This window comes from Paraburkholderia sp. BGA-UO-ETr-F12 (genome assembly GCF_059567945.1).
This window is the reverse complement of the sequence record NZ_JCAQOZ010000058.1, coordinates 57,672-115,342: the sequence shown is the minus strand read 5'-3', so window position 1 is coordinate 115,342 and position 57,671 is coordinate 57,672. Positions and strand designations below refer to the sequence as shown.

General features: G+C 63.6%; 39 protein-coding genes (2 of these 39 cut by a window edge). 11 read left to right on the top strand and 28 right to left on the bottom strand.

Features of this window, described 5'->3' with window-relative positions:
• From AC57B6_RS28405 to AC57B6_RS28380, 6 genes are all read left to right on the top strand, one after another.
• Window positions 1-636, top strand: the 3' portion of a protein-coding gene (locus AC57B6_RS28405) for an IclR family transcriptional regulator domain-containing protein (protein WP_491563836.1). 252 nt of this gene lie to the left of the window's left edge; 636 of the gene's 888 nt are visible here — the last part of the coding sequence; its start codon lies off the left edge, out of view; it ends in the stop codon at window positions 634-636.
• 104 nt (window positions 637-740) lie between these two features.
• Window positions 741-1,202 (top strand): RidA family protein, encoded by a 462-nt coding sequence (locus tag AC57B6_RS28400; RefSeq protein WP_028200405.1) that lies wholly within the window; start codon window positions 741-743, stop codon window positions 1,200-1,202.
• A gap of 137 nt (window positions 1,203-1,339) precedes the next feature.
• Window positions 1,340-1,666, top strand: a complete 327-nt coding sequence (locus tag AC57B6_RS28395; protein ID WP_046568397.1) for a hypothetical protein — start codon at window positions 1,340-1,342, stop codon at window positions 1,664-1,666.
• Window positions 1,667-1,747: 81 nt separating this feature from the next.
• Entirely contained in the window at window positions 1,748-3,859 is a 2,112-nt protein-coding gene (locus AC57B6_RS28390) for a phosphocholine-specific phospholipase C (protein WP_252888233.1), read from the top strand.
• Between the two features lie 351 nt (window positions 3,860-4,210).
• A complete protein-coding gene (locus AC57B6_RS28385; protein WP_496422563.1) occupies window positions 4,211-6,010 on the top strand; it encodes a methyl-accepting chemotaxis protein in 1,800 nt (599 codons plus the stop codon).
• Window positions 6,011-6,031: 21 nt separating this feature from the next.
• Window positions 6,032-7,612, top strand: coding sequence for a methyl-accepting chemotaxis protein (locus AC57B6_RS28380; protein WP_496422562.1), 1,581 nt, complete (start codon window positions 6,032-6,034; stop codon window positions 7,610-7,612).
• On the opposite strand, the gene AC57B6_RS28375 is transcribed toward AC57B6_RS28380, so the two are convergent.
• The 4 genes from AC57B6_RS28375 to AC57B6_RS28360 form a co-directional block, all read right to left on the bottom strand.
• Window positions 7,609-7,989: a DUF5594 family protein gene (locus AC57B6_RS28375; protein ID WP_028200410.1), complete on the bottom strand. Its 381-nt coding sequence runs from the start codon at window positions 7,987-7,989 to the stop codon at window positions 7,609-7,611. The genes AC57B6_RS28380 and AC57B6_RS28375 overlap by 4 nt on opposite strands.
• A 497-nt stretch (window positions 7,990-8,486) precedes the next feature.
• Window positions 8,487-8,774, bottom strand: coding sequence for a hypothetical protein (locus tag AC57B6_RS28370; protein ID WP_221306501.1), 288 nt, complete (start codon window positions 8,772-8,774; stop codon window positions 8,487-8,489).
• A 97-nt stretch (window positions 8,775-8,871) separates the two neighbouring features.
• Window positions 8,872-9,060 carry a hypothetical protein gene (locus tag AC57B6_RS28365; protein WP_144194230.1) on the bottom strand — a complete coding sequence of 63 codons (189 nt, stop codon included), beginning with the start codon at window positions 9,058-9,060 and terminating at the stop codon, window positions 8,872-8,874.
• A 115-nt stretch (window positions 9,061-9,175) separates the two neighbouring features.
• Window positions 9,176-10,084 carry a LysR family transcriptional regulator gene (locus AC57B6_RS28360; RefSeq protein ID WP_028200231.1) on the bottom strand — a complete coding sequence of 303 codons (909 nt, stop codon included), beginning with the start codon at window positions 10,082-10,084 and terminating at the stop codon, window positions 9,176-9,178.
• A gap of 166 nt (window positions 10,085-10,250) precedes the next feature.
• Between AC57B6_RS28360 and AC57B6_RS28355 the strand changes: the two genes are divergently transcribed.
• From AC57B6_RS28355 to AC57B6_RS28335, 5 genes are all read left to right on the top strand, one after another.
• Window positions 10,251-12,371, top strand: a complete 2,121-nt coding sequence (locus AC57B6_RS28355; protein WP_496422561.1) for a 3-hydroxyacyl-CoA dehydrogenase NAD-binding domain-containing protein — start codon at window positions 10,251-10,253, stop codon at window positions 12,369-12,371.
• 97 nt (window positions 12,372-12,468) lie between these two features.
• On the top strand, window positions 12,469-13,677 hold the full coding sequence (locus AC57B6_RS28350) for an acyl-CoA dehydrogenase family protein (protein ID WP_496422560.1): 1,209 nt from the start codon (window positions 12,469-12,471) through the stop codon (window positions 13,675-13,677).
• A 12-nt stretch (window positions 13,678-13,689) separates the two neighbouring features.
• Window positions 13,690-14,820 carry an acyl-CoA dehydrogenase family protein gene (locus AC57B6_RS28345; RefSeq protein ID WP_216749511.1) on the top strand — a complete coding sequence of 377 codons (1,131 nt, stop codon included), beginning with the start codon at window positions 13,690-13,692 and terminating at the stop codon, window positions 14,818-14,820.
• 153 nt (window positions 14,821-14,973) lie between these two features.
• Window positions 14,974-16,554 carry an aspartate:alanine exchanger family transporter gene (locus tag AC57B6_RS28340; RefSeq protein ID WP_496422559.1) on the top strand — a complete coding sequence of 527 codons (1,581 nt, stop codon included), beginning with the start codon at window positions 14,974-14,976 and terminating at the stop codon, window positions 16,552-16,554.
• A gap of 464 nt (window positions 16,555-17,018) precedes the next feature.
• On the top strand, window positions 17,019-17,870 hold the full coding sequence (locus AC57B6_RS28335; protein WP_281663353.1) for a PP2C family protein-serine/threonine phosphatase: 852 nt from the start codon (window positions 17,019-17,021) through the stop codon (window positions 17,868-17,870).
• A gap of 100 nt (window positions 17,871-17,970) precedes the next feature.
• Here the strand turns inward: AC57B6_RS28335 and tagF are convergent, their stop codons facing one another.
• From tagF to AC57B6_RS28215, 24 genes are all read right to left on the bottom strand, one after another.
• Complete coding sequence (gene tagF / locus AC57B6_RS28330; protein ID WP_144194237.1) at window positions 17,971-18,687, bottom strand: type VI secretion system-associated protein TagF; 717 nt, start codon at window positions 18,685-18,687, stop codon at window positions 17,971-17,973.
• Complete coding sequence (gene tssM, locus AC57B6_RS28325) at window positions 18,684-22,256, bottom strand: type VI secretion system membrane subunit TssM (protein WP_496422558.1); 3,573 nt, start codon at window positions 22,254-22,256, stop codon at window positions 18,684-18,686. Before tssM ends, tagF begins: the two co-directional genes overlap by 4 nt.
• A 52-nt stretch (window positions 22,257-22,308) precedes the next feature.
• Window positions 22,309-23,652 carry a DotU family type VI secretion system protein gene (locus AC57B6_RS28320; protein ID WP_178369475.1) on the bottom strand — a complete coding sequence of 448 codons (1,344 nt, stop codon included), beginning with the start codon at window positions 23,650-23,652 and terminating at the stop codon, window positions 22,309-22,311.
• A 6-nt stretch (window positions 23,653-23,658) separates the two neighbouring features.
• A complete protein-coding gene (gene tssK / locus AC57B6_RS28315) occupies window positions 23,659-24,993 on the bottom strand; it encodes a type VI secretion system baseplate subunit TssK (RefSeq protein WP_496422557.1) in 1,335 nt (444 codons plus the stop codon).
• A 108-nt stretch (window positions 24,994-25,101) separates the two neighbouring features.
• Window positions 25,102-25,749, bottom strand: a complete 648-nt coding sequence (gene tssJ, locus AC57B6_RS28310) for a type VI secretion system lipoprotein TssJ (RefSeq protein WP_178369474.1) — start codon at window positions 25,747-25,749, stop codon at window positions 25,102-25,104.
• Window positions 25,746-27,386 (bottom strand): type VI secretion system-associated FHA domain protein TagH, encoded by a 1,641-nt coding sequence (gene tagH / locus AC57B6_RS28305; protein ID WP_252888242.1) that lies wholly within the window; start codon window positions 27,384-27,386, stop codon window positions 25,746-25,748. Before tagH ends, tssJ begins: the two co-directional genes overlap by 4 nt.
• A gap of 6 nt (window positions 27,387-27,392) precedes the next feature.
• Entirely contained in the window at window positions 27,393-29,372 is a 1,980-nt protein-coding gene (locus tag AC57B6_RS28300) for a type VI secretion system Vgr family protein (protein WP_046568348.1), read from the bottom strand.
• Between the two features lie 34 nt (window positions 29,373-29,406).
• Entirely contained in the window at window positions 29,407-29,796 is a 390-nt protein-coding gene (locus AC57B6_RS28295; protein ID WP_028200220.1) for a DUF4280 domain-containing protein, read from the bottom strand.
• A gap of 14 nt (window positions 29,797-29,810) precedes the next feature.
• Window positions 29,811-32,483 carry a type VI secretion system ATPase TssH gene (gene tssH, locus AC57B6_RS28290; protein WP_028200219.1) on the bottom strand — a complete coding sequence of 891 codons (2,673 nt, stop codon included), beginning with the start codon at window positions 32,481-32,483 and terminating at the stop codon, window positions 29,811-29,813.
• Between the two features lie 73 nt (window positions 32,484-32,556).
• Window positions 32,557-33,564 carry a type VI secretion system baseplate subunit TssG gene (tssG, locus tag AC57B6_RS28285; RefSeq protein ID WP_496422556.1) on the bottom strand — a complete coding sequence of 336 codons (1,008 nt, stop codon included), beginning with the start codon at window positions 33,562-33,564 and terminating at the stop codon, window positions 32,557-32,559.
• Window positions 33,549-35,438 carry a type VI secretion system baseplate subunit TssF gene (tssF, locus tag AC57B6_RS28280; protein ID WP_028200217.1) on the bottom strand — a complete coding sequence of 630 codons (1,890 nt, stop codon included), beginning with the start codon at window positions 35,436-35,438 and terminating at the stop codon, window positions 33,549-33,551. Before tssF ends, tssG begins: the two co-directional genes overlap by 16 nt.
• Entirely contained in the window at window positions 35,438-35,947 is a 510-nt protein-coding gene (tssE, locus tag AC57B6_RS28275) for a type VI secretion system baseplate subunit TssE (RefSeq protein ID WP_030101581.1), read from the bottom strand. The genes tssF and tssE overlap by 1 nt, the downstream gene beginning before the upstream one ends.
• A gap of 7 nt (window positions 35,948-35,954) precedes the next feature.
• Window positions 35,955-36,764 (bottom strand): type VI secretion system accessory protein TagJ, encoded by an 810-nt coding sequence (locus AC57B6_RS28270; RefSeq protein ID WP_474632197.1) that lies wholly within the window; start codon window positions 36,762-36,764, stop codon window positions 35,955-35,957.
• A gap of 85 nt (window positions 36,765-36,849) precedes the next feature.
• Window positions 36,850-37,335: an Hcp family type VI secretion system effector gene (locus AC57B6_RS28265; protein WP_030101579.1), complete on the bottom strand. Its 486-nt coding sequence runs from the start codon at window positions 37,333-37,335 to the stop codon at window positions 36,850-36,852.
• Between the two features lie 66 nt (window positions 37,336-37,401).
• On the bottom strand, window positions 37,402-38,892 hold the full coding sequence (gene tssC, locus AC57B6_RS28260; RefSeq protein ID WP_028200213.1) for a type VI secretion system contractile sheath large subunit: 1,491 nt from the start codon (window positions 38,890-38,892) through the stop codon (window positions 37,402-37,404).
• A 27-nt stretch (window positions 38,893-38,919) separates the two neighbouring features.
• The gene (gene tssB, locus AC57B6_RS28255) at window positions 38,920-39,423 is read right to left on the bottom strand and encodes a type VI secretion system contractile sheath small subunit (protein ID WP_200898847.1); all 504 of its coding nucleotides are present in this window, start codon (window positions 39,421-39,423) and stop codon (window positions 38,920-38,922) included.
• A 30-nt stretch (window positions 39,424-39,453) separates the two neighbouring features.
• Entirely contained in the window at window positions 39,454-40,509 is a 1,056-nt protein-coding gene (tssA, locus tag AC57B6_RS28250) for a type VI secretion system protein TssA (RefSeq protein ID WP_496422555.1), read from the bottom strand.
• Between the two features lie 234 nt (window positions 40,510-40,743).
• The gene (locus tag AC57B6_RS28245) at window positions 40,744-41,241 is read right to left on the bottom strand and encodes a hypothetical protein (protein ID WP_106351546.1); all 498 of its coding nucleotides are present in this window, start codon (window positions 41,239-41,241) and stop codon (window positions 40,744-40,746) included.
• A 208-nt stretch (window positions 41,242-41,449) separates the two neighbouring features.
• Window positions 41,450-43,615 (bottom strand): protein kinase domain-containing protein, encoded by a 2,166-nt coding sequence (locus tag AC57B6_RS28240; RefSeq protein ID WP_496422554.1) that lies wholly within the window; start codon window positions 43,613-43,615, stop codon window positions 41,450-41,452.
• Between the two features lie 12 nt (window positions 43,616-43,627).
• Window positions 43,628-44,086 (bottom strand): SEL1-like repeat protein, encoded by a 459-nt coding sequence (locus AC57B6_RS28235; protein ID WP_028200209.1) that lies wholly within the window; start codon window positions 44,084-44,086, stop codon window positions 43,628-43,630.
• A gap of 89 nt (window positions 44,087-44,175) precedes the next feature.
• On the bottom strand, window positions 44,176-52,035 hold the full coding sequence (locus AC57B6_RS28230) for an autotransporter-associated beta strand repeat-containing protein (protein ID WP_496422553.1): 7,860 nt from the start codon (window positions 52,033-52,035) through the stop codon (window positions 44,176-44,178).
• Between the two features lie 34 nt (window positions 52,036-52,069).
• Window positions 52,070-53,698: a ShlB/FhaC/HecB family hemolysin secretion/activation protein gene (locus tag AC57B6_RS28225; RefSeq protein ID WP_496422552.1), complete on the bottom strand. Its 1,629-nt coding sequence runs from the start codon at window positions 53,696-53,698 to the stop codon at window positions 52,070-52,072.
• A gap of 360 nt (window positions 53,699-54,058) precedes the next feature.
• Entirely contained in the window at window positions 54,059-56,554 is a 2,496-nt protein-coding gene (locus AC57B6_RS28220) for an ATP-binding protein (RefSeq protein ID WP_496422551.1), read from the bottom strand.
• A gap of 413 nt (window positions 56,555-56,967) precedes the next feature.
• Window positions 56,968-57,671 carry the 3' portion of a helix-turn-helix transcriptional regulator gene (locus AC57B6_RS28215; RefSeq protein ID WP_030101570.1) on the bottom strand. Its footprint extends 325 nt past the window's final position, so 704 of the gene's 1,029 nt are visible here — the last part of the coding sequence; its start codon lies off the right edge, out of view; the stop codon is at window positions 56,968-56,970.

The following is a 57,671-nucleotide window of genomic DNA, read 5'->3' as shown; positions in this document are numbered from 1 at the left end:
CTGGTCGAGAAGAACCTGTTGGCCCGGCGCATGGACGGCACGATCTGGCTCGGCTCGCGTCTGTATGGTTATGGTTTGACGTACGCGAGTTCGCTCGACTACCTTGCGGTCGCGCACGAAGAAATGCAGCGGCTCTCGGCGGAAGTCGAAGAGACCGTGCAGGTGTGCGGACTCGAAGACGGCATGATGGTCGTGCAGCAAATGGCCGAAGGCCCCGGGCATTTCCGCGTGACTTCGCGAGTAGGCAGCCGCGTGCCGCTCAACTGGACCGCATCCGGCCGTTTGCTGGTCGGGCATCTGCCGGATGCCGAACGGGTCGCCTTCTTCGCACAGCACGCGCAAAGCTCGCCGACCGGCCGCGCGGAAACCCGGCCGCAAGTGCTCGCGCAGATTGCGCGCGAAGCGTTGGAGGCACGCCTGTCGATTCAGATCGGCGAATCGGATGCGTCCGTGGCATGTCTCGCGGCGCCCGTGCTCGACAACACAGGCGCGTGCGTCTTCACGATTTCCATCGTAATGCCCGAGGCTAAAGCCGCGCTCGGCACCGAGCGCTTCGCGCAAGCCGTGCAGGCCGTGGCCGCTCGCATCGAGGCGCGCCTCGGCTGGCGGCATCGCGATCAGGAACCGGCAGCGTAATGTATCCGTAAGACCCTGACGTACGCAACGCACAACGCGTGAAAGCCCGCCGCGGCGCGCAATGCTAACTCCTTAACAGACCGCTCACCATCACCTCCCCATCGATGAACTGCTACGACCGGCTGCACACGCGCGGCCTCAAGCTCCCGCAAGTGCCGACGCCGATCGGCAATTTCACGCACTGCACACGCGAGGGGAATCTGCTGTTTCTGTCCGGCCAGGGCCCGCTCGACGAAACCGGCTCACTGATGACCGGCAAGGTCGGCACGACCGTCAGCGCGGACGAAGCGTACCGCCACGCGCAAATGGTCGGCCTGAATCTGCTCGCCGTGCTCCATAACGAACTGGGCGACCTGCGGCGTGTGAAGCGCGTGGTCAAGCTGCTGGGCATGGTCAACGCCGCGCCCGATTTCACCGAACATCCGCGCGTAATCAACGGCTGCTCGGATCTGTTCGTCGATGTATTCGGCGATGCCGGCCGGCATTCGCGCTCGGCGGTCGGGGTCGGCTCGCTGCCCGGCAATATCACGGTCGAGATCGAGGCGATTGTCGCAATTCAGGATTGACGGCCGCCCAACTCTCAACAAATACCCAAATTTCCACATCTTCACAAAAGTTACACAGGTCAGCGACTATGCTTGCGCATCGCTGACCTGGGCACGTGGATGCCCCGGTGCATACTCCCCGTGCCGGAGACATTGCCATGTCTATTGTGTCGAAGCCCTCCTTTGCCTTCTGTCGCAAACGTTTGGCAGGCGCACTGGCCGCCGTGTCGTGCTGCATGTTGCTCGGCGCCTGCGGCAACGACGACGACAAAACCGCGGACACCCAATCGGTTAGCTCTACCGATAGTTCCACCGGAGACAGCAACAGCGCCGCGGTGCTGTCGGCAAATCCTTCCTCCGTCGCACCCGAGAGTACCGCAGTAACGATTCAAACCCCTGCACTACCTGCATCAAGCGCCGACCCGGCATTGTCCGCCGCCGCGTCGACGCCGCTCGTCACACCTGTCATTCACACCGTAGATTGAGTCTCGCGCGCCACGCTTCGCGCGGGCGAAGCTCGCGTGTTGCGTGCATCGTTCCTTCACCGAAGATCGAAAGCCAAAACCATGACCTCAAAAAATCGCCGTGATTTTCTGCGCTCCGCCGCGCACGCCGCCGGTTCTGCCACCGCGCTGAGCATGCTGCCGCTGGGCATTCGCAACGCCCTTGCGATTCCCGCCAACAACAAAACCGGCAGCATCCGCGACGTCGAGCATATAGTCGTGCTGATGCAGGAAAACCGCTCGTTCGACCACTACTTCGGCACGCTCAAGGGCGTACGCGGTTTCGGCGACACGCGCGCGATCAACCTGCCCAACGGCAAGCCGGTGTGGTATCAGCCGCTCGCCGCGGACCTCGGCTATGTGTTGCCGTTCCGCCCCACCGCGCCGAACCTTGGACTGCAATTCCTGCAAGACCTCGCACACGACTGGACCAGCACGCACGCCGCATGGAACGGCGGGCGCTACGATCAATGGGTGCCCTCCAAGGGCACCACGACGATGGCCTACCTCACGCGCGACGACATTCCGTTTCACTACCAGCTCGCCGACGCCTTCACGATCTGCGACGCGTACCACTGCTCGCTGATGGGCCCAACCGATCCGAACCGCTACTACATGTGGAGCGGCTGGGTCGGCAACGACGGCAGCGGCGGCGGCCCGGTGATCGACAATGCCGAGGCCGGCTACGGCTGGTCCACCTATCCGGAAGTGCTGCAGAACGCCGGCATCACGTGGAAGATCTACCAGGACATTGGGACGGGACTCAACGCAAACGGCTCATGGGGCTGGACTCAAAACCCGTACATCGGCAACTACGGCGACAACTCGCTGCTCTACTTCAATCAGTACCGCGACGCGCAGCCGGGCAACCCTTTGTACGACAACGCCCGCACGGGCACGAATGCAGCCAATGGCGACGGCTACTTCGACATTCTCAAGCGCGATGTGCAGAACAACGCCCTGCCGCAAGTCTCGTGGATTGTCGCGCCGGAAGCGTATTCCGAGCACCCGAACTGGCCGTCGAACTACGGTGCGTGGTATATCGATCAGGTCTTGCAGATTCTCACGTCGAATCCCGAGGTGTGGAGCAAGACGGTGCTGCTGATCAACTACGACGAGAACGACGGCTTCTTCGATCACATGGCGCCGCCGTTCGCGCCGGCATCGAGCGCAAATGGCTTGTCGACCGTCGACACCAGCAATGAGAATTATGCGGGCAGCGGCAACACGCCTGCCGGCCCGTACGGGCTCGGGCCGCGCGTACCGATGCTGGTGGTCTCGCCGTGGTCGAAAGGCGGCTACGTATGCTCTGAATTGTTCGATCACACCTCGGTGATCCGCTTTATCGAAAAACGCTTCGGCCAGCACCACAATCTCGGTGAATCGAACATCACGCCGTGGCGCCGCGCGGTGTGCGGCGACCTGATGTCGGCGTTCAACTTCAGCACCCCGAACGACGCATTCCCGACGCTGCCGAGCACGAGCGGTTATGTACCGCCCGATAAGAACCGGCATCCGGACTACGTGCCGTTGCCGCCGCTCGTGCAGGCCGTACCGAAGCAGGAACCAGGCGTGCGCCCGGCTCGCGCGCTGCCGTACGAGCTGTTCGTGCGTGTGCATGGTGAAGGTGCGGCGAACCAGTTGACGATGCGCTTCGTCAACTCGGGCCGCGCGGGCGCCGTGTTTCTCGTCTATGCCGCGAATGGTCTCGCCGCGCCGCTTACGTACACCGTCGAAGCGGGCAAGCGGCTGCAGGATCACTTGCCGTTGAATGCCGACGGCACTTACGACTATACGGTCTACGGTCCGAACGGTTTTCTGCGCCGCTTCGCGGGCAAGCCGGTTGCGAGAAGCTGGTGGAACGGTTCCGATATCGCGCGGCCAGAAGTGGCTGAAGGCTACGACGTGGCGAACGGCAACCTGCAATTGCGGCTGGAGAATGTGGGCAGCGCGCGCTGCCAGTTCACCATCGTCAACGCCTATGACGTCGGCAACGTGGTCAAGCATTCTGTACGCGGCGGCGATACCGAACAGCTATACCTCGATCTGCGCAACGCCTACGGCTGGTACGACCTGACGATCACTGTCGATACCGACCCGTCGTTCACGCGGCGCTTCGCCGGACACGTGGAAACCGGCCGAAGCAGCATGAGCGATCCGGCGCTGGGGAGCTAGGGTTCAACTCAGCTTCAATTTTCAATTCAGCCTGTGAACGAAGCGGCCGCTGCGATAAAAAGCAGCGGCCGTTTTTTTAGTCTTCGCACCATCACACATACCTCGATATCTTCAGACGAATATAACGCCTCCAGACCGTCACCGGGCGTGGTGTTTCGGTAACCGTTGAAAACCGCCACTGGCGCGAAAAAATGTGTAGCATCGCGGCGCGCCGCCACACGCGGCATTACCGGCGGCCGTCATCAATCGAAAGTTTTGCCCGCTCAAGTCCCCGCTGCCCAGGCCGTATACAGCATCTGAGGCCCCCGCCTCACCGACTACGGCTCACTGCTTACTCCGAAAACTCCCGACATGTTCTCCTCCATTCGCGCGCGCATCGTCGCCCTGTGCGTCGCCATCGTTGTGGTCGCGCTCGCAGCCAACACCGTTCTCAACTATGTCGTCGCCAACTCGTATAACGCCGAGGCAATCGAAAGCAGTTTGAATGCTGTCGAAAGCGGACATGCAGACGGTATCGAAGACTGGATCGCCTCGAATAGCCAGATGATCAACTCGTTGCAGGACGCCGTGCTGCAACCCGATCCGTCCGCCGCGTTAAAGCAGATCGCCGCCGCCGGCAAGTTCTCCAATGTGTACGTCGGCTATGCGGACAAGACCGCGAAGTTCTCCGATCCGACCGGCATTCCGCCCGACTACGATCCGACCGGCCGTCCCTGGTACAAGCAGGCTGCCGCAGCGGGCAAACCGGTGGTGACGCTGCCATACGTCGACGTGGGCACGGGCAAGCTGGTGGTCGCGTTCGCTGCGCCCGTGGTGCGCGACGGCGTGGTGAAGGGCGTGGTGTCCGGTGACGTCGCGATGGACAGCGTGATTGCCAACGTCAAGGCGATTCATCCGACACCCGCGAGCTTCGGCATGTTGATCGACACGAGCGGCCATATCGTTGCGCACCCGGACGCGAAGCTGACCCTGAAGCCGGTCACGGACCTGGCGCCCGCACTCACAGGGGACAAACTAGGCGCACTCTTCAGCGCCGAACACCCTGTCGAAGTCGACGTGAGCGGCAGCACGAAGCTGCTGCGCGCTCAGGCCATTCCCGGCACCGACTGGTACGCGGTCGTCGCACTCGACAAAGCGGAGGCGACCGCGGGCATGCGATCGCTGTTGACGGCTTCGGTTATCGCGCTGATCGTGATTGCGGTCATTGCCGCCGCGATCGTGGCCGCGGTCACCGCCGTGTCGTTCCAGCGGCTCTCGAAAGTACGCGATGCAATGGACGCAATCGGCTCGGGCGAAGGCGATCTGACTCAACGTCTGCCCGCCACCGGCAATGACGAAGTCACGCAGATCGCGCGCGCGTTCAATACCTTCATCGACAAACTCAGCCACGTGATGCGCCAGATTCGCGATGCCAGCGAATCGGTGCGCGTGGCCGCAAATGAAATCGCCGCGGGCAATGTGGACCTGTCGGGCCGCACCGAATCCGCTGCGGCCAGCCTGCAGCAGACCGCTGCGTCGATGGAAGAAATCACCTCGACGGTCACGCAATCGGCGAGCGCCGCGAAGCAGGCCGACGACACCGCCGTGTGCGCGTCGCAGGTCGCTTCGCGCGGAGGCGTAGTGATCTCCGACGTGATTACGACGATGGGCGAGATCGAACAGGCGTCGGTGAAAATCTCCGACATCATCGGCGTCATCGACGGTATCGCGTTCCAGACCAACATCCTCGCGTTAAACGCGGCGGTCGAAGCGGCGCGCGCCGGCGAACAGGGCCGCGGTTTCGCGGTGGTGGCCGGCGAGGTGCGCAGCCTCGCGCAACGCAGCGCGCAGGCCGCCAAGGAAATCAAGGCGCTGATCGAATCGACGGTGGCAAGCGTGAGTTCCGGTTCAGGCCAGGTCCGTCAGGCCGGCGCGACGATGACGGAGATCGTCAGCAACGTGGCCAACGTGACGACCATCATTTCCGAAATCACCCAGGCAGCCAACGAACAGACGCGCGGCATTCAGGAAGTCAATCGCGCGGTCAGCCAGCTCGACGAAATGGTTCAGCAGAATGCCGCCCTGGTCGAGGAATCGACAGCGGCCGCCACCGCGTTGCAAAGCCAGGCCGTGAGTCTTGCCGGCGCCGTCGCGCAATTCAAGCTGGACTAAGGTCTATCCAAGGAAATCGCAGTGACGTTCTATAGAAATCTGAAAATCGCCGTCAAGTTGGCGCTGCTGGGCGCGGTGCTGCTCATGGCAACGACGGTGGTGGGTCTGGAAGGCTGGCACGCGTTGACGAATACGCACGCGCTGCAAATTCAGTCCGCGCAAACGCTCAGCCAGTATGCACAAGCCGCCGATACCGCACGCGTCGCGCAGGTCGAATTCAAGAAGCAGGTGCAGGAATGGAAGGACCTGTTGCTGCGCGGCGCTGATCCGGCCGCGTTCGCCCGTTACCGAGACGCCTTCAGCAAGGAAAGCAGCACGACACACGCCGCTTTGCTTCGATTGAAGGATCAGCTAGGTGCGTTGGGTGCCAACGCCGATGGTGTCAACAAGGCGCTCGCCACCCACGCCGCGCTGCAGGACAGCTATCTCGACGCGCTCAAGCGCTATGACTCGGCCGATCCGAATACGGCACACGTGGTCGACGGTCTCGTCAAAGGCATCGACCGCGCGCCGACCGCCGCTATCGACGACATCGTCGCCTCGGTGATGCAGCAGGCGCAAGACTCCAACGTGCGCACGAACGAAGCCGCGGAACGCGCGTATACGCTCGCCTGCGTGCTGCTTCTGTCGGTCGTGACCGGCTCGCTCGGGGTGGGCACGTTCGCGATCTGGTTCCTGAGCCGCAGCATCACGCTGCCGGTCAGACAGGCGGTGGGGGTCGCGCAAGCGGTCGCCGCAGGCGATCTGCGCGCCGATGTTGTCGTGGTGAGCCGCGACGAAACCGGCCAGTTGCTGGTCGCGCTCAACGAAATGAATCAGCGCTTGCGGCACATCGTCAGCGAGATTCGCGAAGGCGCGCACACGATTTCGTCGGCGACGCAGGAGATTGCCGCGGGCAACCTCGATCTGTCGGCGCGTACTGAACAACAGGCCGCATCGCTCGAAGAAACCGCCGCGTCGATGCAGCATTTCACCGACTCGGTTCAGCGCAACGCCAGCAACGCGCGCGAGGCCACTACCCTTGCGCAAACCGCGGCGCAAGCGGCACGCGACGGCGGCGCCGTGATGACCGACGCGGTGCGCACCATGAGCCAGATCGACGCGGCATCGAAGCGTATCGTCGACATCATCGCGGTGGTCGAGGCGATTGCCGCGCAGACCAATATTCTGGCGCTCAACGCAGCCGTTGAAGCGGCGCGTGCCGGCACTCAAGGGCGCGGCTTCGCAGTGGTCGCAAGCGAAGTGCGCAGTCTCGCCCAACGCTCGGCCGATGCCGCGCGCGAAATCAAGGCGCTGATTCGCGAGTCGGTTGCCACCATCGACGCCGGCACGCAGTTGATCAACCACGCAAGCAATACGATGGACGGCGTGGTGCAAAGCGCGGGCAGCGTGACACGCATCGTCGAGGCGATCGCGACAGCCAGCGTCGATCAGGCTGCGGGCATTGCGGAAGTGAACGATGCGGTCACGCAAATGGATCAGGTGACGCAGAGCAACGCGGCGTTGGTCGAGCAGGCGGCCGCGGCTGCCGATGCGGTGCAGAGCAAGGCATCGGGTCTGGTGCAAAGCGTGAGTTTCTTCCGGATCGGCGCGGCCTCTTAAGAGCCGAAATCGAGCCCGCCGATCAGTATGGTCGGCTCGCCCTGGGTGTGCGACGGAAAATCCAGTTCGCGCACGTGGCGCCACGCTTCTAGCTTACGTGGCAGCGCAGCCAGGTAGCCGGCGAAGCGTGCCGGGCCTTCCGGCCCCATCAGCCGTTCGATCTCGTCGCTATCCCATGTCAGGAACAGGTTGAGCGGATGCGGGTAGTGACCGAGGCCTTCGAGCGGCGCTGCGTGAATCCGTACGCTTGTGGGGTGGCCGTGGCCGCCGTAAGGCAGGACTTCGGTGTGCACGGTGGTGGCGAAACAGGCAGCGATTGCCTCGGCAATGCGAGGGGCGAACTGCTCGTCGAAACGGGCGGCACTCTCGGGGCGCATCTATGTCTCCGGCGTTCTGTGTGGTGTTCGGAGCATCGTAGCATGGGGGTGGGGTGGGGCCGCTGGGTGCAGGTTTGCACGGTGATTACGTCGGGATAGGCTGGTGGGGGTTTTGGCCTTTCCTTGCTTTGGTGGTGGTCTATTAGTGTTGCCCCTGTGCGGGGCGGCACCTACTTTTCTTTGCCTGCCGCAAAGAAAAGTAGGCAAAAGAAAGCGGCTTTACACCGCTAGCTCATAAGCGGGTCCCCCGCACAGCCGCGGTAGTGGTGCATCTGGAATCCGTGCCCTCGCGCACTCCGCGCCGTTGACAAAGGACTCATCAGCTCCCACTCCGCACTGCGTGCGTCGCGGACGGGTCTGCCTGGGAAACCTGGGGAGCGGTTGCGCTACCGTTTCCTGGTGTGCCTCACCGATCGAGTTGTCGTGTGTTGCGTCGCGCTCGAATATCGTCGTCGTTTCTACTCGCGCTATTCGATCACGTCCGTGAAATATCCTCGTCAGGAACGTAGTACGCCTTTCAGGCGGCCCAGTTCCGCGGGTCGGGTGTATGAGCGGTACAGTTCGCCAACCGTGCCGAATGCCAGGGCCGGTTTGAGCGTGGCGCCAGGGAGCGCGTCTGTAATCCAGTCAAATGCATTCATTTCACGCTGGGCAGCATGAACCGCTGCAGTCAGCACCGTCAAGGCTCGCTCGGCGGAGTGGCCGCCGAGGTCAAGGAAGCAACTCTCAAATGGATGCTTCGTGGCAGGTTCGACGACATGTAACACCGATTTTCGAGCGTCCAAATCAATCTCCTACGCGGATTGCAACTCCTGTATATCAACCGAATGTGACAATGCATCGTTCTCATTCAGTAAAAAATTTGACTCGGGATTGCCGTACTCACCCCGCGCGTTTGTTGCGTTGACCACGATTTGCGCGCCAGCGAATCAGCACGCCAACCAGCGCGGCGAAAACCGCCGTGCCCGCATAGCCCGCGAGACGGATGGCGTCCTCGCCCGGCAAACGCGAGGCCAGCACCGCCACAATGGCGATTGCAAGCATCGCGAAACATGCGACCCACCATTTCATCTGCGTCTCCCCCGAGGTTCGTGTGCCGCCACCTGCACGGCTATCGCGCCGTTTTGCCAAGCATACCGTGAGCCGCGCAGCGGTGTAACCAGGAAGAAAATCGCTCCGCTCCGGTTCAGCCGGCGCCGCCTCTCCCACTGCCGTGCGCCTGCTCCAGAATGAACTCGATAAAACTCGCCGCCGCCCGCGTGTGATGACGATTCGGCATATAGAGCATGTACATGTGCGTACCGAAGATGCTCAACCGCCATTCATCCAGCGCCGTCACCACAGCGCCGCGACGCAGGTCGTCCTGCACCACGTAGTCCGGCACCAGTCCGACACCCAGGCCCGCCAGCACCGCCTGACGCAAGAACAGAAAGTTTTCCGAAATAATCGCCGGTTCGAGCAGCACTTCATGGCGCTCTTCACGCAGATACGCGGCCACCCGCAACTGCCTGCCAACCACCGCCGACGTAATCACCGGCGCCGTGCGCAAATCGTCAAGCCGCACCGGCATGCCACGGCTTCCGGCAAAATCCGGCGAAGCACACGCAACGTAGCGCACCGGCCCCATGTCGCGCGCGACGAGATTCTGCGGCGGCTCGGACATCACCCGAACCGCAATGTCGACCTCGTCGCGCATCAGATCCTCAACGCGATTCTCAAACATCACGTCGAGCACGATGCCGGGATAGAGACGCTTGAACGCGATCAGCCAATCCGACATCACCAGTTGCCCATAGCCGCTCGGCACACTCAATCGCACCCGCCCCTGCAAGCTCTGCCCGAGCGTGGTGACCGACTCGCGCGCAGCCAGCAGCGCGTTCTGAATCGTGCGGCCATGCTCGTACAACTGCAGGCCGATTTCAGTCGCCTCGACCCGGCGTGTAGTGCGCCTCACCAGTTGCAGGCCGATCGAGCGCTCCAACTGGTTCAGGTGGTAACTCACGTTCGCCCGGCTCATTTTCAGCCGACGGGCAGCTTCGCTCAGGTTGCCCGCATCGAGAATATCGACGAGCAGGGTCAGCGAATTGACGTCCATGATGCTGCCTTTGTCAAAGTAATTTTGACAGTCTGTCAACGGTATATGTAATTGTCAATAAACCTTGACCAACCGAGAATCGCAGAATTCGCCAGACCCGGTATGCCCCGATCTGGCTCGATTTGATTCGATTTGATTCGCCAGCAAACAGTCAGGAGACGACACGATGACCCCCACCCCTTCCGCCGACGTTGTCACGCGCGAACTGCGCGGCAAAGTCCTGCTGGTCACCGTCGACCACGCGCCGGTCAACGCGTTGTCCGCCGACGTGCGGCGCGGCCTGCTCGCCGCCATCGAAGCCGCGGAGACCGACAAGGCCGTCGAGGCGGTGCTGATCGTCGGCGCCGGGCGCAATTTCATCGCGGGTGCGGATATTCGCGAGTTCGGCAAGCCGCCGGTGCCGCCTTCGCTGCCGGACGTGTGCAATCGCATCGAAGCGTGTGCGAAGCCGGTGGTGGCCGCGATCCATGGCGCCGCGCTCGGTGGCGGGCTGGAAGTGGCCCTAGCGGCACACTACCGGCTTGCCGTGGATGGCGCGAAGCTCGGCTTGCCCGAGGTGCAGCTCGGCCTGCTGCCGGGTGCAGGCGGCACTCAGCGCACGCCGCGCCTGATCGGCGCGCCAGCCGCCCTTGACCTGATCCTGAGCGGCCGCCATGCCGGCGCGAAGGAAGCGCTCACGCTCGGCCTCATCGACCGGCTCGGCAGCAGCGACGACATCCTCGCAGAAGGCCTCGCCTATGTGCACGAACTACTGGCCGCTCACGCGCCGGTGCGCCGCACGCGCGACGCCGCCGCACTAAGCGACCGCGCCGCGAGCCTCGCCGCCATCGCCGCGGCGCGCGCGGAAACGGCGAAGAAATCGCGTGGGCTGTTCTCTCCGCTCAAGATCGTCGATGCCGTGCAAGCCGCTGTCGAACAACCATTCGAAGACGGCCTGCGGCTCGAGCGCAAGCTGTTCCTGGAATGCCTCGATAGCCCGCAGCGGGCCGGCCTGATTCACGCGTTCTTTGCCGAACGCGAGGTGCTCAAGGCGCCGGAAACACGCGACGCCAAACCACGGGCACTGAACCGGATCGGCGTAGTGGGCGGCGGCACCATGGGCGCGGGCATCGCCGTCGCCGTGCTCGATGCGGGCCTGCCCGTAACGATGATCGAACGCGACGACGCGTCGCTAGCACGCGGCCGCGCGCACATCGAAAAGGTCTACGACGGCCTGATCGCCAAAGGCCGCATGACTGCCGAAAAGAAAGCGGACGTAATGACGCGCTGGCAGGGCAGCACCTCGTACGACGCACTCGCCGACGCCGATCTGGTGATCGAAGCCGTATTCGAGGATCTGTCGGTGAAACAAGCGGTATTCGCGGAACTCGACCGTGTCTGCAAGGCCGGCGCGGTGCTCGCCACCAACACGTCGTATCTCGACATCGACGCGATTGCGGCCAGCATTTCGCGCCCCGCGGACGTGATCGGCCTGCACTTCTTCTCGCCCGCCAACATCATGAAGCTGCTGGAAGTGGTCGTGCCCAAGCAGGTCAGCGCAGACGTGGTGGCCACGGCGTTCGAACTCGCGAAGAAGCTGCGCAAGACACCGGTGCGGGCCGGCGTATGCGACGGCTTTATCGGCAATCGCGTGCTGGCGGTGTACCGCAGCGCGGCGGACGCGATGATGGAAGACGGCGCGTCGCCCTATCAGATCGATGCGGCCGTGCGCGCGTTCGGCTTCCCGATGGGCCCGTTCCAGGTCGTCGACCTGGCGGGCGGCGACATTGGCTGGGCCACGCGCAAACGGCGCGCCGCCACCCGCAACCCCGACGCACGCTACGTGCAGATCGCCGACCGTCTGTGCGAACGCGGCTGGTTCGGCCAGAAGACCGGCCGCGGTTTCTATCTGTACCCCGAAGGTTCACGCACCGGCACGCCCGACCCCGAGGTCGAAGCCATCATCGACGCCGAGCGTGAGCGCGCCGGTGTCACGCCGCGCACGTTCACCGACGAAGAAATCATCCGCCGTTACATGGCCGCCATGATCAACGAAGGGGCAAATGTCGTGCACGAAGGCATCGCGCTGCGCCCGCTCGACGTCGACGTGACCTTCCTGTATGGCTACGGTTTTCCGCGCTATCGCGGCGGCCCGATGAAATACGCCGATACGGTGGGCCTCGCCACCGTTCTCGCGGACATTCGCGAGTTCGCGAAAGAAGACCCGCTGTTCTGGCGCGCATCGCCGTTGCTGGTCGACCTGGTCGAACGCGGCGCCGATTTCGCGAGCCTCAACCTGACAGCTTGAGAGCGCCCGCCATCTGGCGCATGCTGACCGGCGATGGCCTGAGCCTCACCGGTCAACCGGCCCACGGGCCCGGTCAACATCAAGGAAAGAAACCATCATGGATCTGAACTTCACGCCTGAAGAAGAGGCGTTTCGCGCCGAAGTACAGCGCTTCTTGCGCGACAAGCTCCCGCAACGCCTCGCCGACAAAGTACACGGCGGCCGCCGCCTCACACGCGACGACATGGCCGAATGGCACGCGATTCTCCACGCGCAAGGCTGGCTCGCCAATCATTGGCCGAAAGAGTACGGCGGCCCGGGCTGGAACGCCGTGCAGAAATTTATCTTTGAGAACGAATGCGCGTTGGCGGGTGCGCCGCGTGTCGTGCCGTTCGGCGTCAACATGCTCGGCCCGGTATTGATCAAGTACGGCAACGAGGCGCAAAAACGGCACTGGTTGCCCCGCATTCTCGATGGCTCCGACTGGTGGTGCCAAGGCTACTCGGAACCGGGCGCGGGCTCGGACCTCGCCTCGGTCAAGACCACCGCGCTACGCGGCAGCGACGCGCAAGGCGAGCACTATATCGTCAACGGCCAGAAAACGTGGACCACGCTCGGCCACTACGCGAACATGATCTTCTGCCTCGTGCGCAGCGCGACCGACGTGCGCAAGCAGGAAGGCATCAGCTTCCTGCTGATCGATATGAATACGCCGGGTGTCGAAGTGCGCCCGATCATCACGCTCGACGGCGAGCACGAAGTCAACGAGGTGTTTTTCACGGACGTCCGCGTGCCCGTCGAGAACCTCGTGGGCGAAGAAAACAAGGGCTGGACCTACGCCAAATATCTGCTCACGTACGAGCGGACCAATATCGCGGGCGTCGGCTTCTCGGTGGCCGCCTTCAACCGGTTGCGCAAGATCGCCGCGAAACAGCGGCGCAACGGCAGGCCGCTCGCGGATGATCCGGCGTTTGCCGCCCGCATGGCACGCGTCGAGATCGATCTGGAAAACATGAAGACCACCAACCTGCGTGTGATCGCAGCAGTAGCCGGCGGCGGCGTACCGGGCGCCGAAAGTTCGATGCTGAAGATTCGCGGCACCGAGATCCGCCAGGAAATCTCTTCGCTGACGCGTCGCGCGATGGGACCGTATGCTCAGCCGTTTGTCGAGGAAGCCTTGTACGACGGCTTCGAAGGCACGCCGGTCGGCCCCGACGAAGCCGCGAGCGCTGCGTCGCTTTACTTCAATAACCGCAAGCTGTCGATCTTCGGCGGTTCCAACGAAATCCAGAAGAACATCATTTCCAAAATGATCCTGGGACTGTAAGGGGCAAACGCCATGAATTTTCAGCATACCGAAGACCGCCGCATGCTGGCGGATACGCTCAACCGCTTCATCACGGAGCAATACGGTTTCGAAACACGCGACCGGATTGCACGCTCGCCCGAAGGCTTTAGCGCAGACCTATGGAATCGTTTTGCGGAACTCGGCATTGTCGGCGCGTTGTTCGATGAAGCGGATGGCGGTTTTGGCGGCGGCGGCTTCGATATCGCGGTCGTATTCGAGTGTCTGGGTCGCGGACTCGTGGTCGAGCCGTTTCTCGATACCTTGATCGTCGGCCAGGCAATCGCGCGTGCCGGCAGTGACACACAAAAAGCCACGCTCGGCGATCTGATCGACGGCTCCCGCATCGTGGCGCTTGCGCACGGCGAGCCGGACGGCCACTACGAACTCTCACGCATAACGACACGTGCGGCACGCAACGGGAACCAGTGGAAGCTTAACGGCGCGAAAGCGGTGGTCCAGCAAGGCGAGAACGCTGCCCTCTTTCTCGTCACGGCACGCACTACTGGCGCCGAGGACGAAGAAGCCGGCATCACCCTCTTTCTCGTCCCGCGCGACGCGGCGGGTGTCAGCTTGCGCGGCTACCGCAAGATCGACGGCGGCCGTGCCGCCGAGCTCACGTTCGACAATGTCACGCTGAGTGACGACGCCATGCTCGGTATGACGGGTGAAGGTTTTGCGACGCTCGAATACGCGATCAGTTGCGGCGTGCTTGCCTTGTGCTCTGAAGCGGTGGGCGCGATGGATGTCGCAAAAGATTACACGCTCGAGTATCTGCGCACACGCAAGCAGTTCGGCGTGCCGATCGGCAGCTTCCAGGCCTTGCAGCATCGGATGGCCGATCTGCTGCTCGAGATCGAACAGGCACGCTCGGCGGTGATCAACGCCGCGGCAGCGCTCGAGTCTGAACGCACGGTGCGGGAACGCGCCATGTCAGCGGCAAAGTACAGCATTGGCAGGATTGGCGCGTTGGTCGCCGAGGAGTGTATTCAACTGCATGGCGGTATCGGCATGACATGGGAGTTGCCGCTCGCTCACTATGCAAAACGCCTCGTGATGATCGACCATCAACTGGGCGATGAAGATCACCATCTCGAACGGTATATCGCACTCGGCAAAGGTTGAGGGCCGGTTTCAAACACAAAGAAAAAAACCGCAATCTGTTAGATACTGGCGAACATCCCGCCCGCGAGGGCGGCTCTCTGACTCATTCAGCATAAGCAGCGCAGTCGCAGGAAACCGGCAGAACCCGACGTCTCACCCCCTATCGGAGGCAACGTGGATTTCCTGAAGACGCTTCTCGAGCAGCAGCCCTTAATGACGTTGTTCCTTACCATCGCGGTAGGTTATTTCGTCGGCGAAATCAATATCAAAGGGTTTTCACTTGGCGTCGGCGCCGTGTTGTTCGTCGCACTCGCCGCCGGCTGGTTTGCGCCGAAGTCAGCGCCCGCGCCCATGATCGGCACGCTCGGCCTGTCGCTCTTCCTCTACACGGTCGGCGTGCAATACGGCAAACAGTTTTTTCTCGGACTGACCAGCGCAGCCGGCCGGCGTGCGAACATTCTCGCGTTGATCGGCGTGCTATGCGCGGGGGCAGCGAGCTTCGCGATTCAGAGAATCATGCACCTGAATCCGGGCTATGCACTCGGTCTCTTCTCCGGTTCGGGCACCAGCACGGCTGCGTTGCAGGCGGCCATTGCAAGCCTCGGCACCGAAGACGCAGCAGTCGGCTATTCGGTATCCTACCCATTTGGCGTCGCCGGTCCGATCCTGTTGCTCTATCTGGCATTCGCGATCCTCGCGCCGAAGATCAGAACGGCCTCCAGCACCGGCCTTGAAATCCTCGAAATCGCGCTGCGCAATCCTGTTTTCAGCGGCAAGACGCTCGGCGAGACGGTTGCCGCCCTACCCGCCAACGTACAGATCGTCGCGGTACGCAGCGCGCATCACAACGCGCCGGCCACGCCTGAACTCGTGCTGACCGAGAACGACGTCGTGCTCGCCGTCAGTCCGGAAAAAGATGCACTGGCCGAAGCTCGCAAGCGGCTTGGCGAAGCAGCCCCTGGACGGGTTCTGCGAGACCGTGGCGACCTCGACTATCTGCGCGTGTTCGCGTCGCGGGCGAATGTAGTGGGCCGCACACTCGGCGAACTGAAGATGCCCGACGGTTCGATCGTCGCGCATGTGCGGCGCGGCGACGCGGATGTCATGCCGAACCCCGATCTCATCCTCGAATACGGCGATCGTGTTGGCTTGTTGACACAGCGCGCGGCGTTTCCGGCATTGCGAACCTTCTTTGGCGATTCGATCAAGGGCACCGCCGAGTTCAGCTACATTTCGGTCGGTCTGGGGATGGCGCTGGGTTTTCTGGTCGGTGCGATCCAGATTCCGCTGCCGGGTCTGGGCAAGCTAGCGGTCGGTTTGTGCGGCGTGTTGATCGTGGCGCTCGTGTTAGGCAAACTGCGCCGAACCGGCAGCGTCAACTGGACGATGCCGCTGCCCGCGAACCTTGTGCTGCGCAACCTCGGGCTGACGATTTTTCTTGCGCAGGTCGGCATGGCATCGGGGCCGAAGTTCGCCGCAACTGTCTCGCAGACCGGCTTGCTGATGCTTGCGCTTGGTGCAATCGTGCTGCTCGCGCTGGCCGTGCCGGTTCTGATCCTCGGCCTCCTGGTGTACCGGCTGCCCTATGACGAAGTGGCGGGTATCGTCGCCGGCGCCTGTGGCAATCCGGCGATCCTTGCGTTCGCCAATAAGCTAACGGCCACCGACAAGCCGGACATCGGCTACGCGATGATCTTTCCGGCTATGACGATCGTGAAGATACTGTTTGTGGATGTTGCGGCGAGGTTGTGGTGAGAGGCTACGTTCATTGAGCGCGGCGTCTCAACCTGCAGGGAGGGTCGCCAGTTGCGCTCCAATCAGATTCGCGAGTTCAACGAGCCTCGCATTCGGACGAAAACGCTTCAGATACGCTAGTTTGTCAGTCGCCATTACTTACTCAGATCGTTTTCACTGATCGCCGACCTTGCCGCGCTTGTCGATGCTCAGCCTCGTTTCCGTTTCAACGGTGTCGAGCAGCGCGTCGACACCCCTCCACAACTCGCGTGATCGTCGTGGCGATACGCAACGAGTCAGGCTACGTCGCTGCCGTTTCCCTTACGTTCCCCTAAACGGTTCAGCGGCGGCCCTTTCCCCATCCAGCCATTTGCGCTCGTCCGCACAGTATCTTTAATCGTTGACGTCGATAGGTCTTTATGGATAATGGCTTGAAACAAGATGCTTTCGCTCCTTTCGGCCTGCGTTGACTCGACACGACTCACTTGAAACCCACCTCGCCCAATCAGACTTACCGGCTCGCTACGGGTTACGCATTCGGCCTATCCGATATCGGACTCGTGCGCCGCAACAACGAAGACAATTTCCTGGTTGACGACGCACTCGGTCTTGCCATCGTGTGCGACGGCATGGGCGGTCACGATGCCGGCGAGGTTGCGAGCACCGAGGCGCTGGCGCTGTTCCATCAGTTCATCGCAGAGGTCGATCCGCACGCGTTCCATCATGATCCGCGCGACGATCCTGATGCAACCTTGCCCGGCCGGTATTCGGCACAATCAGACGGTACCGCGCCGCAGGGCACGCATCCGGCTATTACTGTCGCAACGCGGGCAGTCGAACACGTCAACGATCAGCTCTACGCGATGAATCGCAGCGACATGCGCCCCGATGGCCGCGGCATGGGCACCACCATGACCGGTATCTGGCGCCAGCCTCAATCGGCGACCATGGTGGTGTTCCATGTCGGCGACAGCCGGCTCTATCGCTGGCGCGATAGCCGGATGCTGCAGATCACGAGCGACCAGACGCTCTATCAAAAGGCACTCGACGCCGGCATCACCGTCAATCTGCCCGGGCGTAACGAGTTGCTGCAAGCTATCGGTCCGTCGCCCATGGTCGAGCCTGAGGTGCACCGGCTCACGCCAAGGCCGGGCGATCTTTATCTGCTGTGCTCGGATGGTCTGCATGGCATGCTGAACGACCAGCAGATTGTCGACGTGTTGCGCAACGCCACGCCCGACACGCTGGCAACGTGCAGCCACCAGCTTGTCGAACTCGCCAAACAGCACGGCGGTAAGGACAACATCACGGTAGTGCTGGTCTGGTTCGACGCGTAGCGTCGGGACCACTCATTCCGCGCATTAACAGTCCCTGATCTGCATGGGAGCATGGGAAAGCGGACCATCCCTTCCCGTGCTGCTCACAAAACAGCCTGTTTCAACGCGCGGTGCCTCGGCATAAGATCGTCCAGCCCGAGGCTTCCCACCCGGCCCCCACCAGTGCACTGAACCGCCGCCCGGCAGGCAAGCCCTCGCATGCAAGCAGCACGGTTTCACCTGCCGTGCCGCCTTCGCTCCACCAGAAGCTGCACCCGGCCGCGCAGGTCACCACCAGATCGTTCATCAGCGTGTGCACGCCGTCGGCAAGTTCAGCGCCCGAGCACGAAGCCAGTGGGAGACACAACGCAGCCAGTTCGCCACGCACCGCACGCACGCCGGGCGCGGCCAGTTGCATGAGCGCCGCATCGAATGCATCGATCTGGAAGCGCTCGTCGAGCGTAGACCGTGCGAGCACGTCCAGGCGGCCGTACCACTCGCCACTCGCGCCAAGCCATTCGACGGGATCAATAGCCGCGTCGCAGCCCGCCACGATAGTCAGCGGAAAATAGCGCCCCACCCGATCGATGCCAGGCATCATCACGCCCGCCCAGGTTCGCTCTCCACACACGCCGCGTCCAAGCACAAAGCGCCACACCGGGCTCGTCAGATACGCGCCGAGCCAGTCGGCACCCAACTGCTGCCGGCTCGCGTGCAGCCCGCGCTGCAGCCAGTCGTCCCAGGGATCGAGAAAGGACGCGGGCAGGCGTCGCGACAGAAAATCCCCATGCGTAATGGCCTTGCCGAAAAACCCCGGTGTATCGAATCCCTCGCTCATAGCTTCGCCGGGCAGGTGAATTTGTTGAGCGCGTCGAGATTGAACGGATTCACCACACTGCTCGCGCGCAGCTCCAGCGCGACCTTGCGGCCGTCGAGGTCCAGTGTGAGGTTGTAGCGGTCGCGCTGCGCGGTCGGCTCCAGCACACCCTTGTCGATCATCCTGAACCATGCCCACGGGCCATCAGTAGAGTAACCGCTGCTGCCGCCCGCCCCTGGCGGCGCATAGTCGACCCGCACCGAACTCGACACCTTTCCGTTAGGCCACTGAAACGCGGTGGAACGCGTGGGACCATGTCCATACGTGAGCGTCTGCCCATCGATGTCGAGCGTGAATTGCGTCACGGCAGCATCCATCGTGACGGGCTTCAGCTCGAAGCGGGCCGAGGCCATCTTGCCGCCACCGGAAAAGAACGCATCGCGAATCTGCGCGGCGCGCTGGAACTGCGTGAGCACATCCTCGGGAATACCAAGCGACACATTGCCGAAAGGCCGCCAACTCCAGCGCGTCTTCGACATATCGACGTAGGGCATCAGGTTATGCTGGAAGAAATCGTCGATCAGACCGCCTGGCGCAAACACGCGGCCGAAGTCGTCCTGCGTCACCGCGTTGCTGGCGCTACGGACGAGCGGGTAGCGGCCGTCGATCGCCTGGTGGCAGAACGACGCGACGTTCGCCACCCACAGTGAACTCAGCCGCCCACGCTCGCTGCCGAGCGTCAGCGACGATCCCGCGTCCGCCACCCCCGCGAGCATGGCAGCAAGGGGCGCCGGCTTGCCTTCGGCGCCCTGCTTCAGCTTCATCAACGCATCCGAGGCCGGTGCGGGCGAGCCTTGGCGCTTCGCGGTATTGGCTGCATCGAGATAGACGAATACTTCGTTAAGCGACGCAAGTTGCGAATCGAGCGGCGAAGCGCCGCCCGCGCCGGTCGACGCGAGTTGATGCAGCGAATCGAAATGCAGATCCACGGGATTTTGCAACGTTGCCGCCGGCGCGGGCGCCGCATCGTCGGACGAGGCAAGCGCGTTCTCCAGCTTCTTCTTGACGCTGTCGAGCTTGCCTTTGGCGGTATCGATCAAGGTGGTCTGCTTGACGTCGCCGAGCGTGGTTTCCTTCGCCGCCACGCTCAGGAATTTCTTCAGCGGCGAGGTAGGCTGCGCGAGTACGTTCACCACGCGCGCGGCCTGGTCGAGATCGTGAAACGGCACGATGCCGACATCGGACAGAAACGCGTCCCAACGCCTGATGTAGTCGTCATAGTAAAGCTCGAGCACCTGCGCGTTCAGTTGCTCGACCGCCGCCGGGTCGGTGACTGCCTCGTCCTTGCCCAATATCCAGTTGTCCTTGACGACGTCGGCCACCGCCAGATCGCGGCGTGCAAGAAATTGCCGGTAGCCGTCGCGGGTAAAGAGGCCCGGCACGCCGCGTGTCATCGGCTCGCCGCTCTTGCGTACGAACACGATTGCCGCGTCGCGTCTGGCCGCGCTGGCCAGCGAAACCTCCGGCGAACTGGTGTGTTGCAGATTGCGCAGCAGCGACGCGTAGACCCGCTGTTGCAGCGGAATCCTGGCAAGCGCCTGGCGGGTCGAAGCGACCAGGTCGGCGTCGAGCGTGACCGGCCCGTCGTCCTGCAGATGGTCGAGCAGCGCCGTCATATGCGCCGACAGATCCTTGCGCTGGTCATCGGTAACATGCCCGGCGAGGTTGCGGTCCCAATCGTAATCCGCCCATGCACCCACCGATTCGGCATCGAAATGATTCGGGTCGCCCAGCATCAGATAGACCCGCAGCGTCTCGTACAGATACTGCGGGTTGTTCGCTTCGCCGCGCCGCAACTGTTCTTTCAGGCGGCCGACCACTCGCGGCAGCAGGGTCTGACGTAACAGACGCTGATACAGAGTCTGCGCGGCGGAGCCGAGTTTGTCGCCCTGATACAGACCGAGCGTCATCAGAAACGGCGCACCGCCGTTGCGATCCGCGTAGCCGCCGGGAATGTCACGCGCGGCGTCGAGCAGCGGCAACACGCTCAGCACGCCCGCATTCGGCACCAGATTGCGCGCCTGCGCATCGATCGCATCGACCTGTGACGCGACCTCGCGAACGTAGCTCCGGTTGCGCACGTAACTGGTCACGAGCCCCGCGCTCATCAGTACGATCAGCACGGCAGCCAGCACCCAGGCGCCGCGTTGCAGCCACGCACGGCGGCGCTCGACACGCAGGTCGGCACCGGCCAAACCCGATTCCTGGAACAGCACGTCGCGCAGAAGCCGCGTAATGAAATAGCTGCGGCCGCTCGCCGTATTCGCCACCAGCACCTGGCGATCGATGCCGAAGCTCGCCGCCAGCGCGCCCATCACGCGGTCGATCGGGCTGCCTTCCTGGGTGCCGCTGGTGAAATACACGCCGCGCAGCAGCGCGTTTTCCTCATAACGGCTCGACTGGAACACGTCGCCGAGAAAACTGCCCAGCAGGTCGCGCAACGACGTAAGCTGCTGCGGAAAACCATAAATCAACGCGCGCCGCCGGACATCCCGCTCCTGTTGCAAGCGCTCGAGGACGCGCGCCTGGAGGCGCGCTTCCAATGCGTCGAACTCAGCCGGGAACGTTGCCAGCAACTGGTCGATGTTCGCCGCGTCCGCCACCGGAAATGTCATGCCCCAGACACTTGCACGCTCCTCGCGCCCGAGGTCGTCGAAGAACTCCACAAAGCCCGCCATCAGATCGCACTTCGTGACCAGCACGTAGATCGGAAAGCGGATGCCGAGCCGTTCATGCAGTTCCTTGATTCGTTCGCGGATTGCCTGCGCCTGCGTCTTGCGATCGGCTTCGGATTGCCGCAACAGATCCGCGACCGAAACCGCGACGATCACGCCGTTGATCGGCCGGCGCCGCCGGTATTTCTTCAGCAGTTGCAGGAAGCCGGTCCATGCCGCCTTGTCGGCTTCGGAATCGCTGTCCTGGGTCGTGTAGCGGCCGGCCGTGTCGAGCAGCACCGCCTCGTCGGTGAACCACCAGTCGCAGTTGCGCGTACCGCCAATGCCGCGAATCGCTTCCTTGCCGAGCTTGTCGGCGAGCGGAAATTTCAGGCCCGAGTGGACCAGCGCAGTGGTCTTGCCCGCCCCCGGCGCACCGACGAACATGTACCACGGTGTCTGATACAGATACTGCCCGCCAAAGCGGCGGCCGCCGCGCGCCTGACGCAGAATTGCCAGCGCTTCCTGGAAGCGCTGGTTGAGCGCCGACACTTCGGCGGCCGAGCGCGTGTCACTGGCAGACGGCGCGGGCGATGCCGACGCCAAGGCCGGATCGGCGGCGGCAGGTTGCGCCGCCACGCTCTGCATCAGCTTCAGACTGGCGATCCGTCCAATCAGCCATTTACCGACAAAGAAGCCGGCCCACAGCACAAAGATAATCGCGATCAGCGTGATACGGCTCGACACCGATTCCAGCGGCGCGTTGCCGTTGAACGCGATCAACGGCCCGTCGAACCAGACGATCAACGCAAGCGCGAGCGCGCCGAACAACGCCAGCACCCAGGCGCGGGTCAGCCAGCTAAAGAGACGTTTCATGACAGATGACCTGGCAAAAGACAAAACGGAAACACAGTGGTAACCGCGGCGATCACGGCGTACCCGACGTAAAGACGGTCACATCCACGCGCCGGTTGCGCGCACGGTTCGCGGCGCTGTCATTGGGCACCAGCGGCTCGGTGTCGCCACGCCCCTCGGCGGCGAAACGCTCGGGCATGCCGGTGCGCGCGGCCAGCACCTGCCTGACCGCTTCGGCCCGGGCTTGCGACAAATGCCAGTTCGACGGGAAGCGCGCCGACACGATGCGCTGGTCATCCGTATGCCCCGCCACCACGACGCGGCCCGGCACAGTTTTCAGCGCGTCGCCGATACGATCGAGCAGCGGATAGAAGCTGCGTGACACATCCGCGCTGCCGGAGCCAAACATGCCGTCGCCATGCAGCGTGACCGTCGACTTGCCGGGCGTCTCCACGACGCTGACCAGTCCCTGGCTGATCTCAGGCGCGAGAAACGCAGCGAGGCGCGGCTTCACAGGTTCGAGCGCGACCGCGGCCTTAGGCGCGGCGGCAGGCGCGGCTACCGCCGTCTTCACGCCGTGCAATGCGGCGAATACCGGATCGGACGCGCGGTTCAAGCTGATCGAGAACGCCAGTTGCAGCGCCATCAGGATCAAGCCGGTAAGCGCGGCGAGCACCCACATCGGCAGCATCCGCATCAGCGGATTGCGCTTGTCCACGACACCTTGCCAATGCGGCGACAGATCGCGTTCGAGCGGACCGCGCCGCTCGCGGATCATCGCCAGCAGCCGCTCGCGCAACACGTCGAGTTGTGCGCGGCCGCCTTCGATCAGGCGGTAGCGCCCTTCCATGCCGAGCGCGAGACACACGTACATCAGTTCGAGTACCTCGAGGTTGGCGCGCGGGTCCTGCGCGAGCCGTTGCAGGATCATGAAAAATTTCTCGCCGCCCGACGCCTCGTTGTGGAACAGGATCAGCAGGCTGCGCCCCGACCAGGCCCCACCCCCGCCCCACGGCGTGCTCGACACGGTTTCGTCGAGAAAGGTGCACAACGCGTAGCGCGCCGCCGACAATGTTTCGACACTGAGGTTCGCCGCACGGGCTTCGCTCTCGAACTGGCGCACGCCGTCGACGAGACGGCGGCGCAGATCTTCGAGATCGGAATGGGTCGACATGTGGCGCAGCGGCACGATCAGATCGAGCAGCGGATTAGCCGCGCGCAACAGCGGGTTGAGTCCGCTCGTCGGGATCGGGCCGGACGTAGGCGTGTCAGCCGGTCTGGATGCCGCCATGGGTGACTGGGTTGGCGGCGGGGACGCCGGCACGCCGCCTGACGCGCCGGGCGTTGCGCCCTTGCCTCCCGGACGCGGCACCAGGAAGGTCGCGTCCTGATCCGCAGCGAAGTCGTCTCGACTCATGATCGGCTATCTCCTGATGGCCCAGAACGTCAGTTGCAGCCCCGGAAACTCGCCCGCCACATGCATTGCGAAACCGGCCGAGGTGGGCAACAGCTTCCACAGTTCGTTGCTGCGGTCGAGTTCGAAGTACGTGAAGCCGGCGTGGAACGGCAACTGCCGTGGCGCGACCGGCAGCGCGCGCAAGGCGATGCCGGGAAGCTGCAAATTGACGAGGTCGCGGATCTTTTCTACCGGCCCGATCTTGACCTGTTGCGCGAAGCTGTTGCGCACGGTTTCGGCCGGCATCTGCGCGTTGACCGCGAGCACGAACATCGCCGACTTGTAGAGTTCGATGTCGGGCACCACCGCGACATGCACGCCGAACTTGCGGGCGTCGAGCGGAATCGGCACGACGGCGGAATCCATCACCATGCTCAAGGACTGCCGCAGATCGGCAATCACCGGCATGAAGGTTTCGGCGAGGCGGTCATGGCGGTACACCGGGTATTGCGCGGTGCGCTTGTTTGCCTGCGAGAAGGTGGCCAACTCGCCGGCCAGCGCCACCGCAACACGGAACAGTTCTTCCGGGTGCAAGCCAGTCATGGTCGCCAGATGAGCGATCAGCGGCTCGGCACGATTGACGAGTTGCAGCAGCAGAAAGTCCTGAATCTCGGCGGCGCCGCCTGTGCCCGGCGCGCTCAGGCGGCTCGCGAGCGCCTCGCCGCGCTGGCGCAACAGTCCGGTGAATTCGTCGGCGAATGCGGCGAGTCGTGGCGCCACCCGGAAGTCGAGACACGGCGGCGCATAGTCGGAATCGAGCACGACGCGGTTGTCCGCGCGCCGTTCGATCACACGCGCGACGCCCAGGCATGCATGCGCATTCACCACTTCGGATTCGAACGCGAGTCTCAGGCGCAGCTTGCCGATCTGCAGCAGCGCCGCGCCGGTGCCGTCCGAGTTGCTGTCGTTCACTTCGTATTCAAGCGTGCCGTAGCGCGCGAAACTATCGGTGGACGGCGCGGCTGTGGCCTCCGGAATGCCGGGCCGGCGCACCGGCAGCGCGAGCACGACGAGCGCGTTGCGTGCGTCATCGGGAATGTCGATGCCCGGCGGCGGGGCATCGTCGGCTGAGAGCGCGAACGGCGTGCCGTCCGGCAGCACGCCCGCGCATTCGAGAATCGCCAGCTTGCCGAGCGCGAGTTGCGCGTCGTCGAGCCTGAGCGCGGTGAAGCCCCAGCCATACGGCCGCAGGCCGGCCGCTCGCGATTCGACCAATGCGTGCAGGTAACGGTCGTGTTGCTGGAGATGCTGCGGCTGCAGAAACATCCCCTCGGACCAGATGACTTTGTTGTTCCAGGACATCGCGTGTGCTAACTCCGGTGATGCTTCGATTCATCAATTCGTCTGCCTGGCTGACGCGTTCGGGACTGTCATTACCCGCCTGCCGACAGCCGATGTGCGCTGTTCACTCTACGAATGGGGCGCGCCGCCTTGACTTGCCGCTACCGCAGGCGCTGCCCCTGGCGCGATCGCAACGCCCAGTGCCTCGAGCCGGACCTCGACTCGTTTCACCTCGGCCGGCCATACGTCGATCACCGCCCGCCAGCTCGCCGAGTCAACGTCGCGATACGCGGCCAGCACGGCGACCTGGCGAAGCTCCTTCGCGCGCTCCAGCACCGCCGTGCGGCTCGTGCCGGGTTCGATCAGAAGGTCCTCGCGCGCCAGCAGATCGGCGCCGAGCAACGCACTGTCGTGATCGAACAGCGCAAAGAAATCGGCATTGGCGAACTTGCTCGCCGACTTCAACTGGTAAAGCCGCACGGCAAGCGGTGAGGGCCGGCCGGTGATGTCCGGATTCAGTTCGACGCTGGCCTTCAGCGTGACGTCGATAAGCTGCGGTTGCGGCGTAGCCGGGACCGGTGGAGGCGGCGGAGGTTTGGCTTTGCCGATCAAAGGCAGTTTGTCCATCATCCCGCAGCCGGCCAGCAGCGAGCCAGCCGCGCCGAGAACCAGCAGGCGGCGCATATGACCGGCGGCCCGTGGCCGCGCAGCGGGTACGCTCTCGCACGGTATCGCCAGCGAGCGGTGGCACAGATCCAGCGGAGAACGAGTTTTCATTTCGAGCGGATGCGTCCGATCTGGTCTTCATAAGCGCTTGCGAAACGTTCGCCGAACAGGCGCTGGAAGTCGTCGTCGGCCTCGCGCACCATCTCGTCGTACATTTCGACCTGGCGGTCCCACATGCGCGCCTTGCGGTTGCCGCCGAGCATCTTGTCCATCACGCTCGGCGCCGAGATACGCTTCTCGATCGCCGCCGGATCGAAACGCTTGAGCACGTCGAGCAGCGCCGCGCGCATGCCGGCCACCATCGCGAGTTCGTGCGCCTTGATGTCGTCGAACGAGGCCCAGATTGCCTTGAGCGGCGGCAGGTAGCCCACCCCACGGCCCGATAGCATCTGCATCAGCGCGCTATCCACATCCGGGAAAAATTTCAGCGGATTGTTGTCGCGCACGCCGATCACCGTCATGTCGATGCGAATTTCCTTCTTGGTCAACGCACGCGCCATCAGCACGTCGATGGTGCCGCCCAGCGATTCGCGCAGCATCTGGCCGACCAGTTCAGCGAGGTCCACCGCGCTGCGCGAGCCGAGCGGCAGATCGGGCACGCCGAGACCCTTGAGGAGCGCTTGCAGGATGGCGTCCTGGCTCGGCGGGGACGCGGGGGCAGGAACAGCAGCTGCCGCGGTAGTGCGGATTGGCGGGGTCGGCTGGGCTGCGTGCGCAAACCCGGGCGGCTGAGACGGCACTTCTGCGAGCCGCGCATCGGGCATCGGCCCGGCCGGCTCCGCTCGCGCAATTACGGGCGGCGTATCCACCCGGGCATTCTGCGAGTTCGCCGATAGCGAATCCGCCCGGTCATCATGCACAGGCGGCAACGGCGCAGCCGGAAGCGGCGCCGGGCGGCCGAGAATCGTGAACTCCGGCAGCAGCACCGGCGCCGGCGCGGCCACGGGCGCTTCACTCATTGGCGGCGCATGCCGCGGCGCAGCCGTCACCGCGTCATGACCCGCGCGATCACCTCGACCACCATGCCCCAGATCGGCGAACGGATCGTAGTCCGTAGGAATGCCCATCGACGCACCGGTAAACGGCAACGACTCCGGCGCCGCCTGCGTGCCCATCGAGCCGCTGTAGCCCGGTGTCCGTTCGAGCAACGGGCGTTCGAACAACGCATCGGCCAGCGGCCCCGCGTGCGAGTTCAGCGCTCCATTGAGTCCAAGCGGATCGTCCGCCGGCCCGCTGCCGATCTGCAACGCCTCGAGTCCCGCCGGCACCGCCAGCGGATCGGGCAAGGGCACACCACCGCCCGCACCGAGCAGATCGTCGAGACCGTTGGGAACGGCCGTTGAAGACGGCGCCGCCATAACCGCCGGCGCCTCGGCCTGCACCACCACGCTCAACAGATACTCGCCTATTGCAAGATCGTCGCCATGCGTCAGACGGGCCTGTCGCGAGCCGCCCAACGGTCTTCCGTTCAACACGCTAGGATTGCTGCCCACGTCCTGAATCAGAAAGTTGCCGTCCCGAAACTCGATGCGGGCATGCGCGCGCGAAATCAGTTTGTCCGGGTCGGGCAAGACCAGGTCGTTGTCGGTTGAACGGCCGATCGTGCCGCCGTCCACTCCGAACTTCCTTTCGATCGCCTCGGGCGCCGCCGCGTTGCGATAGTGTTCGACGCGAAGGATCAGGAACATGACGGATTACCTCGTACCATCGTCGGCCTCCGTGGGCGCCTCGGGCGCCTGCGGCGAAGCCGCCTGCGCGGAACCTCCGCTGTTCGCCCCGCCGCCGTTGATATTGACCATCGCCGAGCCGACGATAGCGACGGTCGGGCCCGAGATCGAGATACTCTCGCCCGCGAGTACGATCGTGCTGCCGCCGACTTTCAAGGTCAGCATCTGGTCCGCTTCCAGCGTGATATTCATGGCCTTGAGATCGATCCGGCCATCCGCGCTCAACGCGATGTTGCCACCCGACTTGTGCTGGGTATCGCCCGTCACGTCGAACGAAAGCGTCCCGCCGATCTTGCCGTTGTGCGCGCCGACTACCGTGTCGTGCCGGTCGCCCGCCACCTTGGCGTAGTGATTGCCGGCGATCGAAAGATGGCGGTCCTTGCCCACCGATTCGAGCGAGTCGTTCTTGACGGTGTTGTCCTGGTTGCGGCCCGCGAAGAGAAACAGTTGCTCACTGCCGCCCTTGTCGTCGAAGCGCAGTTCGCTGTAGGTCTCGCCACCTTTGAACGAATCGCTCCTGATCGCCGAGCGCGTGGCGTTGTCGGGCAGCGCGTAAGGCGGCATCATGCCCGCGTTGTAGACACTGCCCGTCACCAGCGGCCGGTCGGGATCGCCGTCGAGAAACTCGACGACCACCTCCTGTCCGACACGCGGCAGAAACAGCGCACCCCAACGCTTGCCGGCGAACGACTGCGCAACGCGCACCCAGCATGAACTGTCGCCGTCGCTGACGCCGGAGCGATCCCAGTGAAAGCGCACCTTGACGCGGCCGTACTGGTCTGTCCAGATTTCCTGATCGTTATTGCCGGTCACGAACGCGGTCTGCGGGCCACGTATCGAGGGCCTCGGCGTCGTAAGCGGCGTGCGAAAGGCATGCGTGCTGTCGAGTGCGTCGAACCTGCAGGAAAACTGCAGGCCTTCCGCCGCACCGCCGGCCGACTCGTAGCCGCCGTATGAAATTGCGTAGCGTGCGCCGGTCACGAGATAGCTGGTGTTCTGATCCGCTCGCGGATGGTCGTGCAGATCGAACAGTCCACCCGGCGTGATCGCGCATACGTTCGAGCGGCCACTGGCGCGCTGCGCCTGCGCTTCGACCGCTTCCATGCGCGTGCGCACCACGGTCTCGGCGGCGGCCCCGGTCAGAAAACCACCCGGATAATCGAACCGCGCCGCGGAGGCGTTCTCAAAGTCCGATTGCAACGTGGCCTGCGCCAGCGGAATACTGGCCTCGCGACTGGTCGCCATTTCGAAGTTGAAATCCGCCGCGCTCTGTTCGTGCGTTTGCAGCGCGCCCTGCAACGTCCACTCGTCGATGCATTCCATGCCCCGTGTACCGCTCGCACCACCGGACAGATAACGGATCGATCCGGCGTCCTCGAGTGCGTTGTGCGCCGCGTACGAATCGGCGAGCACGAGCGTGTGGCTCGAAGCATCCTGACGGAAGAAATAGTAGATGCCGGCCGACTCCATCAGGCGGCTCACGAAGGCAAAGTCCGTCTCACGGTATTGCACGCAATACGGCAGCGCCTCGTACGTGTTCGAAAGCGATGCGTCGAAACTCGCCGGATAGTCGTTGAACACGTCCTTGATGATCTCGACGACCGTCTTGTTCTGAAACACCCGGCAGTTGTGCGCGCGCGTGAGAAACCATAGCCAATGGTGCAGCGTCGCCTGATAAGTCGCGAAACGGCCGCGCCAGCCGGTGTGCGCGAACTCGGTCACGTAGCCGTGAAAATACCGCGGGTTGCCGCCCGGCCGGTCGATGCGCACGCCCACCGGCTGCCCGAGAATGTCGTGCAGCACGATCGAGCCGCTCTCGCTCAGCAGGTCGAGCCGGTATTCACTGAGCCGGCCGAGTTCGTCGTCGCCGTTCATGCCGGCAAACAGCAGTGCATCGTCGCCGAGCGGGCTCGATACGGCGCACGGGCGGTTCTTCTGAGTGGTCATCGGGGTGGTCGCCAAGGTCGCCACGTGTCAGCCTCTAAGGAATCATCGTTTTGACAGTGCCCGGCGCGACGAAGCTGACCGCGCCGCCCCAGGTGCACAGACAGTTCGACGTGTTGTCGAGGGCCGGAAAATTGCCGATCGTCACCGTCGGCGCACCGGGTGTCCACGGCGACACCGTCGCGGGCACGCAAGGCATCGGCGTCAGCACGCCGAGCGCGGCCGCCGTCGCGGCGGCGACAGTCGGGTTCGCGAGCGAGTTGCACATGCCGAACGGCATGATGTTCACAAGCGGAATGTGGTCCATGATGTTCGCGGCGGGCGGCCCCTCCGCGAACACCTTGTTGGTGGGCAACACGACGAGGCTCGACGGCGCCGCGCCGAACGAGCACTTCAGGGTCGCGCCCATCGAGACCTGGCTAGCCATGGCAGCGTCGCTCCTCAATCGAAGGCATAACTGAACTCGCCGTTCGACACGGTGATATGCGCGCGCCGCACCGGCTTGCCGTCCATCAGCCGCGTCAGGAATTCGCCGCTGATCGCGGGCAGCAGACTGTTGGTCAGGATCGCGTCGATCATCCGGCCACCGCTTTCGAGCTCCGTGCAGCGGCTCGCGATCAGCCGGACCACTTCGTCGTCGTAGGTGAACGGCACCTTGTGGCTTTGTGCGACGCGCCGCGCGATACGTCCGAGTTGCAGGCGGATGATCGCGCCGATCATCTCGTCGTTCAGCGGGTAGTACGGGATCGTGACGAGGCGGCCCAGCAGCGCGGGCGGGAATACTTTCAGCAGCGGTTCTCGCAAGGCCTTGGCGATGCCTTCGGCGTCGGGCATCAATTCCGGGTCCTTGCACAGGCTCGTGATCAGATCGGTGCCGGCGTTGGTCGTCAACAGGATCAGCGTGTTCTTGAAGTCGATCACGCGGCCTTCGCCATCTTCCATCCAACCCTTGTCGAAGACCTGGAAGAAGATTTCGTGCACGTCCGGATGGGCCTTTTCCACTTCGTCGAGCAGCACGATGCTGTAAGGGCGGCGACGCACCGCTTCGGTCAGCACGCCACCTTCGCCGTAGCCCACGTAGCCCGGCGGCGCCCCCTTGAGCGACGACACGGTATGCGCTTCCTGGTACTCGCTCATGTTGATCGTGATGACATTCTGTTCGCCGCCGTACAACGCTTCGGCGAGTGCCAGCGCGGTCTCGGTCTTGCCCACGCCCGAGGTGCCGGCCAGCATGAACACGCCAATCGGCTTGCCTGGATTGTCGAGACCCGCGCGCGAGGTCTGGATGCGTCTGGCGATCATGTCGAGCGCATGACGCTGGCCGATAATCCGCTGTGACAGGGTATCGGCGAGCTTCAGTACATTCTCGATTTCGTTCTTCACCATCCGGCCGACCGGAATGCCGGTCCAGTCCTGCACCACCGATGCGACCGCCTGGTGATCGACGGTCGGCAAAATCAGCGGGGTCTCGCCCTGGTGCGCGGCGAGTTGTGCCTGCAAATCTTTCAGTTGTGCGAGCCATGCCTCGGCGCTGCCGGTATCGGCCGCGCCTTCGACCTTGCCGGTCGCATCGCGCAACTTGCCGCGCAGTTCGAGGATGCTGTCCACCAGCGTCTTTTCCGTTTGCCAGCGCGCATCGAGCTCGGCAAGCCGCGCACGTTCGCCGACAAGCTTCTGCGTCGCGAGCGTTTCGCGCTCAAGCGTATCGACACCGACCGCCGTTTCGCGGCCAATGATCGCCAATTCCGTTTCGAGCGCGGCGATGCGCTTTCTGGCATCGTCGATCGCGGCGGGCGTGGCGTGCTGGCTCACGGCGACGCGTGCGCAGGTGGTATCGAGCAGGCTCACGGCCTTGTCCGGCAATTGGCGCGCCGGAATGTAGCGATGCGACAGTTTGACGGCTGCATCGAGTGCCTCGTCGAGAATCTGCACGCGATGGTGTGTCTCCAGCGACGAAGCAATGCCGCGCATCATCAGCAGCGCTTTTTCCTCCGACGGCTCCGGCACCTGCACGACCTGGAAGCGGCGCGTGAGCGCCGGGTCCTTCTCGATGTGTTTCTTGTATTCGGCCCAGGTGGTCGCCGCAACGGTGCGCAACGTGCCGCGCGCGAGCGCCGGCTTGAGCAGGTTGGCGGCGTCGCCCGTGCCCGCCGCACCGCCCGCGCCTACCAGCGTATGCGCTTCGTCGATGAACAGGATCACCGGTTTCTCGGAGGCCTGCACTTCTTCGATCACTTGCCTGAGGCGGTTCTCGAACTCCCCTTTCATACTCGCGCCCGCTTGCAGCAGACCGACGTCGAGCGTGAGCAGACGCACATCGCGCAACTGCGGCGGCACGTCGCCCGCCACGATGCGCTGCGCGAATCCTTCGACCACCGCCGTCTTGCCGACACCGGCCTCGCCGGTGAGGATCGGATTGTTCTGGCGCCGCCGCATCAGAATGTCGATCACCTGACGAATTTCCTCGTCGCGTCCGACGATCGGATCGAGCTTGCCGCTTCTCGCCTGTTCGGTCAGATCCAGCGTAAAGCGTTTCAATGCTTCACCCTTGCCGAGCGCTGCGGGAGCGAGCGCACCGCTGGCCTCGCCAGGGGCTGCCGCACCCATCTGGAAATTGTCGGTAGGCGCGAGGTTCGCCTCCGGCGAGCCACCGGCGATTTCGTTGAATGCATCGGCAAGCGTCTCGCTCTTGACCTTCTCGAACTGACGCGAGATCGCATATAGCGAATGACGCAAACCCGGCGTTTTCAGCAAGCCGACCATGATGTAGCCCGTGCGCACCTGCGATTCGCCGAACATCAGCGTGCCGTACACCCACGCGCGCTCAACGGCCTCCTCGACTTGCGACGACAGATCGGTAACCGAGGTCGAGCCGCGCGGCATGCGGTCGAGCGTCGCCGTCAGATCGCGCGCGAGCACGGCGGTGTCGAGGTCGAAGTGACGAATGATGCGATGCAGGTCGGAGTCCTGCAGTTGCAGGATCTGATGAATCCAGTGAGCAAGCTCCACGTAGGGATTGCCACGCAGCTTGCAGAACACCGTACTGCTTTCTATCGCCCGGTAAGCGAGCCCGTTCAACTTTCCGAACAGCGCGACGCGACTGATCTCAGCCATGAATGTCCTCTAGAGCGTATGGGTGCCCACGTTTAACGAAATGTTCTTTCTCCGACACAGAAGACTTGTCGCCTCAGGATCGCGAAGGAACCGGATAGAACAGCAACTGGTCGGCATCGCGCGTTCGTTCGCGCTTGCCGACCCAGGTCGTATAGCCGAGCCGCGCGGCGCGCCCGAGCCGCAACGGCGGCACGTGCTCCTTCCTGAGCACGAGCCGTAGATCCCAGGCGAGCGCGTCGCCCGCGTACTGTCGAACCCAGTCGATCAGACGCGCGAGGTTCGTCCCGCCGGGCAATAGCGTGGCGAACTGCTCGAAGTCGAGTGGACCGATGCGCAAACGGAACTTGTGCTGAACATTCCATACCGCGCTGCCCAACACGGTGCTCACGCCCAGCCGCTCGGCGCTCACGCCCGTCTTCAGACGCGTGCGCTCGTCGGCCGGCAGCCGCAGCCAATGCCCGATGAAAGGCTCGACCCGTACCGGCACCTGGAAGAAATCGGCGAGCAGCGCGGCCAGCCCTTCGGCATTGCGGCGCTGATCGGCAAGACGCCCGGCATAGTGGAGCTTGGCGACGCCGGGCAGCGTCGAGCGATGTTGCAGCGACGGCATGCCGAGTCCGACAAGCGAGGCGACATAGGTCGCGAAACGGTCGGCTTCGGGACGGTCGAGACTGACCGCGGGCTGTGCGTTGGCCCACGCGCAATAGAACAGCGACAGCATGCGATGGTGAAATACGTCGAGAAAGCGCGCCAGAGTAGGATCGGCCGAATTGCGCAGACGGTCGCGGATGTACTCGGTCAGATGCAAGGGCAACGGTCCGTTCGGCCCGCTCAGGCCGAGAAAGTTGACCTCCATGCGCGGCGGTTTCTCGCCACGCCATTCAAGCTTCTCGATCATCGCCGGCTCGAAGGCGAGCGTCACTGCCTGAGCCAGCCGCACCGGATCGTCAGCGGCGCGCTGCGAGCGGCCGAAACGCGGGTTGTCCGGATACGCGGCCTCGATCAGGCGCAGGGCCGCGTAGAAATCGAAGCGCCGTGGTTCACCGGCAAGTGGCGCGAGGAGCGCTACAGGATCTCGCATCGCCCACTCCTCGCCGGCCATTTCATGATGTCGCCGCGCGTGGCCGAACGCACGACGGTCTCGGTGAAGGTATTGAGCGATGTGTATTTGGCAAAGAACTGTTCGAGCACGCTGCCGAACAGAAAAATGCCCGCGCCTTCGAAGGCGCTTTCGTCCATCGTCACGGTGACCTGCAAGCCTCGTCCGTAAGCGATATGCCCCGGCGCGGGAATGCGCCGCACGACCGGCTGCGACGACACCGAACGCACCCCTTCGATCTGCCGATGCCCAACCGTGTCGGCAACCCCCACGTACAGGCGCAGCAGATCGCGCAGCGCCGAAGCGCCCTCCTTCTCGCCTTGATCGAGCAAGGACAGATAGTTCAACGACAGATGGCTGACTACGCGCCACGCCACTTCCCCTTCCGCATAGGAGGGCGCCGGTGCGGTGGGGCCGGCCACGCAGCGCACGGACTGCACGGGCGCGCTTGCCTCCAGCGTGAAATCGGTCTTGCCGAGACCCAACGGCATTGACAGCGGCAGATCGCGATTGGTGCACAACAGTTCGGCGCCGAGCTGGCGCAAATCGCTGCGGTAAGGCGCTTCCAACGGGTCGACCAACGAAACGAACATCTCGCTGCCGATGTAACTCGAACGCGGCCCCTGGCGGCGCTGACGCTCGGACAGCACGCGGCGCGCGCGGCGCACCTGGTAGTACGCGCCCGCCTCACGCTCGTTCATCAGATCGTTGGCCGCATAGAACGGCCGGAAGACCTGCTGCTCATCCTTGCCGCTGCCGTACCCGGTGACGGACAGCACCTGATGGATTTCGAAATCCATTGGCCGCGTGCGGTCGGGAATGAGGTGAAACTCGGCGTGCTGTTTCGTCAGGTGAATGCGATCCGATCGCTTCGGAAACAGATTGATCGCGGGGGTGCAGAACAGGCTGAATGTCTCTGTGCCGACGCCGCCTTCGAGCGACGCTTGCAAGCGGTCGAACAGGATCACCAGATCGAGTTCGTTATCCGCGCATCGGCTGACGCTGCGTGCAAGGCCGCCGAGTTCGACGAACTGGTAACGCTGCGGAAACGCGAAATACTCGTGCAGCAGCCGGTAGCCGTGGAACGAACGCGGTCCGTGCGGCAGCAAGGCTTCTTCTGCCGCGAATCCCACGCGGCCAATCTGCGTCCGGTCGATCACCTCGTGCCATAGCGCGTTACCGTTGGCGTTGGTCCTGGCCGGCATCGCCACCAATGCCAGCGCATGGCCGAAGATCTGCTCATACAACTGCGCGGGCAGCGCATCGCTGCCGCGTAGATGCAGCGTCAGGCGGTCGAGCGACAGTTCGTTGAACGCAAGGCCGGCGGTGGTCCGCAAACGCAATCGCAGGGCCGCACGCACGCTGCCGAGTCGCGAAAAATCGAGCCCGGCAATCTCACCGGCATGCGCGAAATACTGCGCGTGAGCGATTTCGAGCGGCCACAGGGTGGTCTCGTGCGCAGTGCGGTATTCGCACGGCGTCTGATCGTTCTTGCCGAGAATGCTTTTCAGCACGGTGCCGCGCGGCAGCGTGAAACCGGAGGCGAGGCTGCCTTCGGCCAGGTCCGGCGCGAACTGCACCACCGCCATCGACGGTGTAGGCGCCAGATAATGCGGATAGACCAGTTCCAGCAAGTGTTCGGTGAAGCGCGGAAACTCGGCGTCGATTTTCATCTGCACGCGCGCGGCGAGAAAGCTGAAGCCTTCCAGCAAGCGCTCGACGTACGGATCGGCGCACGCGAAACTTTCGAGTCCGAGGCGCCCGGCGATCTTCGGAAACTCGCGGGCGAATTCGCCGCCGGTCTCGCGCAGATGCTGGAGTTCGCGCTCGTAGTAGCGCAGCAGGCGCGTGTCCATCAGGAAAACACCGCGTCGAAATCGGTTACGCGGATCTCGCCCATCTCCAGGTCGAGCTCGGTCTTCAGAAACAGGCGCTCGGGCACGGGCTGTCCCCACAGTTCGCCTTCGAGTTCGAAAATGAGCTGGTTATGTGAGCTTTTGTCGAACGCAATCGGCCGCACCTGCACCGTGTTGCGCAAGATGCGCGGCTCGAAGTCCCAGATGGCCTGACGCATACGGCGCGCGACGCCTTCGATGTCGATACCCGAAGCGGTCTGCCCGGAAAAATCGGGCATGCCATAGTTGACGACCGATTGCGCCGCGAGTGGAAATGCGTCGAGGTCTTGCAGGATGCCGATACCGTTGGAATTGAAAAGCCACGCGAGATCGCGCAGCACCGCCTGCCGCAGCGTGCGCATCGACAGCACGCGGCGTTCGCGCGACTCCTGTGCGTTGTCCGGTTCTTCGTCGGTCAGCCGGTCGAGCAGCGACGGCTGAAGACGCTCCTTGGCGGTCAGTTCGGCCATGGTCGCCTCACTGCAGCAGCGCTGCGGGCGCGGCGTCGAGCAGAATTTCGCGCACGTCCATCAGCGAGTGCTCGCCTATGTCGGTTGCAAAGACGCGCTGCCCCACACCGACAAACACACCCTCGTGGGGCTCATGCCATTCGGTGCGGCGCGCGAGTGTCAGCGCGTCGTTAGCCGCGGCAAGTGTGCCGTCGTAACGGGTCGGCACAAAGGCGACGCTCTCGCCGCCGCTCGCAAAAGTCACCTGGGCGGGCATCCACACGGTGTCGCGCAAATCCGCCGGGGCGTCAAAAGCAATGCGGGTCAGCCGGTGAAACGGGACCCAGTAATAGTGGCCGTTGACGATCATCTCCACCAACGGCCCGAGGCGCGCGTCCGCATCGGCAATCCATTCGAACGGTTCGCCGTCGAGCGTGCCGCTACTGGCCGGCGCCATCTCGAGCGCCTCCGCGCGAATGTGTGCGGCCTCGGCGAAGGCGCCGTCGGCATCGCGCTTCAGTGCTTCGAGCATCAGCGCGATCCACGCTTCTGGTTGGCCGAAGATGACCGGCGTACGCCGTCCCGCGAACACCTCCGCCCGCAATGCCTCGCAGCGCAGCGCCTCGCGGTAGCTTTGCACCATCGCCAGCGCACCGGCATCCAGCTCGCCGCATACGGCAAGCTGCGTATTCGCGCGCTCCCACTGACCAAGCACAGCAAGTAGCTGAAACAGGAATACGCGGCTTTTCGGATCGGCCGGATTGGCGCGCACTTCCTGCGTCAGCGCGGCGAGTGCGTCGTCGAGCCGGCCGTTTCGCAACAGATCCTGAGTCGTCATGGCGTATCTCTGAAGTTCTCCAGCACGCGGCGCGCGCGCCGCGGCATGAAGAACAGTGAAGGTCGGTGGGGCCGAACAGCGGCAATCAGTACGACGCCTTGTTCGTGCTCAGGTCCCACTTCTTCGGCGTGCCGGTCTTCACCGTGGCGCCGTCGAACTGGTCGTACTGGAACGATATCTTCGCGAAGTTCAACGAGAACGATTCGGACGGCCGGTCGCCGCCGCTCGACAACGAATAGGCACTGACGATCGCCTCCTCGAGTTCGATCTTCAGATACACCTGGTCGGTCTTGTCCGCGCCGCCCGTCTGGATGAAGTGAATTTCCGCCTTGCCTAGCGACTTGCCATAGGTCGCCTGGGCGAACAGGTCGGCCGACGCGATATCGGTCGGCTTTGAAAAGGTCACCTCCGAGAACGACGGATTGCTCGTATCGCGATCGGTCGCGCCGTCGCTGCTCGTGGAGATGGCGCGACCGACACCCAGTTGCATGGAGTTGACGGCGATCCAGTCGGTATGGCCTTCGACCTTGGAGGTGCCTTTGATCTGCGTTGCGAAGTTCAGGAGAATCATTTTTTTCCTCTTGATGAGTGAGCAACAACCCGATGGACACCGGGCTGCCGAAGCTTGCTGATCCGATTACTTCTTGGCCGACGGCAGCTTCGAGACGAGCCGCAACGACACGGTCAGTCCTTCGAGCTGGTAATGCGGGCGCAGGAAAAACTTCGCGCCGTAATAACCCGGATTGCCTTCGACTTCTTCCACCACGACTTCCGCACCGGCGAGCGGTTTGCGCGCCTTGTCGGCCTCGGTCGCGGTGGCCGGATTGTTTTCCACGTACTGGCCGATCCAGTTGTTCAACCAGATCTGCATGTCGCTGCGTTCCTTGAACGAGCCGATCTTGTCGCGCACGATGCACTTCAGGTAATGCGCGAAGCGGCAGGTCGCGAACAGGTACGGCAGGCGCGCCGCGAGATTCGCATTGGCGGTCGCGTCGGCATCCTCGTATTCGGCGGGACGCTGCAACGATTGCGCGCCGATAAAGGCGGCGAAGTCCGTGTTTTTCTTGTGAATGAGCGGCATGAAGCCGTTCTTCGCCAGTTCAGCTTCGCGACGGTCGCTGATCGCGATCTCGGTCGGACAGGTCATGTCGACACCGCCGTCGTCCGACGGAAACGCGTGCACCGGCAAGCCTTCGATAGCGCCACCCGACTCGATGCCGCGAATCTGCGAGCACCAGCCATAGGTCTTGAATGAGCGGTTGATGTTGACGGCCATCGCATACGCCGCGTTCGACCATGTGTAGTTCTTCGGATCGCCGCTCGTCTCTTCCTCGAAATCGAATTCCTCGACGGGATTCGTATTCGCGCCGTACGGTGCACGCGACAGAAAACGCGGCATTGTCAGACCGACATAGCGTGCGTCCTCCGAATCGCGGAACGAACGCCATGCCGCATGCTCGGGCGTCTGAAAGATCTTGGTCAGATCGCGTGGATTGGCGAGCTCCTGCCACGAGTCCATCAGCATCACCGCCGGATCGGCGGCGCTAATGAACGGCGCGTGAGCCGCGGCCGCGATCTTCGCCATCGAACTTAGCAAGTCGACATCGGGCGCGCTGTTGTCGAAGTAATAATCGGCGACGAGGGCGCCGAACGGTTCACCGCCGAACTGACCGTATTCTTCTTCGTAGATTTTCTTGAACACCGGGCTTTGATCCCACGCGGTGCCTTTGTATTTCTTGAGCGTCTTGCCCAGTTCATTCTTCGAAACGTTGAAGACGCGGATCTTCAGCATCTCGTCGGTTTCGGTGTTGTTCACCAGATAATGCAGGCCGCGCCAGGCGCTTTCGAGTGCCTGGAATTCTTCGTTATGCAGGATCTGATGAATCTGCTCGGTGAGCTTCCTGTCGATCTGGGCAATCAATGCGCCGACGGTGGCAAGCACGTCGTTCGACACGAGATGCGTGCCCGCGAGCGCCTGCACGGCGAGTGTCTTGACGGCCTCTTCGACGGCTTCTTTCGCCTTGTCGGTTTTCGGCTTGAATTCCTTCTGCAGCAGGCTCGCGAACTCGCTGAGCTCAACGGTCTCGCCGCCTGGCGACGCTTGTGATTCGGTACTGGTCTCGGCCATGTGAAACTCCGTCGGTAGCGATTGAGGTTATTCCTGCGGCTTCGGTGCCGAGGTGAGCGCCTGCATCAGCGCCGGCTGCTCGAGCAGTTGCGCGATCAGCGTTTCCGCGCCGGTCTTGCCGTCCATGTAGGTCAGAAGGTTCGCGAGTTGCGAGCGCGCTTCGAGCAACTGGTTGAGCGAACCGACCTTGCGGGCGATCGCCGCCGGCGAAAAATCGTCCATGCTCTCGAAGGTCATATCGACCGAGAGATTGCCTTCGCCCGTGAGCGTGTTCGGCACCTGGATCGCCACCCGCGGCTTGGTTGCCTTCATGCGCTCGTCGAAGTTGTCGACGTCGATCTCGAGAAACTTGCGATCGGCAACCGGCGCGAGCGGGTCCGCCGGTTTGCCGGACAGATCGGCGAGCACGCCCATGACAAACGGGATCTGCACTTTCTTCTGCGATCCGTACACCTCGACGTCATACTCGATCTGGACGCGCGGCGCCCGGTTTCGAGCGATGAATTTCTGACTGCTTTCCTTGGCCACGATGACTCTCCGCTTACGAAGGGGTTGCTGGGATTACTCCGACTGAATGCCGCCCACCTGGCGGACGGATGCCATGCTTTCCGGCGCGAGCTCGGCGACGATTTCCAGGAAGCTCATCGTCACGAGGCGCCGCGCGCGCAGCAGCATCAGCGGCACGGGGCTCGACGGTTCGTGGCGCTCGTAGTACGCGCAGAGTTTGTCGAGCAGGCGCGTGACGTCGTCGCGGCCGGTGATTTCGTCTTTGCGCGCCGCAGCGTCCGCGCCGGATTGAGCGGCGTCGCTGTCTGCGTGGTTCGGGTCGGCTGCGTCGCCCGCATCGGCCGTCTCAGCCGCTTCTGCCGGCGCACGGCGCTGCAACCGCTGGGCCGTGAAATCGCGGGCGCGTTTGAGCAGCCGGGCGAGTTCGGTGAGGTCGATGGCGCGTGCGGCGCCGACCCGCGCGGTGAGCTGCGACTCGATATGTTCGATGCGTGTGCAGGATTCCTCGAGCACGGCCGCCGATTGCTGCAGCACGCTGAGATCGACGTTCAGGAAGATCCCTTCGATCAGCGTCATGGTCGGCGCTTCCTCGCCTTCCGGAGCTGCCATTTCGCCGTTGGCGATTTCGATGTCGCGCAGGCTGACGCGTCCCGCGACACCGGCATCGATAAGAGGCGCAGCCTTCAGCGTGCGCAGAACGGTGGTGGGGTCGATCAGGGCAGCGAGCGCGTTGACGCGCATCGTCGGATCGTTGCCGTCGTCCGGGTCGAGTTGCGGATGCACGTGCTCCCAGTTCGCGTCGAGCAAACGGTCCAGCACGACGAGACCCTGTGTGAACCCGGCGACGCCCTCGGTTTCGAGCAGCGCGCGGGTCAGATGGATGGCGATGCGCAGATCGCGCGTGCGGGTGAAGAGTGCGAGGCAGGCCTTGCGGATTGCCTTCCAGTCAGGCGGTTCGCCCGCAATGACGGTCGCGCCGAATTGGGCCTCTTCCTTGCCCTTGGCGAGTTCTTCGAGCTCGAGAAAAGCCGCGTCGTATTCCAGGTCGCTGCCGCATGGCGCGTCCACGGATAACTCGGTCAGGATTGCATCGGCATCGAACACGTTCACCCCTTTTTCTGATTGCGGGGTGAATTATTGAGATGGTGCGTTTCCCAAACGTTTCCGTGGTGAAGTCAGGCGCCTCTGCTGGGAAAGACGGAGGGGAAACGCACGCTAACCAGGTCTCAACCAGCTTGCTTGCGGCGTATTCGCGGTACTCGCCGCCCGCAGAGGCATTGCGGGCGGCGAGCGTTCCGACCGGACCTCAGGATGCGCCCTGGAAGGAGGACGACGCCCGCAATCTCATTGGAGCTTGGACATTTCGATAGCCACGCTCACGTCGTTAAATCCCTCGCCGTGCATGATTGCCATACCGCTGGCAGCGCCTTGCTGAACACCAAAAGCATTGAGCGCGCGATTCCAATTAGTTGCGGGATTACCTCCGTACAAGTGCCGGTAATTCAACTGGATGTTGAAGCGCCACTGCCCATTTCCCAGCCCGTTCGTCTGCAAATCGATCAGGCGCGTCATGCAAGCCGGCACATGGTTCGCTTTGAGCTCTGGCATAAGGGATGTGCAAGGGCTTCGATTCAAAATGATCAACAGATCATAGGTTCCATGAGCTATCGTGCCATTTGTTGTCTGTGCAACGAGAGCGGCAATAAGGTTATCTTCCGCATGCCCGTTGCCGTTGCTTTGAAATTTCCCTAGATCGAGAGTTTGCTGAGTCCCCCGGCTATACAGTTCGGCTACACAATAGGTGGTTTGAGCTATCCATTCGTTGTCGCTAAGGTTTTGCATAGAACACTCCTGGTTGACGAGGTCACGGCGTGGCCAATATCGCCGTGGATAATCGGCGCCTGCGCGCCAGTCTCTGCTTACGATGACTTTTGATCCGCTAACCATTTGAATCTGCTCAGTCTCTGCGCCGCTTGATATCGCACGTTCCTGTGCATACCAACATGCACGTCCGCGAACGATGCCATTGCACGACATGCCCGTTTTGGCGCTACCGCTTGCTCACATCCGGCACATCCACCCCTGCCGTGCGCGCAACGTTGTACCAGCGGATCGACTCCGCGTAATCGCGTGGCACGTCGCCCGAACCGTTTCCGTAGATGTCGCCCAATTGCTTCGCCGCCTGACCGCTGCCGCCACGTGCCGCGCGTTTGTAGAGCCGTACCGCGTCGTTGAGCTTGCCCTCGCCTTGCAGCTTTGCCGCCTGCGCAAGCAGGTCGGCGGACGAGACTTTTGGCTCGGCAGCGGGTGTTGTGTCGGCCGGTTTGGCGGCGAGCGCGGGCGCGGTTGTGCCAGGCGCCGTTGTCTGTGTGTTCGCCCCGTTCGCCGCATTTGCCTGCGACGATGCAGTTGATCCAGGCGACGTGGCGGCATGCGCCGCCGTCGCGCTGCTGACTGCCGCTGCAGCTTGAGCTGCGGTAGTACGCGGTGTCTGTGCCTGTGTTTGCGTCGCGGCAACGGCCGTTGATGCCGCCGCCGGCGCAGCATTCGACCTGGCAGGCTTGCTTGTGCTCACCACCGCTTCCGAAGCACGGTTCTTCGCAAGCGCCTCGCGCGTGCGGCGTTCAGCGTCCGCCGCGGATGCAGCCTTCAGACGTGCGGCTTCACGCTGCGCCGTGTTCGCGCTGCTTGCACTGTTCGTGTTCGTGACTGTATTCGCGGCGCCTGAGGCACTCGCATTGCCCGTCTCACCCACAGGCGGTGTTATCGCAACCCGTGCCTCGGCGCCGGATGCGGCACCTTGAGATATGGATGCAGAAGCGGGCTTGCCAGCCACAAGCGATGACCCATTTGCATCGAGCGGCGGCGCCACACTTGCAGCCGGCCCACCGCCGCCCGACGGTACCGGCGTACTCTGCCTGAGCATGAAGTACCCACCGCCGCCCACGGCCAGCACCGCCACCGATGCGACCGCGATCAACGCTATCCTGGCCGGCTTCTTCCCGACCGGCGCAACCCGCATCGATCCATCGCCCAGGGCCGCCGGCATGCCAGGCAGATCAGGCCGGTCAAGCGCGAGCCGCGTGCCCCCTTCCGCTACACCCTCGCCGCGCACTCCGGAGCGCGAAGCCGCCGAATCATCGCCATGCAGCTTCGCCAGCTTGCGGCGTGCGAGATCGGCATAGGTCCCGTTCGGAAACTTCGCGATATACAGCTCGAATTCGTCCGGATCGCTGCTGTCCTTGATCGTCTTCCAGAACTCGATCTCGACGGCACTCGAATCGTTCGCGCCGCGCGTACCGCGTGCCGCGCCGGTTTCGCCCGGCGGTCGTGCGCGCGCCGCGGCCACCGCGAGCATAGTCGCCTCGTCTTCGTCGATCGCCTGACCGGCAAGTGCACGCTGCAAGTCTTCCTTGAAGGCTCGTGCGTACGGGTAACGTTCCTCGGGATTCTTCGCGAGCGCTCGGAACACGATCGCGTCGAATACGGGATCGAGTGCCGGATTCTGCACCGACGGCGGCACCGGGTCGTCCTGGATGATCTGACGCTGCACGGCCCAGTGACCGTCGCCGACAAATGGGCGTTTCATGGTCAGCAACTGATACAGCACGATGCCGACCGCGAAGATGTCCGAGCGCGTGCCGACCGGATTGCCCATCGCCTGCTCGGGCGACATATAGCTAGGCGTGCCGACCATCGTACCGGCCTGGGTGCCGTCGCTGCCGGTATCCGACAGACGCGCGACGCCGAAGTCGGTCAGCTTCACCCGCATCTGCGCGTCGAGCATCACGTTCGCCGGCTTCACGTCGCGATGCACGATGCCTTGCTCGTGCGCGTAGCCAAGCGCGTCGAGCAATTCGCCGGTCATGCGCACCGCGTCTTTCACCGCGAATTGCGTGCCCTTGTCGAAGTACGCCTTGAGCTCCTCGCCGCGAATCAGCTCCATCACGATATAGGCGACGTTGTTCTCTTCGCCGAAATCGAATACGCCGACAATATGCGGATGATTCAGGCGGGCGACGGCCTGCGCCTCGCGCTCGAAACGCACCTGATATTCGGCCGCCATTTCCGGATCGGAAAGCTGGCTCTTCAGAATGGTCTTGATCGCGACAGGCCTGTTCAGTTTCGGGTCGACGCCTTCGTAGACGACGCCCATCGCGCCGCGCCCAAGCACGCGCCGGATCTGATATCTGCCGAGTTGTTGTAGCTCTTCCATCGCTGCGGCCGCTCAAGGCGGCGTGCCTCCCATGAAAACATGCGGAAGATCGATCGACTCGCCGGACTCGCGCGCCCGGCGCTGCCAGTACACGGCACACGCATAGTCGCGCGCGACGTCGCCCTCGCCGCCATACAGATTGCCAAGACGTTTTTGCGCGGGGCCATAGCCCGCAACGGCGGCGACGCCGTACCAGCCAAGTGCTTCTTCGAGCCGGCCGGCTGCGTCGTACAACTGCGCGCAGTGATAGGCCGCGAGCCGGTCCAGCGCGGCGCTGGGTTGCCCGGCGCAGCGTGGATCGTCCATGCGCGCGAGCGGCAGGTGGTGGGACGTCTCGGGCGTTTTTTTCTGCACGTGCGCGGGTGGACCTACCGGGTAGCCGAGCGGGCACGCCACTTGTGGCTCCGCGGCGAGAACGGAGACAACGGAGACAACGGAGACAGTCGCCGCGGCCGCGACCGCGGCAGCCATCCTCCACGCAGTTGCGGTGAGTAATGCTGTGATCGCCCGCTCCAGGAACGGTGTTGCAAACGACCTTGCAAGCAATCGTGCGAACGGTCTCACGGGTTAGCTCCCGGACAAGCCTCGGCAGCACGCAAGCGCACGCTCTCGTCGTGCGGTTCGGCGACGGCATGATCGGCGAGCCGGCACGGGGCGGGCTGGCGCACCTCGAGGTCGCCCTCATGCGGATAGGTCTGAACCTGCTCGAGGTCGCCGGCGAATCCGTACTTCACCTTCAACGTGAATTCGTCCTCCTGATGCATCTGATTCACCATCGCCGACTGAATCCCCGCCTGCACGGAGGAAATTGCGCTGACCAGCACGTTGTTGCCGATGCAGGGCCCCATGTTGACGCGCGCGCAGTTGACCTTGGTGCCGATCGCGAAGCGGGTTTGCTGACCGTCCGGCAGCAGGAAAAACGCGTCGTAGCCGGACACGAGCGACAGCTTGCCGACGTTGTTCAGAACGAATTCGCCCGGCAGCGCCGCGCCGATGTTCTGGTTTTCCTTCGCCGTGAGCGTGATGCTGTTCGCGCTCACCGACGCGCCGCTCGCGGTGGTGACAGGGCCGCCCGCGACAATCGTCAACGCGTCGCCGATCACCGTGCCGCCAAACGTCGTGGCGCCGCCGCTGGTGGTCGACAATGCACCCGCCGTGCCGGAGACAGTGAGCGCGCCACCCGCCGTCACGTTCATCGTGCCCGGCGTCGAGAGCGCCAGGGCAAGATCCTGCGCGCTCGTGAGCGAGCCGCCTGCGGCGCGGGCCGTAACCAGGGCACCGAACGTGTTGGCCAGATCGAGGACCAGATTGCCGTTCGGCGTGCTGAGCGTGGTCGTGCCGCTCACCTGCAGCGCGCCGGTCTGCGTGATGTCGCCACCCGCGCTCGCGTTCAGCGACGCGAGGCTGGATGCGCCGAAGTTCAGCGCGCCCGCGCTGTTCACGCTGGCCGCACCGCCGCTCAATTGCAGCACGCTGCCGAATTGATTGGACTGGTTGAGCGTAATCGCGGCGCCGCCGGTCGTCGCGATCGAAGTCGTACCGGTGATCGTCGCGGCAGCAGATTGCGTGACAGTGCCATCCGATTGCAATGTCAGATTCGCGAGCGTCGTGGTGCCGAGCTGGATACCGCCCGTGTCGGCGCTGAGCGCGAGCGAGCCGCCGCCGCTGAAGGTGCTGGCGCCGGTGAAATGATTGAAGGCGTTGGTGGCGTTGAGCGTCGAGCCGGTGCCAATGCTGAAGGTAGCGCCGCGCACATTGAGCGCGCCCGACAAGGTATTGAGACCGCCGCTCGCGACCAGCGTGCTGCCGCCCAGCAGACTGAGGTTGTTGCCGAGCGTAGCGCCGGCGAGCGCGAGCGTGCTGCCGCCGTTCACCGTCGCGAGACCGCTACCGAGCGAACCGCCGGCGCCCACGGCCAGCGTGCCTTGCGCGATCGACGTGCCGCCGGTATAGCTGCTGGCGCCGTTCAACGTGACAAGGCCCGCGCCCTGCTTGGTTAGCGACTGCCCCGTGCCGTCGTCGCGAATCACGTTATTGACGGTGAGCGTTGCGCTCGATGCCGCCGATACCGTGCTGCCGCCGCCGCTCAGCATGACGGTCCCGTTCGCGACACCATTACCGGTTGTCGTTTCCAGGGTGCCGCCCGCCAGCGTGACAGCATTGGCCAGCGTGTTCTGCAGATCGAGCGATGCGCCGCTGCCGACTGTGATCGTGCCGGTCTGCGCGCCTGCCGTGCCGCTGTTCTTCAGTGCGAGCGTGCCGCCTGCCACGGCGGTGCCGCCGGTATAGGTCTGAGCCGTATCGAAGCTCAACGTACCCGTGTTCTGCTTGCTTACCGCGCCGCCGCCACTGATCGCACCGTTGAAGGTGCTGTCCGATGCCTGGTCAAAGACGAGCCGTGTGCCGCCGGCGAGCGCAATGTTGCCGTTCAGGCTGGCCGTATTGCCTTGCAGCGTGCCGCCCGTCACGCTCGTACCACCCGTGAAGCTGCTGATGCCGTTCAGCGCCACGAGGCCCGCCCCGCTGACGACCACTACCCCCGCCGATGTGCCGTTGCCAAGCGCGCCGTTGATCGTGAGCGTGGCATTGTTGCCGGTCGCGAAGCCGTTGCTGCCGTTGAGCGTCACCGCGCCGTTCACGATGCCGCTACCCGTGGTCGTCTCCAGTGTGCCGCCGTTCAGCGTCACTGCGTTCGCCACCGTATTCTGCACGTCCAGCGCCGCGCCGCCGCCCACCGTGATCGCGCCGGTCGAAGCGCCGGCTGTGCCGTTTCCTGTCAGGGCCAGCGTGCCGTTCGTCACGCTGGTGCCGCCGGTATAGGTTTGATCCGTACCGAGCGTCAGCGTGCCGCCGTTCTGTTTAGTGACCGCGCCGGCGCCGCTGATCGTGCCGTTGAAGGTGCCGTTCGATGCCTGGTCGAACACCAGACCCGTACCGCCGGCGAGCGCGATATTGCCTTGCAGGCTGGCCGTATTGCCCTGCAGTGCGCCGCCCGTGACCGTCGTGCCGCCGCCATAGCTCTGCGTGCCGTTGAGCGTTAGCGTGCCGCTACTCTGTTTCGCGACCGCGCCGGCACCGCTGATCGAACCATTGAAAGTGCCGTTCGCCGCCTGCTGGAACACCAGCGTCGTGGCGCTCGCGAGACCGATGGCGCCGTGCAGACTGCCGGCGTTGCCTTGCAGCGTGCCGCCCGTCACCGCTGTGCCGCCGCTATAGGTGTTGAGCCCGGTCAACACCACGGTTCCCGGTCCGCTGACCGTCAGTGATCCTTGCGAAGCACCATCGTCGATGACGCCGTTCACCGTCAGCCTGGCGCCGTTTCCGGTGGCGAACGCGTTGCCGCCGTTCAGCGTGACGAGGCCGTTCACGATGCCGGTGCCGCTTGTGGTTTCAAGCGTGCCGCCGCCGTTCAGCGTCAATGCGTTGGCGAGCGTGTTCTGCAGATCCAGCGCGGCGCCGTTGTTCACCGTGATCGCGCCTGTCGAAGCGCCGGCTGTGCCGTTACCGCTCAGGGCCAATGTGCCGCCGTTGATTGTCGTACCGCCGCTGAAGGTGTTGACGCCGGTCAGCGTCACCGTGCCCGCGCCGTTCACAGCGAGCGCGCCCGCCGGCGTGCCGTCGGCAATGACGCCATTGATGGTCAGCCCCGCGTGATTGCCCGTCGAAAGGATGTTGCTGCCGTTCAACGTCACCTGGCCGTTCACGATGCCCGCGCCGGTCGTTGTCTCCAGTGTCCCGCCGTTTAACGTCACCGCATTGGCAACGGTGTTCTGCACGTCCAGCGCTGCACCGCTGCCGACTGTGATCAAGCCCGACTGAGTTCCGGCCGTTCCGTTTCCGGTTAGAGCCAGAGTGCCGCCGCTGATCGTCGTGCCACCGCTATAACCTTGCGCCGTGTCGAACGTCAGCGTGCCATTGTTCTGCTTCGTCACCGTTCCGGTTCCGCTGATCGTGCCGTTGAACGTGCCGCTCGATGCCTGATCGAAAACCAGCGCGGCGTTGTTCGTGATGCCGCCTTGCAGGCTCTGCGTATTGCCTCGCAGCGTGCCGCCGCTCACCAGTGTGCTGCCGGTATATGTGTTCACGCCCGTCAGCGCCACCGTCCCCGTCCCGCTCACGGTCAGCGCGCCGGCTGGCGTGCCGTCAACGACAGCACCGCTAACCGTCAACGTCGCGTTATTGCCGGTCGAAAATGCGTTGCTGCCGGCCAGCGTCACCTGTCCGTTCACAATGCCCGTGCCGGTCGTTGTCTCCAGTGTGCCGCCATTCAACGTCACCGCATTGGCAAGCGTGTTCTGCACATCCAGCGCCGCGCCGCTGCCGACCGTGATCAAGCCTGACTGAGTTCCGGCTGCTCCGTTGCCGGTTAGCGCCAGGGTGCCACCCGTGACGCTGGTGCCGCCGCCATAACTTTGCGCCGAGTCGAACGTCAGCGTGCCGGTGTTCTGCTTCGTCACCGTGCCGGTTCCGCTGATCGTTCCATTGAACGTGCCATTCGAGGCCTGATCGAAAACCAGCGAAGCATTGTTCGTGATACTGCCCTGCAGGCTCTGTACATTGCCTTGCAGCGTGCCACCGCTCACCAGGGTGCCGCCGGTGTACGTATTGGTGCCGCTCAGCACCACCGTTCCCGGACCGCTGACAGTGAGCGCATTCGGCGACGCGCCGCCGCTGATCACCCCGCTTACCGTTAGCAATGCGCCGGCGCCCGTTGCAAGAGTTCCGTTGCTGTTCAACGCAACAGGTCCGCTCACGCTACCGGTGCCAGTCGTCGTCTCCAGCGTCCCGCCGCTCAACGTCACAGCATTGGCAAGCGTGTTCTGCACGTCCAGCGCGGCACCGCTGTTCACCACAATCGCTGATGTGCCTGCGGTTCCGCCGCCGGTCAGCGCCAACGTGCCCCCGTTGATCGTCGTGCCGCCGCTGAAGGTATTGATGCCGGTCAGCACCACCGTGCCCGCCCCGTTCACGGTCAATGCATTCGGCGACGCGCCGCCGCCGACCGTCCCACTTACCCTTAGCGTCGCGCCGGCGCCGGTTGCAAAAATGCCGCTGGTATTCAGCAGCACCGGTCCGCTCACGATTCCGGCGCCGGTTGTGGTTTCGAGCGTAGCGCCGCCGTTTAATGTCACCGCATTGGCAAGCGTGTTCTGCACATCCAGCGCCGCGCCGCTGCCGACGCTGATCGTAGAAGTGCCGACTGTTCCGCTGCCGGTCAAGGCTAACGTGCCACCCGCGACGCTGGTGCCGCCGCCATAATTTTGTTGGGTGTCGAACGTCAGCGTGCCGGTGTTCTGTTTCGTGACTGCGCCAGTCCCATTGATCGTGCCGTTGAATGTGCCGGTCGATGCCTGATCGAAAACCAGCGAGGCGTTGTTCACAATGATTCCCAACAAACTCTGCGTATTACCTTGCAGCGTGCCACCGCTCACCAAGGTGCCGCCGGTGTAGGTATTGAGGCCGCTCAGCGCCACCGTGCCCGGACCGCTAACAGTGAGCGCATTCGGCGATGCACCGCCGCTAATCGCCCCGCTTACCGTTAGCAACGCGCCAGAACCGGTCGCAAAAATGCCCTTGCTATTGAGCGCAACGGGTCCACTCACCGTACCGGTACCAGACGTCGTCTCCAGTGTCCCGCCGCTCAACGTCACCGCATTGGTAAGCGTGTTCTGCACATCCAGCGCCGCGCCGCTGCCGACGCTGATCGTTGACGTGCCGGCTGTTCCGTTGCCTGTCAGGGCCAGCGTGCCGCCCGTGACGTTCGTGCCGCCGCCGTAATTTTGTTGAGTATTGAACGTCAACGCACCGCTGTTCTGTTTGGTGACTGCGCCGGTCCCGCTGATCGTGCCACCGAACGTTCCTGTCGACGTCTGATCGAAAACCAGCAACGCGTTGTTCGTAATACCGCCGTGCAAACTCTGTGTATTACCCTGCAGCGTGCCGTTGCTCACCAGCGTGTCGCCGGTATATGAGTTCATGCCGGTCAGGACTACCGTGCCCGTACCGCTCGTGGTCAGCGCACCGGGCGACGCACCGTCGACAACCGCACCGCCAACAGTCAGCGTCGCGTTACTGCCGGTTGAAAACGTATTGCCGCCGTTCAGCGTCACCTGACCGTTCACGATGCCCGTGCCGGTCGTTGTCTCCAGTGTCCCGCCGTTTAACGTCACTACATTGGTAAGCGTGTTCTGCACATCCAGTGCGGCACCGCTGCCGACGCTGATCGCCGCCGTACCCGCTGTTCCACTGCCAACCAGGGCCAACGTGCCGCCACTGATTGTCGTTCCGCCACTGAACGTGTTGACGCCGCCTAGCACCACCGTGCCCGGACCGTTGACCGTCAGCGCACCGGCCGACGTGCCATCGCTGACGGCATTGCCGACAGTCAGCGTGGCATTGGCGCCGGTCGAAAATGTATTGCCGCCATTCAGCGTCACCTGACCGTTTACGACACCGTTACCCGTGCTCGTCGCCAGCGTGCCACCGTTCAACGTCACCGCGTTGGCGAGCGTGTTCTGCACGTCCAGCGTCGCGCCGCTGCCGACGCTGATCGCTGAAACGCCGGCCGTGCCGCTGCCTGACATGGCCAGGGTGCCGCCGCTGACATTCGTGCCGCCGCTGTACCCATTAACCTGGCTCAGGTCGAGCGTTCCGCCGGTCAACGTCAATCCGCCAGTACCAACGATCGAACTGCCGCTTGCCTGGGTTATCGTCCCATTCGCGTCCGTCAACCCAAGCGTGATCGCTCCCGTGCCCGCACTCAGGTTGCCAAGCGACATGCCGCCTGCGCCGGCCAGCATCGAGATGTTGCCGCCGCCAGTCGTGAGCGAAAAGCCATTCATCTGAATGGCGTTGCCGGCCTCGAGCGATATCGATCCCTGCGAAGCCGGCGTAGTCGTCGCATTCAGCGCCAGATTCGAGAGGAAGATGATGGAGTTGGTGGCCTGAAGCACGAGATTGGTCGTCGACGAAAGTCCTGCCAGGGTCGACGTCAACACATACGAATCACTCGCGCCCGCGGTGAATGTGCCGGTTCCCGACGCCAGAGTCCCGCAGGTGCCGGGGTCTGCCGCGACGATGCACAGATCGTACGGATCGAGCAGCAAGGTGCCACGTTGGCCATGCGGCGCGCTCAGATCAACCGAGCCGTCCACGACAAACGCCCCCTTGCTCGAAATCTCCGCGTTGCCGCCATTGCCGCCGTTGGCGCCGCCGCGCGACACAATCGCACCTGAAAATTGCGTGCGGTCATTGGACCAGACGACAACCTGTCCGCCATTACCCTGGCCGGTTGCGCTCGCGTCCAGCACGGCCCCTTTTGCAATTGTCGTGGTCGACGCATTCTGCAATGGCCCACCGCCGTGCGCGGCGCCGCCTACCAGGATGGTGCCGCCGCCGAGAGCGCCGGACGTGTCGAGCTTTGCCGTCCCGGCAAGCGCCAACTGAGCGCCGCTCACCGTAATGTCGCCGCCGCGGCCACTCGGCCCTGCGCCGCTTGCGTCGAGCGTGCCGCTGATCGATACGATGCCTTGCGCGCCGCCATTCAGTTGAATGTCTTCACCGTTCGAGCTGATCGACCGCGCACGAATCACACCGCTGCTGTTGATAACGGTATCGAGCGCACTGTCACGCGTCTGCGCGCTCAGCATCACCGGGCCGCCGGAGAAAATGGTGCCGCTGTGGGTAATGCTGGCCTTCAGCGCACTGGCGTCGACACTCACCGACAACGGGCTTTCGGCATCCAGCGTCATGCTGACCCGATCTCCCGCCGCCAGTGCAACGCCGGCCGCCGCGCTCACGTTACCCGCGTTGACGATCTGCGGCGCGATGAAAACCACTGCACCGTCGCGCGCGTTCACCGAACCCTGATTGACGATGCTACCGGCCGAGCCGCCGTTCTGAAACGTATAGCGCCCGGCGAGAAAATCTCTGTCCGAGATACCGAGCGTCGACGCCACGAAACTGCCGGTGTTTACCGATGCCCCCGGCGCAAACAGCACGCCCGCCGGGTTGATGAGAAAGACCTTGCCGGTCGCCGTGAGACTGCCGAAGATCGACGACGGCGAGCCGCCCACGACCCGATTAAGCGCAACGGAACTCGCATTCGGCTGAACGAACGTGACGCTGTTACCGTGACCGATCGAGAAGCTCTGCCAGTTGATGATCGCGTTGCTACTCCCCTGGTTGACCACCAGTTGCTGGCCGTTGGGCTGCGTCACCGTGACATTGCCCGATACCACCTTGGCGCCGGCGGGAAGGGTCTGCGCGAAACCAGTCGCGCTTGTCAGCAGCAGCGCAGACTCCAGTACGAGCGCGCACAGGTATGGCGGCCACGAAACGGCGCGCGTGCCGCAACGGCTCTCGTTAAAGGAACAATCGGAACGACCGGAATCATGCACCGATCCGTTTTTCCGCAGCATCCCGTCTCCCCAGCGCACGGACCTCAGGCCCGCATCAAAAGAACTGCACCCATTGCACCCAGACTCGCGGCGTGTTGTCGTGCGTGTCGGAGGTCGGCTTCCTGCCGCCATGCCACGCGATGCTGGTGCGGAACAGGTACTTGTTCGGCGCGCCGAAATTCATGCCGACGCCGTAGCTCAGCAGGCGCACGCTATTGGACTGGCCGGGATCGGGCGCCGGCGCGTCGCCCGGTTTGGCGTTGGACAGGATGTAGCCGAAATCGAAGAAGCTCGTCAGTACAAAACCGCCGGCGCCGATATGCAAGCCCGGCACCGTGTAGCGCAATTCGAGCGTGCTGGCGAAGCCGTCGTCGCCGATTGCCTCGCCTTCGGGATAACCGCGCACGCGGTTCGCGCCGCCCAGCGAGAACTTCTCCGCCGCGGTCAGATTCTTCGAGGCGGCCTGGCCCGACGCGGAGAAGAACAGGGCGAGATTCGGCGCGAGTTGCTGCAGGCGCTGATAGTCGCCGTAGAACTTCGTGAAGAAGCCGTTGGTGTGATAGCCATTTACGCTGGCGTCGTCGCTTTTCTCGGTGTCGCTGCCAAAGCCGAGTGTGCCGAACATCACGCCGGCGGTGTACACGTTGACATAGCCTGTGCCGCGCGAATCGCCGTTCACCTGAGCCTTCAGCCCAATGATATTTTTCTGCTGCGTGGGCGCGCCGCTCTGCTTGTCGTTCAATTGTTCGTAGGTCAACCCCACCTGAGCGAACAGATTCGAATCCTTGCTGCGCTCGATCGGATGGAGTACGAACAGATTGACGACGTCGGCGGTACCGTGCGCGTTCAGGTCGGCGAACTCCTTGCCGAGCGAATAGTTGAGCCGTCCATAGTCGATGCCCACGCGGGTCCCGAGGTGCCCCACCGGCACGAGATAGCTCACGTCGCCAAAGTCGCTCAGGTTCTGGTTGGTGATGAAGCCTTGCACCGTCAGCAGATCGCCGATCCCGAGCGGACTCACGAGACTGGTCTTAAGCCCCAGGCGATAGGCGCCCGCATAGCGATTGCCGTAGTTGTCCACGTCGACTTCGCCGGTGATCCGCTTGGGCTTTTCGGGCAGCACCTCGACTTCGAGATCGGCGGTGCCGACCTGTGCGCCGCGATTGAGGGTCGAGCGGATCACCGCACCGGGCAGATCGCGAATCAGCAGCAGCGGTGTTTCGACGGATTTCTCCGTAATGACGTCGCCTTCCTTCAGCCGCGCGCGCAGCATGCCCAGCACCTGGTCTTCGGTCACGCGCGCTTCGGGCGGATAAGGATGCTTGACCGTGATCTTGCCGAGGCGCCCTTCGAGAATGCCGATTGTCACGACGCCATCCGAAATATTCTGCTTCGGCAGGAATGCGACTGCAAGGAAGTAGCCCCGCTGGCGATAGAAAGCCTTCACCTTGTCGACGATTTCGTTCAGACCGTCCAGGTCGACTTCGTGAAACGCATACGGCGCAAGCAAGGCGGTCAGCTCCTCGCTCGATATCACGGTGTTGCCGGTAAAGCGAAAACCCTGCGGCGTGAAGCGCAGATCCGGCGCTTCGACTTTCGGCGCCGGCGGCGCCTCGGGCGGCTTGACGACCACGTTCGGGTCGGCAGGCGGCACCTGCGGAGCTGGCTTGATGGCTTCGAGCAATTGCCCTGAAGTCGGCGGAGTTGGCGGAGTCTGTGGGAATGCAGGCCATGCGGCGCACAGGCCTGCCGTCAGCAAGGCTGTGCGATGCAACACGTCAAAGCGCGTCGGCGTCCTGCACGGAAAAAATGGCATTGGATGAAAACCCGGACGGTCCTTTTATGTTTCTTTCGCGTGCGATGCGCCACGCCCCCTGGCTTGCAATTCGCCAAACCCTGCATAACCTGCTGCAAAGTTCTGCGAGTTGCCGCCATGATGGGAAGACCGCGTTTCCGAAACGTTTCCGTCCTTGATCGAAGCGCTTTTCGCGTCTCTAATGTCTGCGCTCGTGAGCGCGGCGCGAGCTTCCTTGCGAAGCTCGCTTCACGGCTGCTGGATCGATTTCGGCACGCCTTCCAGCGCGAGCCGCGCACCGGCGACGCGCTGATGCGCCCATTGCCGCCGTTCGCGCGAGAGCGATTGATAGGCCGCCTCACGCAGCATCGGATGACGGAACGCATAGCAACCCGCGCCCGTTGCAACGATGAGCCGCGCCTGCAAAAGCGTGGTGAGCACCGGCTCGATTTCGCCGACACTGCGTCCCGCCGCGTCAGCCAGCAACGCCGCGGAAAAATCCCTGCCGCTGGCGGCGGCCAGTTGAGCCAGCGGTTTGGCGGCGCCGACCGAATCGATGCGCCCCATCAGCAATTCATGCAGGCACGGCGGCACGGTGTTGGCCGGTACGCGTTCGGCGTCGGCCGCCGCGCGCGCGAGCGCCACCAGATAGAGCGGCACACCGTCGGCACGCCTCGCGATTTGCGCCTCCGTGTCGGGCTCGAGCGCCGCGCCCTGCGTGAGTGTCGCGATCAACTCCAGGCTCGATTCGGGCGACAGCGGTTTGAGCTGGATGCGGGCTATCGCAGTCGTAGACAACCACGGCGCGGCAAAATCGTCGCGCCCGACGAGGATCGGCAAGCGCCGGTGCAGCGGTGTCTCAACGAGGCGCGACACGAGTTGCAAGGTGCCCGGGTCCGCCCATTGCAGATCGTCGAGACAGATGAGGCCGCCATCCGGTACGGTTTCTTCGAGCATCCCGAGCAGGTGATTCACAATCGCTTCGGCCTGGCGCGAAGCGCATTCAAGCCGGTTCGACTGATCGCTGAACGCATCGCCCAAGGCCGCGAATGCTGCTTGAGCACGCGCAGTGTTCGGCACCGTAGCGTCGCGGAGCCAGCGTCGGAATGGATGAAAGAGCGTTGTCGCCGATTCGGGCCGGCAGCGCAGTTCGATCGCCGGTATGCCCCGGCTCTTCACAAACTGCCTGACCAGCGACGATTTTCCTGTCCCCGCGTCACCCGTCATGAGCAGCGCGCGCATCGATAGCTGCGCGCACTGACGCAATGCATGATTCAGTTGCGTCAGTTGCGCATCGCGACCGATCAGCGTGCCGCGCTCCTGCGCCGGCAGCGCAGCATCCAGCGGCATCGCCAGCAGCGCTTCCACTCTTTCGCCGGTGGAGGCATCGCTGACGAACACCTGGCGCACGGCGCGAAAATCGCAATCCGGCAGCAACTCGGCCGTTGCATCGCTCATGAGAACTTCGCCGGCGCGCGCGCTATTGGCAAGCAGGCCGACGATGCGCGTCAGCCGGCAACCGAGATCCGGCTGATTCTCGTGGGCGGCGCTAAGCGTGAGCCCCGTATGAATGCCGAATGCGATATCGACGCCACCGCGATCGGGTGTACCGGCCGCGCCGTCTGCCCGCATCGAATCGCGGCATTCGAGCGCGGCAGTCACGGCCCGGCGGACAGCGCCTTCATGCGTGACCGGAAAGCCGAAGTACGCGAACATGCCGCCGCCTGGCGCATGCACGATATAACCGCCCGCTGCCTGCAGAATCGCTTCGCAGCGCTTGCGCGGGGCCACGAGCGCGGCGGCCCAGCTATCCGGATCGTCGCAGCGCGGCACGGTGAGCTGGCAATAGACGACCGTGATCTGCCGACGCTCCGCCGCCTCGGCGAACATCGGCGCAACCGAACGCGTCGGTGTCGCGACGAGTGCAAGCGTGTCGCGATGCGGGGGGACGTCGAGCGCGGCCCGGCAGTGTTCGAGTTCGGCTTGCGCCTCGGTGCGGCGACCGGCACGCATCAGCAAGCCGATCAGCAACTGCCATGCGGATTCGTCCCAAGGCTCCTCGACCGTCAGGCGGCGAGCATGAGCAGCCGCGCGGGTGAACTCGCCCTGCTGCGCAAATCCTTCGGTAAGGAATCGTCGCAAGCGCGAGATGGCGCAACGATAAGCGACGCGACGCGCGTCCATCCAGCGTTCGAATTCGCCGGCGTCGTCGATCTGGATATCGGCGAGGAATTCCCCTCTGTAGAGCGCGGCGGTTTTGGACAACGCTTCGAGCTGGGCCGGCGCTGCGCCCGCGGCGGTCTCGACGAGCCGGTCGTCGGGCGGCAACTCGCCGATCGCTACGGACAACGCATGAACGTCGACCCATGGCAACGCGTCCGGCCTCAGGCACAGCAGATCACGATGGATCTCGAAGCATTCTTCGCCAAGCGCCGCTTTCACGTCGAACAGAATGCGTTTCAGCTTGCGACGCCCGCTCCCCGGTTCTTCGCCAGGCCATAGCAATTCGGCCAGCCAGTCGCGCGAATGCGCGGCGCCCGGTTGCGACACGAGCCACGCGAGCAGCGCGCGCGACTTGTGATACTTCAGCGGGAGTACGGTATCGCCGCGCTCGATACGCATCGGTCCAAGCAACGCAATGCGGTTTGCATGCGGCACAGCAAGTTCGTCGCTGTCCGCGCGATAACGCTGAAGTAGCGGCAACACGGCCGCCGGTCCTGCTGGATTTGCTTCGATCACGAGCATGTCGTGTCCGCCCCCGCCGTGCGACGCCTCTCAGGTGCGCAGCCCGGACTGGATGCCTGCTCCAGTTAATTGTGGATAAACTCGCCCTGGGTCGGTCCCCGGGGTTAGTGGTCTTTGCTGTTCAGTACTGGCAGGAGGATCGAATCCTGGCTGGAAAGGTCCATGTTTTTATCCCCACGTTTTTATCCCCTTTGTCAGTAGGATTTCTGGTGCCTCTTGCTGCCCCCGGCCCCCAATTGCCCGGTCTCGGCAGGGACTTTTAACAAATAATATTCATCGTACTAATACAAAGTCGGCGCTTGATTTGTATGTCGCGCCGACCTATGCGACGCTCACTGCAGCCGGCCCTGCCGCCTCCAGAAAGGCTGAGCCGGTTTTCGCGCCTCCAGTCCAAACGATCAGCCCGACTCCGCTTACCGGCTCGTGCCGGCGCGCATGCTGCCGCCCAGCACGCCCAGATCGCGCGCCGCCTTGGCTGCTTCGCTGATATGACGAACCCGTAGTTTCTCGACGATCTCCGGATAGATCCTTCGGTGTACCTGGTTTGCAGACAGCTTCAGCACCTGCGCGATAGGTGCGGCTGCCATACCGCGGCTCAACATCTGCAGGACTTCGATATCGCGTGCGGACAGCTTGTATTCGTCGGTAGCCGCGCGCGCACGCGCTTCGGCGCGCCACTCCACCAGTTCGGCCGCCAGCACCCGCAGCGTGTGACGCCGCCTCAGCATCAGATCCTGGCTTCTCGCGTCGCCCATGCCCGCCACCAGCAGGTACGCGACGAAAGTCTCGCCCGCCGTGCGGGCAGGCGATATCACGCCGGCGGCAAAACCCGCCTCGGCAAATGCGTCGAACGCCTGACGCTGCCCGGCGCTGCGGATTTCGATCTGATCGCTCCGGCACGGCTTGCTATTCGAGCGCGCGTACTCCAGAAACAGGTCGTTCATGTACCACCGCCGCTGCACGAACTTTTGCAGCAGCGAGAAGCAGCCTTCCGAAAGGAAGTGACACCAGCTGATACCCTGCTCGCGATCGGACAACTGGTACGACGCGAAGATGTACTTCACCGGCGCTTGCCCGCGCCGGTCGAGCACGGACGATACGAGATGCGCCAGCCTGG

Coding starts and splice junctions, on each gene's coding strand:
- AC57B6_RS28395 (WP_046568397.1), top strand. CDS start 1,340: ATGTCTATTGTGTCGAAGCCCTCCTTTGCCTTCTGTCGCAAACGTTTG.
- AC57B6_RS28365 (WP_144194230.1), bottom strand. CDS start 9,060: ATGAAATGGTGGGTCGCATGTTTCGCGATGCTTGCAATCGCCATTGTG.
- AC57B6_RS28385 (WP_496422563.1), top strand. CDS start 4,211: ATGTTCTCCTCCATTCGCGCGCGCATCGTCGCCCTGTGCGTCGCCATC.
- tssJ (WP_178369474.1), bottom strand. CDS start 25,749: ATGAAAACTCGTTCTCCGCTGGATCTGTGCCACCGCTCGCTGGCGATA.
- AC57B6_RS28390 (WP_252888233.1), top strand. CDS start 1,748: ATGACCTCAAAAAATCGCCGTGATTTTCTGCGCTCCGCCGCGCACGCC.
- AC57B6_RS28240 (WP_496422554.1), bottom strand. CDS start 43,615: ATGGAAGAGCTACAACAACTCGGCAGATATCAGATCCGGCGCGTGCTT.
- AC57B6_RS28235 (WP_028200209.1), bottom strand. CDS start 44,086: ATGGCTGCCGCGGTCGCGGCCGCGGCGACTGTCTCCGTTGTCTCCGTT.
- AC57B6_RS28270 (WP_474632197.1), bottom strand. CDS start 36,764: ATGACGACTCAGGATCTGTTGCGAAACGGCCGGCTCGACGACGCACTC.
- AC57B6_RS28300 (WP_046568348.1), bottom strand. CDS start 29,372: ATGACCACTCAGAAGAACCGCCCGTGCGCCGTATCGAGCCCGCTCGGC.
- tssH (WP_028200219.1), bottom strand. CDS start 32,483: ATGGCTGAGATCAGTCGCGTCGCGCTGTTCGGAAAGTTGAACGGGCTC.
- AC57B6_RS28400 (WP_028200405.1), top strand. CDS start 741: ATGAACTGCTACGACCGGCTGCACACGCGCGGCCTCAAGCTCCCGCAA.
- AC57B6_RS28245 (WP_106351546.1), bottom strand. CDS start 41,241: ATGCAAAACCTTAGCGACAACGAATGGATAGCTCAAACCACCTATTGT.
- AC57B6_RS28360 (WP_028200231.1), bottom strand. CDS start 10,084: ATGGACGTCAATTCGCTGACCCTGCTCGTCGATATTCTCGATGCGGGC.
- tagF (WP_144194237.1), bottom strand. CDS start 18,687: ATGAGCGAGGGATTCGATACACCGGGGTTTTTCGGCAAGGCCATTACG.
- AC57B6_RS28265 (WP_030101579.1), bottom strand. CDS start 37,335: ATGATTCTCCTGAACTTCGCAACGCAGATCAAAGGCACCTCCAAGGTC.
- AC57B6_RS28295 (WP_028200220.1), bottom strand. CDS start 29,796: ATGGCTAGCCAGGTCTCGATGGGCGCGACCCTGAAGTGCTCGTTCGGC.
- tagH (WP_252888242.1), bottom strand. CDS start 27,386: ATGTTCCTGATCCTTCGCGTCGAACACTATCGCAACGCGGCGGCGCCC.
- tssM (WP_496422558.1), bottom strand. CDS start 22,256: ATGAAACGTCTCTTTAGCTGGCTGACCCGCGCCTGGGTGCTGGCGTTG.
- tssG (WP_496422556.1), bottom strand. CDS start 33,564: ATGCGAGATCCTGTAGCGCTCCTCGCGCCACTTGCCGGTGAACCACGG.
- tssF (WP_028200217.1), bottom strand. CDS start 35,438: ATGGACACGCGCCTGCTGCGCTACTACGAGCGCGAACTCCAGCATCTG.
- AC57B6_RS28230 (WP_496422553.1), bottom strand. CDS start 52,035: ATGCTGCGGAAAAACGGATCGGTGCATGATTCCGGTCGTTCCGATTGT.
- AC57B6_RS28345 (WP_216749511.1), top strand. CDS start 13,690: ATGAATTTTCAGCATACCGAAGACCGCCGCATGCTGGCGGATACGCTC.
- tssE (WP_030101581.1), bottom strand. CDS start 35,947: ATGGCCGAACTGACCGCCAAGGAGCGTCTTCAGCCGTCGCTGCTCGAC.
- AC57B6_RS28350 (WP_496422560.1), top strand. CDS start 12,469: ATGGATCTGAACTTCACGCCTGAAGAAGAGGCGTTTCGCGCCGAAGTA.
- AC57B6_RS28355 (WP_496422561.1), top strand. CDS start 10,251: ATGACCCCCACCCCTTCCGCCGACGTTGTCACGCGCGAACTGCGCGGC.
- AC57B6_RS28375 (WP_028200410.1), bottom strand. CDS start 7,989: ATGCGCCCCGAGAGTGCCGCCCGTTTCGACGAGCAGTTCGCCCCTCGC.
- tssK (WP_496422557.1), bottom strand. CDS start 24,993: ATGTCCTGGAACAACAAAGTCATCTGGTCCGAGGGGATGTTTCTGCAG.
- AC57B6_RS28220 (WP_496422551.1), bottom strand. CDS start 56,554: ATGCTCGTGATCGAAGCAAATCCAGCAGGACCGGCGGCCGTGTTGCCG.
- tssC (WP_028200213.1), bottom strand. CDS start 38,892: ATGGCCGAGACCAGTACCGAATCACAAGCGTCGCCAGGCGGCGAGACC.
- AC57B6_RS28320 (WP_178369475.1), bottom strand. CDS start 23,652: ATGAGTCGAGACGACTTCGCTGCGGATCAGGACGCGACCTTCCTGGTG.